Source organism: Modestobacter sp. VKM Ac-2986 (assembly GCF_026967795.1).
GTDB lineage: Bacteria > Actinomycetota > Actinomycetes > Mycobacteriales > Geodermatophilaceae > Modestobacter.
Genome location: NZ_JAPVBH010000003.1, coordinates 57,672 through 114,672 on the forward strand (window position 1 = coordinate 57,672; position 57,001 = coordinate 114,672).

Below are 57,001 nucleotides of genomic sequence, written 5' to 3' on the forward strand. Positions count from 1 at the left end.
GCGTCCCAGCAGCGTCCAGCGGGCTGCGGCCAAGGCCCAGCCCGCGTTCATCCCGGCCTTCACCCCGCCCGGCTTCGACGGGGACCCGATGCCGCACCTGCGCCGCTACTTCGCCGCCTACCGCGAGGCCCTCGAGGCGGCCGGCCACCCGGAGGAGAAGGTGGCCCACGCCCTGGAGTGGACGACGCACACCTACCAGCACGTGCACGTCGCCGAGACCGACGAGCAGGCCGAGGACGAGTTCCAGACGCTGATGGCGGAGTACCAGGAGGCCATCGACCACGAGTACGAGGCGAACAAGGCGGCCGAGGAGCTCAGCGGGGTCGACCTGCGCCGGGCACCGGACGCCCGGGGGCCGGAGTACCAGGGCACCTGGTGCCTGCGCGGCAGCGTCGAGACCGTGAGCGCGCACCTGGCGGAGGTGCACGACCTCGGCATCGGCAACCTGCTCGGTGGGTTCATGGGCGGCCCGCTGACGCCGGGCCGGCAGGAGCTGGGCACCCGGTCCATGGAGCTGTTCGCCACCCGGGTCATGCCCCGGTTCCGGTCCGCGTGACCACCGTCGACCACGGCCGCCCCGGCGACGCGGCGCTGCACGCCGTCCTCGAGCAGCTGGACCCCGCGCAGCGCGCGGCGCTGACGGCCGGGGAGACCGGCTGGAGCACCGTGCCGGCGCCGGAGGTGGGGCTGGGGTCGGTCGTGCTCGTCGACGGCCCGCTCGGGCTGGTGAGCCCGACCTTCGACGAGCGGGACACCTCGCTGCTGCTGCCCTGCGGCACGGCGCTGGGCGCCACCTGGGACCCCGCGGTCGTCCGGGCCGTGGCGGCCGCCGAGGCCTCGGAGGCTCGCCGCCGCGGCCACGACGGCGTGTACGCGCCCAACCTGAACCTGGCGCGCACCGGCCTGTCCGGGCGCACCTTCGAGATGCTCTCCGAGGACCCGCAGCTCGCCGGCGTCCTCGGTGCGGCCTTCGTGCAGGGCGTGCAGGGGCAGGGGGTGGCCTCCTTCCCCAAGCACCTGGTCTGCAACGACACCGAGACGCAGCGGCAGCGGATGAGCGCGACCGTCGACCCGGTGACCCTGCGCGAGGTCTACCTGCGCCCCTTCGAGCTGGCCGTCCGCGCCGGCGCCTGGGGCGTGATGACGGCCTACAACGGGGTCAACGGCGTGCCCTGCGCCGAGGACGCCGGGCTGCTGTCGGTCCTCAAGGACGAGTGGGGCTTCGACGGGCTGACGGTGTCGGACTACTTCGCCCTCAAGCAGACCCTCGGTCCGGCGCTGGCCGGGCTGGACCTGGAGATGCCGGGCCCGGCCATCCACCTCGGCCCGCAGCTGGCCGCGGCGGTGGCCGCCGGGCAGGTGCCCCAGGAGCGGGTGGACGACGCCGTGCTCCGGCTGCTGCGGCTGGCCGGCCGGGTCGGCGCGCTGGCCGGCCACGAGCGCGTGGTCGGTGCACCCGGGGAGCAGGTGGACGCCGACGGCGCCGCGGACGTGCTCAGCACCGCCGCGGCCGCCGCCTTCACCCTCGTCCGCAACGAGGGTGCGGTCCTGCCGCTGGACGGCGCGGAGGTGGCCCGCCTCGCCGTCCTCGGCCCGAACGCCGCCCGGCCGTGCTTCCAGGGGGCCACCTTCGGCCGCATCCGGCCCGCCTCCCCGCCCGTCCCGCCGCTGGACGCCCTCCGCGCGCGGTTCGCCGGCGAGGTCGTGCACGAGCCGGGCATCGCCCTGACCCGGCCCGAGCCGCTGGGCGCCTTCGCGGTGACCGCCCCGGACGGCACCCCGGGCGTCCTGCTGGAGCACCACGTCGGGGAGGCCGGCGCCGAGCCGGTGCTCACCGAGGTGCGCGGCGACAGCAGCTTCATCTGGTTCGGCACCGTGCCCGGCGTCGGCCCCACGACGCGGCCCGGGTCGCTGCGGCTGACCGCCGTCCTCACCCCGCAGGTCAGCGGCGTGCACCTGCTGGGTGCCGGCGGCTCCGGGGACACGACGCTGACCGTCGACGGGCGGCCGGTGGCCGACCGGCCGGCGCCCGCGCCGCAGGACGTGATGGGCGAGGTGGCCCGGGCCGAGATGAGCACCGGCGCGGTGGAGCTGACCGCCGGGGTGCCGGTGACCGTCGTGGTCGAGATGCACTCGGCGGGGTCGCGGGTGCAGGCGCTCACCGTCGGCTGCCTGGCCCCGCAGCCCGACGGTGCGCTGGCCCGCGCCGTCGCCGCTGCCGCGGACGCGGACGCCGTCGTGCTGGTGGTCGGCGACGTGCTGGAGACCTCCCGGGAGAGCCGCGACCTGGACGACTCGGCCCTGCCGGCCGCCCAGGAGCAGCTGATCCGCGAGGTCGCCGCGGTCAACCCCCGCACCGTCGTGGTGGTCAACGCCGGCCGCCCGGTGCACGCGCCGTGGGCCGACGAGGTCGCCGCCGTGCTCTTCGCCTGGTTCCCGGGCCAGGAGTTCGGCCCGGCGCTGGCGGGCGTGCTGGCCGGGGACCGGGAGCCCGGCGGGCGGATGCCGGTCACGGTGCCGCTCGCCGACACCGACCGCTCGACCTGGGGCGAGCAGCTGGACGCCGACCTCGCGCTGGACTACACGGCCACCGAGCCGGTGGGGTACCGGTACCTGCAGCGGACGCACCGCCCGGCCCGCTTCCCGTTCGGCTCCGGGGAGGGCTACACCAGCTGGGACGTGCGGGACGCCGACCTCGCGGTCGACCGGGCCGGCCCGGCGGTCCGCGCCGAGGTCACCGTGACGGTCGCCAACACCGGTGCCCGGGCCGGCCGCGACGTCGTCCAGGTGTACGTCCAGGGACCCGGGGAGGACTCCGCCCGGCTGGCCGGGTTCACCGGGGTGCGGCTGGCGCCGGGGGACAGCGACCGGGTGTCCGTCGTGCTGGACGAGCGGACCTTCCAGCGCTGGGAGGTCGGTGCCGGCTGGGTCGTTCCGGCCGGCCGGCACGAGGTCCGGGTCGGCCGCTCCTCCGCCGACCTGCCGCACGTGCTGGCCGTGGACCTGTGATCCCGGCCGAGCAGACGACCGCGGTGGACCGGGCGCCGGGCCGGCGCGGACGGCCGCGGATGGCGCTGGCGATCGCGTGTGCGACCCAGTTCATCTGCGTCCTGGACGTCTCGATCGTCAACGTCGCCCTGCCGGCCATGCGCACGGACCTGTCGCTGTCGCCGGTCGGGCTGCAGTGGGTGGTCAACGGCTACACGCTCACCTTCGCCGGCTTCCTGCTGCTGGGCGGCCGTGCCGCGGACCTGCTGGGCCGGCGGAACGTCTTCATCGCCGGCCTCGCCCTGTTCACCCTCGCCAGCCTGGCCGCCGGGTGCGCCCAGGAGGGGTGGCAGCTGGTGGCCGCCCGGGTGGTGCAGGGCCTGGGTGGCGCGGTGCTGGCCCCGACGGCACTCAGCCTGATCACTACGACGTTCACCGAGCCCGCCGCCCGGGCGCGCGCGCTGGCTGTGCTCACCGGGGCCGCCGGTGCCGGCGGAGCCCTGGGCGGCGTCATCGGCGGGGTGCTCACCGGGCTGCTCAACTGGCGGTGGGTGTTCTTCGTCAACGTCCCGCTGGGGGCGCTGCTCGTCGTCGGGGCGCTGACGGCCCTGCCCGCGGCGGTCCGGCAGCCACTGCGCGGTCGGCTGGACCTGCCCGGCTCGGCCACCGTGACCACCGGTACGGCCGCCCTGGTGGCCGCCATCGTGGTGAGCGAGCAGCGCGGCTGGACGTCGGCCTCGACGCTGCTGCTGCTCGCGGTCGCCGTCCTGCTGCTGACCGCGTTCGTGCTGCGCGAGCGCCGGGCCGCCCACCCGCTGGTGCCGCTGGCGGTCTTCCGGGTCCGCTCCCTGGCCCTGGCCAACGGGCTGTCGGCGCTGATCGGCGGGGTGCTGCCGGCGACCATGTTCTTCCTGTCCCTGCACCTGCAGCAGGTGCTGGGCATGAGCCCGCTGCGCGCCGGGCTGGCCCTGCTGCCCAGTGCGGTGGGCATCGCCGCCGGGGCGTGGGCGGCGTCCCGGCTGGTCGCCCGGGGTGCGAAGGCGACCTTCATCGGTGGCTGCCTGCTCAGCGGCGTGTCACTGGCATGGCTGTCGGGGATCGACCCGGACGCCGGCTACGCCCTCCCCGTCGCCGTCCCGCTGTTCACCGCGATGTTCGGCTTCGGGGTCTCCGGCCTGCCGCTGACCGTCGCGGCGACCTCGGGGGTGGGCCCGCACTGGGCGGGTCTGGCGTCCGGGCTGCTCAACACCGCCAAGCAGGTCGGGGGAGCGGTCGGGCTGGCCGCGCTCGTCACCATCGCCGCCACCCGCACCGCCGGGCTGACCGGCGGGGGAGCGCCGGAGGACGTGGCGACCACGTCCGGCTTCGGCACCGCCCTGCTGGTGGGCGCCGCGATCATGGTCCTGGCGGCCCTGGGCGGATCGGCCCTCCCGCGTGCCTCCCGCGGCCGCGCCCGTCCCGAACCGGTGGCGGGCACGTGACGGGCACCCTCCGGGCCGCTGCGGTGGCCGGCTCGTCCGAGGACCGGGGCGCGGTGCCCCCGACCGGGGCGGACCGGGTGGCCGTGGGCGGCCCGGACGCGGCGGCCGACCGGCTGGCCGCGGCCTTCACCGCGCGGTTCGGGCGCGCACCCGGCGGGGTGTGGACCGTGCCGGCGGTGCTGCCCCTGCTGGGCGGCCCGGATCCCGGCCGGAGTGCCGCGCTGTTCACCACGGTGGACCGCCGGGCGGTGGTCGCGGTCGGGCGGGCACCCGGCGGCGGGACGGACCTGCTGGGCGAGGACGACGGCCGGCCCGCGCCACCGCTGCTCCGGACGGCCGCCGAGCGCGTGGGCCGGGGTCTCGCGGCGCAGCAGCCGGCCGCGGGGCCGGGTGCCGGTGGGCCGGTGCGCGGGGTGGCGGCCGCCGAGCTCGAGGCCGCCCTCGCCGCGCCGGGCACGGCCGTGGCCGTGCGCGCCGCCGGAGCGCGCTGCGTCCCGGTCGCGCCGAGCCTCGGCGCCGGGGAGTGGTCCCTGGTGCTGCTGGACTCCGGGCAGCGCGACCCGGCTCGCGACGTGGGCCACGACCGTCTCCTGTCCCGGGGCGGGTCCGCCCGGTGGGCCGGCTGGGCAGCGGGCGAGGAGGCCCGGGTCGAGGCGGCGGTGCCGGCCCTGCGCGCCGGGGACCTGGGTGCGGTGGGGCAGCTGATGACCGACTCCCACGTCGCGGCCCGGGAGGACCTGCGGCTGTCCTCGGTCCAGGTCGAGGCGACGGTGGCCGCGGCCCTGCAGGCCGGCGCGGCCGGGGCGCGGCTGGTGGAGGCGGCCTTCTGGGGTCCCGTGCTCGCGCTGGTGCCGGCCGCGCGGGTGGCGGACGTGGCGGCAGCGGTCCGCGAGTCGGCCCTCCGCCTGGGCTTCCCCCGCCCGTCGGCGACCCGGCTGCGTCCGGGCGTCCGGGCCCGGCGGGTCCGGTGAGGACGTGACGACACCGGGCAGGCGCCTTCCGTACGGTCGCGGCGTGGAGAACCCCAACGCCTACGCCCGCGAACCCAAGCAGGAGCGCAGCCGGCTGTCCTTCGACCGGGCCGTGGACGCCGCGGTGTCGTTGCTGGTGGAGCGGCGAGCCGCCACGTTCACCCTGGCCGAGGTGGCCGAGCGGGCCGGCGTCTCCACCGGGTCGATCTACGGCCGGGTCGACAGCAAGGACGACCTGCTGCGCACGGCGCACGCGCGCGAGATGGCCCGGATGTCGGTCGAGCAGGCCGAGGCGTTCCCCGCGACGGCACCGGCGGGGGAGACCTTCCCGGACACGGTCAGCCGGTTGGTGCACACCGTCGGTGACCTGCTCCGCCGCAACGCCCCCGTGCTCGCCCCGTTCATGCTCATGGGCCCGCACGACCCGGTCATCGCCGAGCTCGGCAGCAACGGCTACCGGGAGCTCAGTGCGGCCTTCAGCGCCGCACTGCTGGCCCGCGGCGACGCGATCACCCACCCCGAGCCGGAGCGCGCAGCCGCTTGGAGCTGCACGGTCGTCTACAGCGTCCTCGCGCGCTGGCTCGGGCTGGGCAGTGCGCCCGAGGCGGCCGGCGAGGGGGACTGGGAGCTCATCCTGGCCGACCTCGCGGAGATGGTGACCGCCTTCCTCACCGGCGGCCCGCGGAGCTGAGCTCCAGGGCCCGGACCTCCGGCCGGCACCGGCCGAGGGGTTGAGACGACGAGCACAGCAGGACTAGAATCAACACGTTGGTTCTGAACCAACGGCGAGAGGTCGGCGCACGGGGGTGCATCGACCACGTACCTCGTCCGGGCCCGTCCGCCGTCGTGCTGACGGCGTCCGCACGCGCCCACCCGCGGGGCCCCCACCGATGCCCCGCCCACCGCCGACCGGAAGCAGGCGACGTGTACCAGCTGTCCCCGAACATCGAGCTCCTGTTCACAGAAGCCGGGCCCGACCACGCCGACCGGGTCCGCGCGGCCGCGGCCGCGGGCTTCGACGCCGTGGAGATGTGGGGCACCGCCGAGAAGGACGTGCCCGCCATCGCCGCGGCGCTGGCCGACACCGGCGTGTCCATGACGTCGGTGCTCGCCGAGCCGCGCACCAACTTCGCGCTGCCCTGGGAGGTGATGGACGCCTTCTTCGAGGGCCTGGACCGCGGCGTCGAGGCCGCCCGGCTGCTCGGCTGCCCCCGCATCGTGCTCCAGTCCGGCGTCGGCTTCGGCGGCGCCAAGCGCTCGGTGAACCACGACCGGCTGGCCGGCATCTACGCCCAGGCCGTCGAGCGCACCCGGGGCTCGGGCGTCGCCCTCGTCCTCGAGCCGGTCAACACCCGGGTCGACCACCCCGGCACGCTGCTGGACCACACCGCCGACGCCGTCCTGGTGGCCCGGGCGGTCGGGTCGGAGTCCTTCGGCGTCCTCTACGACCTCTACCACTCCCTCACCCAGGGGGAGGACCCCGCGACCGAGCTGGCCAACGCGGCCGGCCTGGTCCACTACGTGCAGGTCGCCGACGTCGCCGGGCGCGGTGAACCGGGCAGCGGCGGCGTCGACTGGCCCGCGCGACTGGCCGAGCTGCGGACGGCCGGCTACGACGGCCCGATCGGCCTGGAGTACGTCCCGACCGTCGAGACGACGGCGTCGGTGGCGCACATCCGCTCCGTCGCGGCGGACGCGTGATGAGCGCCCCGACCGAGCGCGCGATCAAGTGGAGCTACATGGACCACTGGCGCAGCAACGGCCCGTCCGGGCCCGTCGACCAGTGGCACTCCCACCGGACGATGTCGACGTTCCTCAAGCAGGTGAAGGCGGTCGGCTTCGACGCGATCGACACCTTCGACTTCCGCATCTGGCAGATGTACGGCGACTACGGCGGCCCGGCGAAGTACCAGGAGATGGTCACCGACCACGGCCTGGAGCGGATCGTGAACACCTTCCACGCCGCCGACTACGACGTCCGCAGCTACGCCCCGCACGTCCCGGAGACGCACGAGGCCATCCTCGAGGACTTCCGGGTGACCATGGGCCGCTGGTCGGAGATCCAGCTGGACAACATCATCGTGATGCCGGCGACCCTGTACTACGACATGGAGCCGGTCACCGAGGACAAGCTCAAGACCTCGGCCGAGCTGTGGAACCGGGTCGGGGAGATCACCGCGGGGTACGGGGTGAAGCTCACCTGCCACCACGAGTTCTTCTGCGGCATCCAGTCCGAGGCAGACATCGAGACCTTCTACTCCCACACCGACCCCGCGTTCGTGCACCTGTTCCTGGACACCGCGCAGCACTGCATCGCCTCGGTCGACCCGGTCGCGCTCTACCGGCGGCACGCCCCCCGGGTCAGCGGCTTCCACTTCAAGGACACCCACGACGTGGCCACCGGCGACGACCACCGCAACCGCCCGGACTCCGAGATCATGGCGCCGACCACCGGCAAGTGGTTCTACGAGATGGGCACGCCCGAGGGACGCGTGGACTTCGAGGCGATGATGACCGCCGTCCGCGACGAGGGCTACCGGGGCTGGATCAGCGTCGAGCACGACAAGGCCAACAAGCAGGGCGGCGACTACTCGGAGGCCACGGCCGTCTCCCGCTGGTACGCCAAGAACGTCCTCGAGAACATCTACCGGTAGGGGCGCGACATGACCGACATCCAGTGGGGCTACGCGCTCAACCAGTGGAAGCCGCAGTTCGACGACTTCGTGCGCCGCGAGGAGCACGAGCGGGCGCTGAAGACGATGTCCATCGCCGGGTTCACCGGCGTGGAGCTGACCGCGGCGAGCGGGCGCTGGGAGCCCTTCGGCAACCCCCAGCAGCTGGAGGCCAACTTCGGCTCGCTCGCCGGGTTCCGGGAGTTCCTCACCGGCTGCCGGGTCGACGCCGTCCCGGCCTGGTACTACGACCCGCAGCAGCGCTTCCACGAGACGCTCACCCCGGCGCTGTCGCCGCTGGTGGCCGAGGACGTGACCGGGATCGTGGAGAAGGCGGAGTGGTTCGCCGCCGCCCTGGCCGAGCTCGGCGGCACGGTGCTGTCGGTGCGGGCCGCGCCCTCGGGCTGGGACGTGCCGGCCGACGCCGAGGACGTCGTCGAGCGGCTCGCCGCCTGCTGGGACGCGGTCGGGCGGGCCACCGCGCGCCACGGCGTGCGCACCGCGCTGCACGTGGACTTCCTGTCCTGGCTCCGCCGGCCCGGGACGCTGGACCAGCTGCTCGCGGCCACCGACCCCGACCTGGTCGGGCTGGTCGTCGACACCGGTGAGCTGACCGTCGCCGGCATCGACCCGCTGGCGCTCCTCCAGCAGCACGCCGGGCGGGTCTGGCACGTGCAGTTCAAGGACGCCTTCGCCGTCGACGAGGCGCAGGAGTACCTCGAGCCGCACTCTGAGTACTCGGTGCGGGTCCGGGGCGGCGCGCGGGAGGTCCCGCGGTGGTTCGGTGAGCCCGGCACCGACGGCGGCCTGGTCGACTTCGCCGGCCTCACCCGCGCCCTGGTCGAGGCCGGGTACACCGGCTGGGTCGTGGTCGAGAGCGACCAGAGCCCGCACCCCGCGCAGAGCGCGCTGGTGGCCGGCTACCTGCTGCAGCGGGAGCTCCGCCCGCTCGTCGAGGCCGCCGCCGCGCCGGCGGTGTGACCCGGCGTCTGCGGACCCTCGCCGGAGGGGGCCCGCAGACGCCGAGAGGGGCGGCGGTCCACCGGACCGCCGCCCCTCTCGCGTGCTCCCCGCTCAGTTGACGACGTGCAGCTGGTCCATCCACAGGGCCTGCCAGGCGTGGCCGTCGGGGTCGGTGAAGCTGCCGGTGTGGGTCGACCCGTCGTCCGGCACGGGCGCACCGGGCCGGCCGCCGGCGGCGACCGCCCTCGCCACCAGGTCGTCCACGTCGGCCCGGTCCGGCACGGTGAGGCTGTGCACCACCGTCGGGTGCTGCGCCGGGTCGGCCACGTCCCCGGCGACCAGGTCGGCGAACGCGTCACGGACGAGGAGCCGGACCACGATGTTGTCGTCGAGGACGACCGCGGCCGTGTGCGCGTCGGAGGAGTGCTCGTTGACGCCGAAGCCCAGGGCCTCGTAGAACGCCCGGGAGGCGGGCAGGTCCTGCACGGGCAGGGTCACGAAGAGCATGGGCACGGGTGGTGCTCCTGTCTGGGAGGGCGGGCCGGACCGGGTGGTCAGTGCCGGGCGGCGAGCTCGGCGAAGGTGTCGGCGACCCAGTCGGCGACGAACGTGCTCACGTACGGCAGGTGGTCCAGGCCGATGTGCTCGGTCGCGCCCTCCTCGGGGGTGAACACCCGCAGCTCGCACTTCGGGGAGTTCACCGCCTGCTCGTGCGAGCGGTGCGCCATCGCCAGCGGGATCTGCCGGTCGTTGGCGCCGTGGGCGATGAGGAAGGGCACGGTGATGCGCTCGACGACGCCGTCGAGGTTGACCCCGTCGGCGAAGTCGAGGAACGGGTCGAGGTGGTCCTCGTCGCCCTCGAACCCCCAGACCCACAGCACGTGGCCCCAGTAGTGGGGGACCGGGCGCTCGCCCTCGCGCTGCCGCCGGCGGCGCTGCACCGCGCCCCAGTCGTGGTTGGCGCCCCACGCCACGCAGAGCGCGAACCGCTGCTCGAAGGCCGCGGCGCGCGGGGCGTAGTAGCCGCCCAGCGACCAGCCGGTGATGCCGATCCGGCGGGCGTCCACGTCGGGGCGGGTCTCCAGCCAGTCGACGGCCGCGCCGGCCCACGCCTCGGTGTCGATGCGGGCGGTGAGCCCCTGCAGCCGCAGCGCCTCGCCGGTGCCGGGCTGGTCGAGCATCAGGCAGGAGATGCCGCGGGCGGCCAGCTCCTCCCAGTGGCCCGAGGAGTACATGTGCTCCTTGGTCGAGTCCAGCCCGTTGACCAGCACGATGACCGGGGCGGGCCCGTCGTCGGTGGCCGGCGCCTGGCTGAAGTAGGCCGGCAGCGTGGTGCCCTCGTAGGGCACGGCGACCCGGCTGACCCGCGGGCTGTGCAGGTCGAAGGCCTTCTGCGCCAGCTCCAGCAGCCGCCGGTAGCTGGGCACCCGGTCGGGGTCGGCGTGGGAGAGCATCCGCTCGGCCTGGGAGAGGTAGTTGGTGGCGCGGGCGTACAGCTGGCCGGCGGTGCGGGTGTGCCCGGCCTTCTCCGCCTCCTCGGCCTGGCCGACCAGCTGCTCGGTGAGGGCGGTCCAGGCGCGGAGGAAGTCCGGGGTCCCGGCGTCCTCACCGGCGTTGGCGGCGTCCTTGATCGGCCGGCAGGCGCGGTCGACCTCGTCGATGAGGCCGCCGGAGTTCAGCGTCGCGACGACGCCGAGGTTCCAGGTGTAGGGGCCGGTGGGGAAGTACTCGAACACGGGGGTCCTCTCGGTGCCGTCGGTCAGACGGTGCGGGTGCGGGGGCGGGGGCGAGCAGGGCGCACCGGCGGCAGGTCGGCGCCGGCGACGACCCGGTTGCGGAGGGTGCCGAGGCACTCGACGGTCATCTCGACGACGTCGCCGGGCTGCAGCGGCGGGGGTGCGGCGTTGCCGCGGGTGCCCCACAGCTCGGCCAGGCAGCCGCCGTTGCCGCAGGTGCCTGAGCCCAGGACGTCGCCGGCGCGCACCTGGGTGCCGCGGGAGGCGTAGCTGATGAGCTCCTCGAAGGGCCAGCCCATGTTCGACAGCAGGTCTTGGCCGACCTGGGTGCCGTTGACGGCCACCCGCATGTCCAGGGCGAGGAAGCCCTCGGCGTCGCGGTAGGGCTCGAGTTCGTCGGCGGTCACCAGCCAGGGCCCCAGCGTGGTGGCGGAGTCCTTGCCCTTGGCGGGGCCGAGGTTGACCTTCATCTCCCGGGCCTGCAGGTCGCGGGCGGACCAGTCGTTGAGCACGGTGTAGCCGAAGACGTGGTCGCGGGCCTGCTCGGGGGTGAGTGAGGCGCCGTCCCGCCCGACGACGACCGCGACCTCGAGCTCGAAGTCGAAGCGCTGCGAGCCGGGTGGGACGGCGACGTCGTCGTGCGCGCCGATGAGGGCGTAGGGGTTGGTGAAGTAGAACGTCGGCGCCTGGTACCACTCCGGGGGCACGTCGGCGACGCCGTCGATCGCCTTCCGGACGCCCTCGACGTGCTCCTCGAACGCGACGAAGTCCCGGACGGTCGGTGCCTCCAGCGGCGGCAGCAGCCGGACGTCGGCCAGCGGGACCGACGGCCCGGTCAGTGCCGTGGCGCCGGCCGCCAGTGCCGCCGGCAGCCCGGCGCGGACCAGGTCGAGCACGGTGGTGCCCGCGGGGAACGGGTGGACGGCGTCGCCGTCGACCACCCCGGCCGAGACGCTGCCGTGCACCTCGTAGGTGGCGAGGCGCATCAGACCGGCGGGGCCACGAACAGGCCCTTGTCCGGGTCGTTGAACGAGCGCTGGGCGACGAACTCGTTCATCGCGTTGGCGGTGCCCCACTGGTCGCTGACCTCGGGGTTGCTGAAGTCGTAGAGGTGCGGGTGCCAGGTGTCCTCGTCCAGGACGTCGAGCTCGGTCGTGTACTCGACGGTGTTGCCGTGCGGGTCGAGGAAGTAGCTGAAGGTGTTGTTGCCGGCCATGTGCCGGCCCGGTCCCCAGATCTTCTCCACGCCGGCCCGCAGCAGCCGTCCGGTGCCGCGCATGTACTCGTCGATGCCGCGCAGCTCGAAGGAGGCGTGGTGCAGCGAGGCGTGCGGTCCGCGGGCGACGGCCAGGCTGTGGTGCCAGGCGTTGGTCCGCATGAACCACATCATGTTGCCCATCCGCGGGTGCATCAGGGTGTCGGACAGGGCGAAGGCCAGGTGCTGCTCGTAGAAGGCGACGGTGCCCTCCGGGTCGCGGGAGTTGAGGACGACGTGGGACAGGCGCACCGGGATCGACTCGCCCTCCTCGATCGTGCGGTGCTGGCGGGCCTCGACGTCGGAGCTGATCTCGACGGTGCGGCCCTCGTTGTCGAAGAACCGGAAGCCGTACCCGCCGCCGGGGGTCTGCAGGACGTCGGGCTCGCCGATCAGCGGGACGCCGGCCTCGGCGATCTGCGCGGCGAGGGTGTCGACGTCCGCCCGGTCAGCGGCACCGAAGGAGATGAGGTCGATCCGCTTGTCGGTGGCCTGCCGCAGCCGCACGATGTACTGCTCCGGCGACCCCTCGGCGGCCAGGTAGGCCAGGCCCGAGTCGGTGTGCTCGGTCTTGAGCCCCCAGGTGCCGGAGTAGAAGCCGAGCTGCTTGTCGAAGTCGGGCACGGCCAGGTCGACGTGCCGCAGGTGGGTGATCAGCCGCTGGCGGGGCTGGGTCTCGGTCATGGTGTCGTCTCCGTGTTCTTCCGGCCCCCTCCCGGGTCCCGCCCCGAGCGTGCGAGGGGCGGGGAGGAGGGGGTCCTTTCTCAGGCGGGCTGGCTGGTGAGCGCGGCGATGGAGCGCATGAGCGCGGGGACGTCGCCCCGGACGTGGTCGAGCTGCCACTGGGCGAGGGTGTTGGAGGCCTCGACGACGGTGCGGGCGCGGTCGACGCGCCGGCGGTGGAACTCGTCCCACAGCTCCTGGTCGAGGGTGGTGCGCTCCGTGAGCAGCCCACCCAGCACCGCCGCGTCCTCCAGCGCCATGGCCCCGCCCTGGGCGATGGTCGGCGGGCAGGTGTGTGCGGCGTCGCCGATGAGCACCACCCGGCCGCGGTTCCACGGCTCCTCCAGCAGGTGGGTCTCGAACCAGGTGTAGTTGACCTGGGAGGCGTCGGTCAGCGACTCGCGGACCTCGTCCCACGGTCCGTGGTAGGCCTGCGACAGCTCCTTCATCGTGGCCAGCTGCTCGTCGGGGGACATGCCGCTGCGGTCGACGGCCGGCTCGACGATGTAGGCGTAGAGCGAGTCCTCGCCGGTGGGGCAGTAGCCGGCGATGAAGGAGGGGCCGCCGTAGAACAGGTCGGTCCGGGTCACGCTGGCCGGCCGTGGGCCGAAGGCCCGCCAGATCCCCATGCCCATCGATCGGGTCTCCAGCTGGACGCCGATCGCCCGCCGCGTGTACGAGCGGAGGCCGTCGGCGGCCACGACCAGGTCGTAGCGCCCGGTCGAGCCGTCGGAGAAGGTCACGTCGACGCCGTCGTCGTCCTGGGTGAGCTCGGTGAACGTCGTCCCGAAGCGCACCTTGACGCCGACCTCGACGGCCCGGTCGACCAGGATCCGGGCGAGTTCGGGGCGGGGCATGCCGAGTGCCGCAGGGAGGTCCGGGCCGCCGGTCTTGGCGTCGGGGACCTCGGCCACGATCGTGCCGAACGGGTCCGGTGCCCGGATCCCGGTGACGTCGAAGGGGTAGCCGGCCGCGCGCACCTGGTCCCAGACGCCCAGGGTGCGCAGCTCGCGGAGCGCGTTGCCCTGCAGGGTGATGCCGGAGCCGAGTGCCCCGACGGCCGGCTTGATCTCGATCAGGTCGACCGCCACCCCGCGGAGGGCGAGGTGGACGGCGGTGGCGGTGCCGGCCAGGCCGCTGCCGACGACGAGGACGGTGTCCACTGCGGGCATCGGGGCGCTCCTACTTGACGGCGATGGGGTTGACCGGGGAGCCGACGGCGCCGGTGATGGGCAGGGGGGCGGCGGTGAGGAAGAAGTCCCACTGGCCGTCGGTGGCGCAGTCGGCGGCGAGGGCGTCGAGGTCCCACATCTCGCCGAGGTAGAGCCCGATGTTGGGGATGGCGACCTGGTGGAGGGGCTGGAAGGCGACGTCGAACTCGTTGGGCCGGACCTCGAAGCCCCAGGTGTCGGTGGCGATGCCGGCGATCTCGGTGGCGTGCAGCCAGTCGGCGGTGGTGAAGGACAGGCCGGGGGCGGGCCCGCCGGCGTAGTCGCCCCAGCCGCGGCCGGCGGCGATGTCGCGGCGGGCGCGGGTGAGCCGCCCGGTGCGCACGCACAGCAGGTCCCCGCGGCCGACCCGGGCGGTCTCGCCCTGGACGGTGATGGTGGCCTGCAGGTGTTCGGCGGTGATGGCGAACCCGTCGGGCAGCTCGCCGTCGACCCCGATCGCGCGGCCGACGTCGAGCAGCACGCCGCGGCCGGTGAGGTGGGCGGCGGCGGTCTGGATGCCGGTGACCAGGTCGCCCTCGCTGGTCACGACGTCGCCGGCGCGGCGGCCGTTCCAGGCGTTGCCGTGGTCGAAGATGTGGCCGAGGCCGTCCCATTGTGTGGAGCACTGCAGTGGCATGGCGATGACGTCGTCGGCGCCGCCGATGCCGTGCGGGAAGCCCTGGTTGCCGCGTTCGGCGTCGGTGCCGGTGTCGGTCATGGTGTGGACGGGGTTGGTGCGGCGCCGCCAGCCCTTCTGCGGGCCGTCGGTGTCGAAGGGCTGGGACAGGGAGAAGCTCACCCCGCGGCGGACCAGCCGGGCACCCTCGACCCGCTTGTCCGGGGTGAGGAAGTTGAGCGTGCCGAGCACGTCGTCAGCACCCCACCGGCCCCAGTTGGAGACGCGCTGCACGGTAGCCGCGATCGCCCCCTCGGGGTTGGTGCGGTCGAGCGGGGCAGCTGGCGGCACGGCGGTGTGCGGCACGGCGGTGTGCGGCACGGCGGTCTGGGACACGTCGGGTTCCTCCTCGGGGCGACGCAGACCACAGTCGGTGCCCCGATCGGATCAGGGAAGACGAGAGTCCTGATGCAGGGCATCAGGTGTGTGGATACTCCGGACATGAACCTGGCCCGGCTCGACCTGAACCTGCTGGTGTCGCTGGACGCGCTGCTCCAGCAGCGCAGCGTCACCCGGGCCGCGGCGCAGATGGGGCTGAGCCAGCCGGCGCTGTCGGCCTCGCTGGGCCGGCTGCGGCGGCACTTCGGTGACGAGCTGCTCACCCGGGTGGGCAACGAGTACCGGCTGACGCCGCTGGCGCTGCAGCTGCGCGAGCTGGTGCGGATCGCGCTGTCCGGCGCGGAGCGGGTGTTCGACGCCCAGCCCGACTTCGACCCGGCGTCCTCCACCCGGGAGTTCACCGCGCTGGTCAGCGACTACGTGGTCGTCGTCCTCGGGGACACCCTCGCCGGCCTGCTGGCCGAGGAGGCCCCGCACACCCGGCTGCGGCTGACCCCGCACTCCCCGGCGATGGTCGAGCGTGCCGAGCAGGTACTGCTCGGCGGGGACGTGATGATGCTCCCGCACGGCTTCGTCAACGACCTCTCGCACCGGGACCTGTACCGCGACGAGTGGGTGTGCGTGGTGTCGGCGGACAACCCGGTCGCCGACGAGGGGCTCACGACCGAGCACCTCCGGACCATGTCGTGGGTGCTGACCTACCACGGGCCGGCCGCCTCGACCCCGGCTGCGCTGCAGATGCGCATGCTCGGCATCGAGCCGCGGGCCCAGGTGGTCACCGAGAACTTCATCACCGTGCCCGGCCTGGTGGCCGGCAGCGACCGGATCGCGCTGCTCCAGCGGCGGCTGGTCGACCTGCTGCCGCTGGGCAGCGGGATCCGGGCGCTGCCCTGCCCCTTCGAGGTGGGGCCGCTGGTGGAGGCGATGTGGTGGCACCCGGCCCTGGACGACGACCCCGAGCACCGCTGGTTCCGGGACGTGATCAGCCGGGCTGCCGCCCAGGCCGTGGGGTCGCCGCATCCACCAGCCTGATGACTGGGATCACCGGACCCGGGCTTCCCCCGGGCGCGACCCGTCTTGCACACTGCGGGTGTGTCGCAGGTCACCGTCGACCTGCACCGTCGTACCGGAGGTGCCTGTGTCCGAGGCCACTGCGACGTTCGAGGACGTCGTCGGACCGATGCGTGCGGAGTTCGCCGTCTGCCCGGTGACCGGGCAGTTGGCCGGCCGCCCGAGCGGCCGGCTCGCCCGGTTGCTGCGCGGGCTCGCCGTGCTCGGCTGCGTCCAGGGCCACGCCCTGGTCACCCCGGCCGTGACCGGGATCGACATCGCTGATGAGCGGCCCCAGGAGAAGTGATTTCCGCTCCGCGCCCCGCGTCCTGACACTCCTCGACCAGTGATGCCGGTCACGGAGGCCGGTGTCCCGTCAACGGAGACGCCCGTGTCAGAAGTCGTGAGCCCGTCCCCGGCCGCCCCGCCGCTCGCCGGCGACGTCGCCCTGGACCCCGCCACCGGCCGCCCGGCCGGCCGCACGCAGGCCGTCGTGCTGGTGCTCGCCAGTTGCCTCGGTGTGCTCGGTGCCGTCCTGCTCGCCCCCGTGCTGCCGGCCATCGAGGACGCCTTCAGCGACACGCCCGGCGTGCAGGCGCTGACCCCGATCGTGCTCACGGCGCCGGCCCTGGTCATCGGGCTGACCGCGCCGTTCGTCGGCCGGGTCGTCGACCGGATCGGCCGCAAGCGACTGCTGGTGACTGCACTGGTGGTGTACGCCCTCGTCGGCACCGCGCCGCTGTGGCTGCCCTCCCTCCAGCTGATCGTCGCCAGCCGGGTCCTCGTCGGGCTCACCGAGGCCGTGATCATGACCTGCTGCACCACGCTGCTGGCCGACTACTTCTCCGGGGCCGAGCGTGCACGCTGGTTCGGCCGGCAGGTCGTGGCCACCACCGTGGCCGCCACCCTGTTCTTCGGCATCGGCGGGGCGCTGGGCTCGGTCGGCTGGCGGACGCCGTTCTGGCTCTACCTGGTCAGCCTGCCGCTGGCGGTCGTCGCGGCCCGCACCATCTGGCAGCCGGTGCAGCGACGGTCGACCGGCACCGCCCTGCCGCGGCTGCCCTGGCACCGGCTGGCCGCGCCGGTCGGGTTCTCGCTGCTCGGCGGGCTGGTGTTCTACGTGCTGATCGTGGAGCTGTCGTTCAAGCTCGACGAGCTCGGCGTGGTCTCCACCGGCGCGATCGGTGCGATCAGCGCGGTCGGGTCGCTCGGCACGGCGGTCGGCGCCCTGGCCTCCAGCCGGCTCGCCGTCCGCGGCCCGGCGGTCACGATCCCGCTCGCGTTCGCGGTCTCCGGCGTGGGGCTGGTCGGGCTGGGGCTCGCGCCCACCGTCCCGGTCGTCGTCGTGGCCGCCGTGGTCACCGGACTGGGCAACGGGCTGCTGCTGCCCGCGCTGCTCAGCTGGGCTGTCGGGTCGCTCACCTTCGAGCAGCGCGGCCGTGGCACCGGCTGGTGGACCGCCGCGGTGTTCCTCGGGCAGTTCCTCTGCCCGCTGGTGGTGCTGGCGCTGTCGGGCGTGATCGGGGGCCTGAGCTCGGCGCTGGTCGCGGTCGGGGTCGTGGCGGTCGCCACCGCCCTCGCCGTCCGTGCCCGCCGGCCGGTGGCCGGCTAGCTCCGGGCGCCGGCCGCACCTGGCAGCCGGTCCGCCCGGGCACGACGGAGGCCCCGGTCCCGCTCCACGGGGCCGGGGCCTCGGTCGTCCGTCCCCGCCGGGGCCCCTGCCGGTCAGGCGCCGTCCGGCTCGTCCCGCCGGACGGCGCCGGTGACGGACCGCCCGATGATCTCCTTCATGATCTCGGTCGTGCCGGCGTAGAGCGTCGAGTGCCGGGAGTCCAGGAGGTCACGCGCTGCCGGGTTGTCGCGCAGGTACCCGTGTCCGCCGTACAGCTGGAGGCAGCGGCTGACCACCTGTTGCTGCAGCTCGGTCACCCACCACTTGACCATGGCCGCGTCGACGTCGGTCAGGGTCCCCGCCACCAGCTCGTGCAGGGCCTTGTCGACGAAGACCTGGGCGACCTCGATCTCGGTGGCCAGCTCGGCGAGGGTGAACCTCACGGTCTGCAGGGCCGCCAGTGGACGGCCGAACGCCTCCCGGTGCAGCACGTGCTCCCGGGTGTGCCCGAACGTGTGCTGCATCCCGGCCACCGCCGTGATCGCGACGCTGAGCCGCTCCTGCGGCAGGTTCTGCGTCAGGTAGCCGAAACCCTGGTCCTCGGCACCCAGCAGGTCGGCACGCGGCACCCGGACCCCGTCGAAGAACAGCTCGGCGGTGTCCTGGGCCGGTAGCCCGATCTTGTCCAGCCTCGTGCGCCGGAGCCCCGGTGCGTCGCCGGAGACGACGAACAGGGTCAGGGCGTCGCGCCGCTCCGGTGACCCCAGCTTGGCCGCCACCACGACGAGGTCGGCGTTCATGCCGTTGCCGATGAAGACCTTGGAGCCGGTCAGGACGTAGTCGTCCCCGTCGGGGACGGCGGTCGTCCGGATGCCGCGCAGGTCACTGCCGGCGACGCGTTCGGTCATCGCGAGCGCGCTCACCAGCCGGCCGCTGCACAGCCCGGGGAGCCAGCGCCGCTTCTGCTCCTCGGTGCACAGCGCGTCCAGGTAGGGCGCGACCAGGTCGTTGAGGCCGCCGAGGTTGATGACCAGGGAGGCGGCGCCGACCCGGCACAGCTCCTCGATGACCACGGCGTTGTAGCGGAAGTCCCGCGGCCCCCGGCCGCCGTGGGCCGCATCGAGGCCCAGACCGAGCAGGCCCGCCTCGCCGGCCCGCCGGTAGAAGGACCGGCTCACGGCACCGTCCTGCGCCCACTGCGCCAGGTGGGGGACCACCTCGGCGGTGACGAAGCCGGCGACCTCGGCGCGGAACGACTCGTGCCCGGCCCCGAAGACGTCCCGTCTCACCCGCGCCCCCGACGCCCGGGGTCCCGGTCCCGGCAGCTCACCGTGGCCGTCAGCGGAGAAAGCGGAAGACCGGCTCGGCGATGCAGACCGGCTTGGCGGCCCCCTCCGCCTCGATGACCGCGGTGGCGGTGACCTGCAGGCCGCCGGCGACCTCCTCGACGTCCTTGAGGGTCGCGGTGAGCCGGATCCTGGCACCCACCGGCACCGGTGCGGGGAAGCGCACCTTGTTCAGGCCGTAGTTGACCGCCATGCCCACGTCGGTGACCACCAGGACCTCCGACCACATGGGGATCAGCAGGGACAGGGTGAGGTAGCCGTGCCCGATCGGGCCACCGAACGGGCTCTCCCGCGTCGCGCGCTCGACGTCGACGTGGATCCACTGGTGGTCGTCGGTGGCGTCGGCGAAGGTGTCGACCCGCGACTGGGTGACCTCGACCCAGTCGCTGGTGCCCAGCTCGGCGCCCTTGAGGGCCGGCAGCTCGGCGAGGGTGGTGGTGGTGCTCATGTGTCCTCCTGGGTGGGCACGAAGGTGTGCCGCAGGTCGGGTTTGCGGATCTTGCCGGTGGCGGTCTTGGGCAGGTCGTCCACGAAGCGGAACTGCTTGGGCACCTTGAACCCGGCGAGGCGCTGGCGCAGTGCGGCGCGCAGCGCGTCGGGGTCCGCCGTGGCGCCGGGGGCGGGGACGACGACGGCCAGCCCCACCTCGCCCCAGTGCGGGTCGGGCACCCCGATGACCGCGACCTCCTGCACCTCGGGGAGCTCGAGCATCACCGACTCGACCTCGGCCGGGTACACGTTCTCCCCGCCGGAGATGATCATGTCCTTGTACCGGTCGCGGATGTAGAGGTAGCCGTCCTCGTCGGTCGAGCCGGCGTCCCCGGAGTGGTACCAGCCGTCGACGATCGCGGCCGCGGTCGCCTCGGGGGCGTCCCAGTAGCCGGCCATGACGTTCGGCCCGGACAGCACGATCTCCCCGACCTCGCCGGGCGGGCACACCGTGCCGTCGGGCCGGACGACCGCGACGTCGGTGAAGAACTGCGGCTTGCCGGCGGACCCGACGTGGCTGACCGCGTCCGCGCTGTCCAGGACCGTGCCGGCGGGCGCGGACTCGGTCATCCCGTAGGCCTGCTGGACGGTGACCCCGCGGTCCAGCCAGGTGCGCAGCAGCGGCAGCGGGAGGGGTGCCCCGGCGGCGCCGATGGTGCGCAGCGCGGACAGGTCCCGGGTCGGGAAGTCCGGCTGCCGGCTGAGCGCGTCGAGCATCGTGGGGACGGCGAAGAACGACGTCACCCGCTGCTCGGCGATGACCGCGAGGGTGGCCGGCGGGTCGAAGCCGCGGACCAGCACCACGCACCCGCCGCGCATCATCGTCGGGTTGAGCGTGCCGTTCAGCCCGCCGATGTGGAACAGCGGGGCCAGCGCCAGGGTCCGCTCGTCCGGGGCGAAGTCGAAGCCCAGCACCTGGCTCAGGCACGACCAGGTCATGTTGCCGTGGGTGAGCACCGCGCCCTTGGGCCGGCCGGTGGTGCCCGACGTGTACATGATCAGGCAGACGTCGTCGAGGGTGACCGCCTCGTCGCGTTGCACCGGGTCGGCGGCGGCGAGCAGCTGGTCCCAGTCCAGCGAGCCGGCGCCGCCGGCCAGCGGCGGCTCGGCCGCGATCCACGCCCGGACGGCGGGCAGCGCGGTGCGCAGGGTGTCCGCCGTCGTCCCGTGCTCCCGACCGTGCAGCACCAGCGAGGCACCCGAGTGCTCCAGCACGAACTGCGCCTCCGGCGCGGTGAGCCGGGCGTTGACCGGCACCCAGACGGCGCCGAGCTGGCCGCACGCGTACAGGGTCTCCAGGGCCGCGGGGTGGTTGGCGCCGAACCAGGCGACCCGGTCACCGCGCTGTACGCCGAGCCCCGCCAGCGCCGCCGCGGCGCGCCGGACCCGCAGCGCGAACTCGCCGTGGGTCGTCGTCGTCCCCTCGAACCACAGTGCCGGCTTGCGCGCCGAGCTCCGCAGGTGCCGTTCCGGCCACGAGCCCAGGCCGGCGTTCCTCACCGCAGCCCCAGGGCCCGGATCGCGTTCTCCTTCATGATCAGCGGCTTGACCTCGGGCTTGATGTCGAGGGTCTCGAAGTCGGCCATCCAGCGCTCCGGGCGCAGCAGCGGGTAGTCCGAGCCGAAGAGCACCTTGTGCTTGAGCAGCCCGTTGGCGGCCTTGACCAGCTGCGGCGGGAAGTACTTCGGCGACCAGCCGGACAGGTCGATGTAGACGTTGGCCTTGTGGGTGGCGATGGAGATCGCGGCGTCCTGCCAGGGCACCGAGGGGTGGGCCATGATGATCGTCAGGCCGGGGAAGTCGGCGGCGACGTCGTCGAGCAGCATCGGGTCGGAGTAGCGCAGCTTGATGCCGCGCCCACCGGGCAGCCCGGCGCCGATCCCGGTCTGGCCGGTGTGGAAAAGCGCCGGGACGCCGAGGGCCTGCAGCTCCTCGTAGAGCGGGTAGACCGCGCGGTCGTTGGGCTCGAAGGCCTGGATGCTCGGGTGGAACTTGAAGCCCCGGACGCCGTGGGACTCCACCAGGCTGCGGGCCAGCCGGATGCCTGCGGCCCCGCGGGCGGGGTCGACCGAGCCGAACGGGATGAGCACGTCGGGGTGCTCGGCGGCGAGGTCGGCGATCTCCTCGTTGGACAGCGCCGGGTGGCCGGTGGCGTGCTCGATGTCGACGGTGAAGACGACGGCGGCCATGCCCTGGGCCCGGTAGTCCGCGGCGATGTCGGGGACCGTGGGGTCGTAGGGGTCGCCCTTGAAGTACCTCGCGGCCGCGGCGTTGAGCTCGTCGTCCAGGGCCAGGTGGCCGTGGGTGTCGGCGTGCACGTGGGTGTGCACGTCGATCGCGACCAGCGCGTCCAGGTCCAGCTGCAGGGTCACTTCGGCGGCTCCGGCAGCTGCTGGCCGACCGTCTGCAGTGAGCCCTGGAAGGACTGCGGCCAGGTCGCGGCGATGGCGTCGGCGGACCAGCCGGTGCCCTCGGCGAACTCGACGACGACCTCGCTGGGGTGCGACCAGAGGGCGAGGCGGTCACCGCCTATGCCCACGGCCTGTCCGGTGATGCCGGCAGCGGCGTCGGAGGCGAGGAAGGCGACCAGCCCGGCGGCGTCGGTGGGGGAGCCGAAGCCCAGCTGCTGGCGGGCGTAGGGCGGCAGCGGCTCGCCGGCGGCGAGGGCGTCGACGTAGGGCTTGAGGAAGGGCACCGTCTCCGTCATCGCGGTGGCGGCGACGGGGACGACGGCGTTGACGGTGATGTTCGCGCGCGCCAGCTCCATGGCCCAGGTGCGCACCATGCCGACGATGCCGGCCTTGGCCGCGGCGTAGTTGGTCTGGCCGAAGTTGCCGACCTGGCCGGTGGGGGAGCCGATGCAGATGACCCGGCCGCCCTCGCCCTGCTCGCGCATGCGGACCGCGGCGGCGCGGGTGCAGGTGAAGGTGCCGCGCAGATGGGTGGTGACGACGGCGTCGAACTGCTCGTCGGTCATCTTCCACAGCGTGGTGTCGCGCAGGATGCCGGCGTTGTTGACCAGGACGTCCAGGCGGCCGAAGTCGGACACCGCACGGTCGACGAGGGCCTGCGCGGCCTCGCTCGAGCCGACGGGGACGACCTCGGCGACGGCGGTGCCGCCCGCGCCGGTGATCGAGGCGACGGCGGCGTCGGCGACGGCGGCGTCGACGTCGTTGACCACCACCGAGGCGCCGCAGCGGGCCAGCTCGGTGGCGTAGGCCAGGCCGAGGCCCCGCCCGGATCCGGTGACGACGGCGACCTTGCCGGTCAGGTCCATGGGTGCTCCTCATCGGGACAGGGGTGGTCCGGGCAACGTAGGTGCGTATCGTGGAGGTTGTCAACGATGGAGGTGTGCATGGGTCAGCCGATGGCCGACGACCTCGGGTTCCTGCTGTCCCGGGCCAGCGGCCAGGTCGTGCGGGCGACGAACGCCGCGCTGGCCGAGCACGGGCTGCGGGTGCGGACCTACTCGGTGCTGGTGTTCGCCTGCGAGGCCGCCGACGGGCTCAACCAGCGCGAGCTGGCCGGGTTCCTGGGCCTGGACCCCTCCCAGGTGGTGCTGCTGGTCGATGAGCTGGTCGCCGCGGGGCTGGTGGAGCGGCAGGCGGCCGAGACCGACCGGCGTACCCGGCTGGTGGTGCCGACGGCGCAGGGCAGGCGGGTCCGCGAGGCCGCCGGCGAGGCCGCCGACGCCGCCGTCGAGGTCCCGCTGGGCCTGCTCGGGGACGCCGAGCGCGACCGGTTGCGGGACATGCTGACCCGCATCTGGACGGCCACCGGCTAGTCCTCCTGCTCCCGTCCCTGAGGCGCGTGGGTCCACGCCGAGGGTGCCCGCGCACGGAGCGCGGTGCCGCAGTGGTGCTCGGCGGCAGTCGTGCGTGCGGGGGGCCGGGGCCGCCGACCGGTGTGTGCGGCGCGGGCGCCCGACATGTCCGGTGTCCGAGCCGGCGCCCGGCGGTCCCCGGCAGCGGCCGGCGCGGGAGGTGTCGGCCTGGCCGACGACGTCGGCCGGGCTCGTCCCAGGACGGCGGCACCGACCGGCCCCGGGGCGGTCCAGGACCGTCCTGCAGCTCGCCGAGGCCCCTCGTCCGGCAAGTCCGTCGTCGTCCGGCCGTGGGCCCACGGAAGCTGCCCGGGGGCGGACGTCGTCGTCGGACGCTGGCGTCGAGACGAGATAACGCTAGACACTCTATTGACGCACGCGGACGTAGTCTCTAGCTTTTACGTGACCTGGACCACGATGACGTGCGTCTGGGTCTGAACGTGAGACCAGGAGGACGACGATGTCCCCGCCCCTGCTGTCCGTCGAGCACCTCGACGTCGTCTACGACGGCACCATCAGCGCGCTGTCCGACGTCTCGCTGACCGTGGACGAGGGGCAGGTCGTCGCGGTCCTCGGCTCCAACGGCGCCGGCAAGACCTCGCTGCTGCGCGCGGTCTCCCGGGCGCTGGGCTCCTACGGCGGTGCGGTCACCGGTGGCACCGTCCGGTTCGCCGGTGCCGACCTCGCCGGGCTCGACACCGCCGCCGTCGTCGCCCGGGGCCTGGTGCAGGTGCCGGAGGGGCGCCGGGTCTTCCGCGACCTGACGGTGGAGGAGAACCTGCGGGCCGGCGGGTACACGGTGCGCGACGCCCGGGCCCGGGCGCAGGCCCGCGACCGGGTGTTCGACCTGTTCCCGATCCTGGCTGAGCGCCGGGACCAACCCGGCGGCCTGCTGTCCGGTGGCCAGCAGCAGATGCTCGCCATGGGCCGGGCGCTGATGGTCTCCCCACGGCTGCTGCTGCTCGACGAGCCCTCGCTCGGGCTGGCACCGCTGCTCGTCGACCAGATCGGCGAGATCATCACCGAGATCAACCGGCAGGGCACCGCGGTGCTGCTCATCGAGCAGAACGCGGTGATGGGCCTGCGGGTCGCCGACGCCGCCTCCGTGCTGGAGGTCGGCCGGGTCACCGCCGCCGGGTCGGCCGCGGAGCTCGCCGCCAGCGACGAGGTGCAGGAGCGGTACCTGGGGGTCGCCGTGCCGGTGGTGGCCACCGAACCGGTCCTCGACCAGCCGGCGATCCCGACCGCGGAGCCACCGCAGCGGCTGCGCGTCGAGGGGCTGACCGTGCGGTTCGGCGGCATCACCGCCCTGTCCGAGGTGAGCTTCACCGTCGAGCCGGGCACCGTGCACGCCCTCATCGGGCCCAACGGGGCCGGCAAGTCCACCCTGGTCAACGTCCTGGGCGGGGCCTACCGGGCCACCGAGGGCACGGTGCACTACGGCGACGAGGAGCTCACCGCGCTGCCGGCCCACCGGGTGGCCGGCCTCGGGGTGGCCCGGACCTTCCAGAACATCTCCCTGGCCCTCGAGGACACCGTCGAGGACAACCTGCTCGTCGGCCGGCACCGGTTGATGCGGGCCGGCGTGGTGTCGGGCGCCTGGCGCACACCGCGGGTCCGCCGGGAGGAGCGCGAGCACCGGGAGACCGTCGCCGGCATCGCCGAGCTGCTCGGCATCGGCCACCTGCTCCGGACGCCGGTGCACACGCTGGCCTACGGCGACCGCAAGCGGGTGGAGATGGGCCGGGCGCTGGCCGCCCGCCCCTCGCTGCTGCTGCTGGACGAGCCGGTCGCCGGGATGACCCACGGGGAGTCCCAGGACATGGCCGACACCATCCGCCAGGTCCGCCGCGACCTGGGCCTGTCGATCGTGCTGGTCGAGCACGACATGCCCTTCGTCATGGGCCTGGCCGAGCAGGTCACCGTCCTGGACTTCGGGAAGAAGATCGCCGAGGGCACCCCGGCCCAGGTGCAGCGGGACCCCGAGGTCGTCCGGGCCTACCTGGGGGCGGCGGCGGCATGAGCGATCCGCTGGCGAGCACAGCTGCCGTCCCTGCCGGCGACGAGCGCGGAGCGGGGGAGGCGGCATGACCTACTTCCTGGCGCAGGTGCTCAACGGGCTGTCCTACGGCCTGGTGCTGAGCCTCATCGCCGCCGGCTTCGCCATCGTCTTCACCTCCACGGGGGTGCTGAACTTCGCGCACGGCTCGGTGGTGCTGCTGGGTGCCTACCTGGTCGCGGTGCTGCACCCGACCCTCGGCTTCTGGCCCTCCCTGCTCGTCGGCATGGCCGGGTCCGCGCTGGTCGGGGTGGCCATCAACGCGCTGCTGGTGCGCCACCTGGCGGACCAGAACGCCGGCACCGCGGCGATCCTGATGCTCGGCGTCGACATCGTGCTGCTCACCGAGCTGACCCGGCGGATCGGCAACCAGGTGCTCACCCTCGGCGCCCCGTGGGGGGCCTCGGTGGTCCGGTTCGGCGACGTGTCGCTGCCCACCGGGCGGGTGGTCGCCGCCGGCGTCACCGTGGTGGCCTTCGCCGGACTCTGGTACCTCTTCGCCCGCACCGACCTGGGCGTCGGCATGCGCGCGGCGGCCGCCGACGGCCCGACCGCCTCGCTGATGGGCATCCGGCTGACCCGCACCGCGGCGACCGGCTGGGCGCTGGCGGGTGTGCTCGCCGCCGTCGCCGGGGTCTTCCTGACCTCCTTCCCGGCACCCGGGGTGGCCCCGACCGTCGCGCTCAGCGCGTTCGCGGCGATCCCGGCCTGGGTGCTCGGCGGCTTCGACTCCGTGCCCGGCGCCGTCGTGGGCGGCCTGGTCATCGGGCTCACCAGCGCGTTGGTCACCGGCTACGAGGGCGACCTGGAGCGGTTCGTCGGCACCGGCTTCGGCGAGGTCGCGCCCTACGTCGTCATGATCGTCGTCCTGCTCGTGCGGCCCTCGGGCCTGCTGGGCAGCAAGGAGGCCGTCCGTGTCTGAGCTGCGCGGGAACCCGTGGCCCCGCCGGGTCGGCGGGCTGGTGCTCGTGCTGGTCGCCCTCGCGCTGCCCCTGGCGCTGTCGGACTTCTGGCTGCAGACCGGCCTGTTCGTGATGGCCGCGGCCATCGGCGCGGTCGGGCTGACCCTGCTGGTCGGCGTCGCCGGGCAGCTGTCGCTGGGGCACGCGGCGTTCGCCGCCATCGGTGCCTACGTCTACGCCTGGTCCACCGGGGAGGCGACGTCGACGGTCGGCGGTGCCGGGCTGCCCCCGCTGGCCGGGCTGGTGCTGGCCGCCGTGGTCAGCGCGCTGGTCGGGGCGGCCTTCTCACCCGTCGCCGGCCGGCTGCGCGGCATCTACCTGGGGCTGGCCACGCTCGGCCTGGTCTTCGTCGTCCGGCACCTGCTGGTCAACCTCGACCAGTGGACCGGCGGGTTCACCGGTCGCTCGGTGGAGTCCTTCGCCCTCGGCGGGTTCAGCTTCAGCAACTCCGACCCCGACTACCTGGCCGTCGCGGGCGTGGAGTTCGAGGGGCTGCACCGGCTCTGGTACCTCTTCCTCGTCCTGGCCCTGGCCGCGTGCTGGCTGGCCGGCAACCTGCGGTCCGGCCGCACCGGGCGGGCCTGGGCCAACGTCCGGGACTCCGAGACGGCCGCCGCGGCGATGGGGATCGGGGTCGCCCGGGCCAAGGCGTCGGTGTTCGTCGTCTCCTCGGCCTACGCCGGGGTCGCCGGGGCGATGCTCGCGCTGGCCTACGGGCGGGTGGCCCCCGACGTCTTCAGCCTCACCGCCTCCGTCGACTTCCTGGTGATGATCGTGCTCGGCGGCCTGGGCTCGGTCGGCGGTGCCGTCGTCGGGGCGCTGTTCGTCACCGCGCTGCCCTTGGTGCTGGCCGAGTACAGCGGGTCGCTGCCCTTCCTGGCCGCCCCAGGCTCCGGCGGGCTGGACCCCTCGACGGCGTCCCGGATCGTCTACGGGCTGGCGATCATCGCCGTCCTGCTGTTCCTCCGCGGTGGGCTGGCCGGCGCCGCCCGCCGGCTGCGGCACGGCAGCGCCCCGGGCGCACCGCCGTCCGCGCCGGGTCCCACACCGCACGACCCGCTCAGCACCCACGACGTCGGCCGCCCGGCCGGCGGCCCCGCACGGTCGAAGGAGACCACCCCATGACGCACCTGCCCCGCGCCCGTGCCCTCACGCTGGGGGCGGCCACCGCGCTCGCGCTGGCCGCGTGCAGCACTACCGACCCGAACCAGGCCGGCACCGCGGCGGGCTCCGGCTCCGGGTCCGCCGCCGGCTCGGGTGAGGTGCAGACCGGCAACGGGGTCACCGACGCCGAGATCCGGATCGGGATGCTGACCGACCTGTCCGGGCCCTTCGCCGCCGGCGCGGCGGTCCAGGTCACCGAGACCAAGGCCTACTGGGACCAGGTGAACGCCGCCGGCGGCGTCTGCGACCGGGACGTCGCCGTCGACGTGCAGGACCACGGCTACGACCCGCAGAAGGCCGTCACCCTCTACCGCAGCATGGCGCCCGACGTCATCGCGCTGCAGCAGGTCCTCGGCGGCCCGACCAGCGCCGCGGTGCTCCCGCTGGCCGAGCAGGACGACGTCTACGTGGGCGGCGTCGGCTGGGCCGGCAGCGCCCTGCAGTACGCGAACAACCAGCTGCCCGGTGCCTCCTACGCCATCGAGGGCGCCAACGCGATCGACCACCTGGTCGACGGGCTGGGCGTGGCGGAGGGGGCGCGGATCGGCGTCGTGTACTTCGCCGGTGACTACGGCGCCGACGTGCTGGCCGGCGCCGAGCACGCGGCCGAGGAGCGGGGCGTGGAGATCGTGGCCCAGGAGATCACCTCGGCCACCACCGACCTGTCCGCGCAGGCGTCCGCGCTGGCCCAGGCCGGCGTCGCCGGTGTCGTGCTGGGGGCCGCGCCCACGCAGCTGGCCTCGCTGGCCGGATCGCTGGCCTCGCAGGGCGTCGACGTGCCGCTCATCGGCATGAACCCGACCTTCAACCCCTCGCTGCTGACCACCCCGGCCAGGGACGCGCTGCTGGCCAACACCTACAGCATCACCAGCGTCGCGCCCTACTCCTCCGACGCCGAGGGCGTGAAGGCGGCCAACGAGCTGTACGCGCAGGCCGACCCCGACGGTGCGCTGGGCTGGGAGGTGCCGCTGGCCTACGTCCAGGGGGAGCTGCTGAAGCAGGCGCTCCAGGGCGCCTGCGACTCCGGTGACCTGACCCCGGAGGGCGTCGTCGCCGCGCTGCGGGAGAGCTCCTCGGTGGACACGCAGGGTCTGCTGCCCGACGGTCTGGACTACTCGCAGGTGGGCCAGTCGCCGACCACGACCGTCTACCTGTCCAAGGTCGACGCGGACGCCCCGGCCGGGCTGGCGCTGGTGGACGAGCTCAGCGGTCCCAGCGCGGAGTCCTTCTCCTACGGGGGCTGACCGGTGCCCGCGCCCGTGGTCAGCGAGCTGCGGGCGCCGGCCGCCGGCCCGGCCGACGGCGTCCTCGGGGACGTCCTCCGCCGGGCCGCCGGCCGCGGACCCGACGACCTGCTGCTGACCACCCCGGACACCGGGGGGTCCTGGACGGCGGCGGAGCTGCTCGCCGACGCCGAGTCGCTGGCCGCCGGGCTGCTGGCCCGGCACGCGCCCGGTGCGCGGATCGCCACCTGCCTGGGCAACGGGCCCGCGCCGGTGCTCGTGCAGCTCGGGGTCGCGCTGGCCGGCATGACGCTCGTGCCGGTCAACCCGCGGTCCCGGCCCGCGGAGGTCGAGCACGCGCTGCGGCTCTCCGGTGCGGTGCTGGCGCTGGCCGCCGAGGAGGTGGCGGGCAACCCGGTGGCCGACCTGTGCGCCGCCGTCGACGGTGTCGAGGTGCTGCGGGTGGGCACCGACTGGCGGGCGGGCCTGCCCTGGGCGGCACCGGGGGACCTGCCCGTCGTCGAGCCGGAGTCGCTGGCCCAGGTGCAGTTCACCTCCGGGACGACCGGGCGGGCCAAGGGCGTGCTGATCACCCACGCCGGGATGGTCGCGACCGGGACGGCGTTCGCGCAGCGGCTGGGCCCGACCGCCGGGCGGGTGTGGTGCAACCCGATGCCGCTGTTCCACACCGCCGGCAACGTGCTGGGCGTGGTCGGGGCGCTGAGCGCGGGCGCCGAGCACGTCGTGCTGCCCTTCGCCCCGGAGCCGGTCCTGCAGGTGCTCCGGGCGCACCGGGTGAGCATGCTGTCCGCCGCGCCCACCCTGCTGGACCTGCTGGCCGCGGCCGGCCCGCCCGACCTCCCCGACCTGCGGGTGCTGTTCACCGGCGGGATGACCGTGACACCGGCGTTCGTGGACCGGGTGGAGGCGGTGTTCGGCGCCCGGCTGTCGATCACCTTCGGGATGACCGAGACCTGCGGTGCGGTGCTGCAGACCTCCCCGGAGGACCCCGACCCGGTGCGCCGGGAGACCGTCGGCGCACCGCTGGCCGGCACCGACGTCCGGGTCGCCGACCCCGACGGGGCGCCCGTCCCGCTGGGGACGCCGGGCGAGCTGTGGGTGCGGGGTGCGCGGATCACCCGGGGGTACCTCGACGACCCGGTCGCCACCGCCGAGGCGATCGACCCCGAGGGCTGGCTGCACACCGGCGACCTCGCCGAGATGACCCCGGCCGGAGCCTGCCGGGTGGTCGGCCGGCTCAAGGACATGATCAAGACCGGCGGGGAGAACGTCTCCCCGGTGGAGGTCGAGGAGGTGCTGGTGGACCACCCGGACGTCGCCCGGGCCGCGGTGGTCGGGGTGCCGGACCCGCGGTGGGGGGAGCTGGTGGTGGCCTTCGTCGTCCCGGCGGGGGACCGGGACCCGAGCCCGGCGGAGCTGACGGCGCACTGCCGGGACCGGCTGGCGCCGTTCAAGGTGCCCCGGTCGTGGCGGGTGGTCGACGCCCTGCCGATGACGGCGTCGGCCAAGGTGCAGCGGGCCGAGCTGCGGCGCGTCGCCGCGGGCACGACGTGAGGGGGGCGTTGCTGGCCGACCTGGCCGCCGAGGGCGCCGTGCTGGAGGACCTGCTCACCGCGCTGGCGCCGGCGGACTGGACCCGGGACACCTCCGCCGCGGGGTGGACCGTCGGCCACCAGGTGGCCCACCTGGCCTGGACCGACGACGTCGCCCTGCTCGCCGCCACCGACCCGGGGGCCTTCGCCGACCGGGTGGCCGGCGACCCGCCGGACGCGGTGGAGGCGGGCGCGCGCGCCGGTGCCGCCGCGCCGCCGGCGGTCCTGCTCGCCCGGTGGCGGGCCGGCCGGGAGCGGCTCGCCGACGCGCTGGCCGCAGTGCCCGACGGCACCCGGCTGCCCTGGTTCGGCCCGCCGATGAGCGTGGCCTCCCTGGTCACCGCCCGCCTCATGGAGACCTGGGCGCACGGCGTCGACGTCCGGGACGCCCTCGGCCACCCGGTGGGGGAGTCGCGCCGGCTGGACCACGTGGCCCACCTCGGCGTCCGGACCCGGGACTTCGCCTTCACCGCGCACGGGCTGCCCGTACCGGCGGCACCGGTCCGGGTCGAGCTCACCCGCGCCGACGGCAGCCGGTGGACCGCCGGGCCCGAGGACGCCGACCAGCGGGTCACCGGGCCGCTGCTGGACTTCTGCCTGCGCGTCGTGCAGCGCCGGCCGCGCGCCGTGCTCGACCTGCACGCCGTCGGCCCGGACGCCGGGCGGTGGCTGGACGTGGCCCAGGCCTTCGCCGGGGCCCCGGGCGCGGGCAGTCAGGGCCCACCGCCGCGCGGGGACGGGGGGCCGACGGGCCCCGGCCCTCGTCGCGACGAGGACCGGGACCCGCCCGCGGGTCAGAACGGGTAGGTCGGCAGGTCCCCGCGCAGCGTCACCCACTGGGTCTCGGTGAACGCCTCGATGTTGGCCTGCGGGCCGCCGTGGCGGGAGCCGGTGCCCGAGGCCCCGACCCCGCCGAAGGGGGCGACCGCCTCGTCGTTCACGGTCTGGTCGTTGATGTGCACCAGCCCGGCCGGGATGCGCTCGGCCAGCTGCAGCCCGGCGTAGACGTCCCGGGTCAGGATGCCCAGCGACAGCCCGTACTCGGTGCCGGCGGCCAGCCCGGCCACCTCGTCGACGGAGGAGAACGGCGTCACCGGCGCGACCGGGCCGAAGATCTCCTGCTGGTAGGCGGGCGCCTCCACCGGGACGTCGCCGAGCACGGTCGGCCGGTAGAACAGCCCGTCGTAGGTGCCACCGGTGCGCACGGTGGCCCCGGCCTCGACGCTGGCGGTGACCAGGCCGTGCACCCGGTCGCGCTGCCCGGCGTCGATGATGGGCCCGAGGGCCACGTGGTCGCGGAACGGGTCGCCGACGGGCAGGTCCTTGACCTTGTCGGTGAGGACCTGGGTGTACTCCTCGGCGATCGAGGCGTGCACCAGGTGCCGGGACGTCGCCATGCAGATCTGGCCGGAGTGGGCGAAGGTGCCCCACGCCCCGACCGAGGCGGCCGCCGTCACGTCGACGTCGGGCATCACGATGAGCGCGGAGTTGCCGCCCAGCTCCAGGTGCGCCCGCTTGAGGTGCTGACCGGCCAGGGCGCCGACCGCGCGCCCCGCCTTCGTCGAGCCGGTGAACGCGATGACCCGCACCGCCGGGTCGACGACGAGGGCCTCACCGACGTCGGCGCCGCCGGGCAGCACCTGGAAGACGCCCTCCGGGACGCCGGCCTCGGCGAACACCCGGGCGAACACCGCACCGCCGCTGACCGCCGTCCGCGGGTCGGGCTTCAGGATGACGGCGTTGCCCAGCGCGAGCGCCGGGGCGATCGCCCGGATCGCCAGGATGGTGGGCACGTTGAACGGCGCGATGACGCCGACGACGCCGGCCGGCACCCGGCGGGCGAAGGACAGCCGCGGGGAGCCGGTGCGCAGCAGCTCGCCGTAAGGGTGGCTGGGCAGCGCGGAGGCCTCGTAGCACTCCTGGGCGCTGGTGTGCACCTGGAAGTCGCCGAAGGGCAGGATCGACCCGGACTCGCGGGCCAGCCAGACCTTGATCTCCTCGGCGTTCGCGGTGAGCAGGTCACCGGCCTTGCGCAGCACGGCCGCGCGCTGCTCGAACGGCAGCGCCGCCCACCCGCGCTGGGCCGCCGCCGCCCGGGCGCCGGCCGCCGCGACGTCGGCGGGGGTGGCCAGGCCGACCTCGCCCAGCGCCTCACCGGTCGCCGGTTCCACCGCGGTGTAGGTGCCACCGGCGCCGTCGGTCCAGGCGCCGGTCCACACCTTGCCGCGCCATCCGCCGTCCTCGAGCAGTGCCATCCGATGGGTCCTCTCCACAGTCGCTTCAGGGTGTTCGGGCCGGACCGTACGCCGGTGCCCCGGCGGTGCGGTCCGGCCCGTCCTCAGCGCAGCGGCCGGTTGAAGCGGGGCAGGGCGGGCTCCACGAACCGCGGCGCGGGCTCGGCACCCAGGGCTGCGGCTCGACGGTCCATCGCACTCGCGGACGTCGCGGGCCAGGCGCCGGTCTCCAGCCGCCGCACCATGGTCCGCAGGGCTGCGTGCTGCTCGGCGGGGGAGAAGGTGCAGTGGCCCACGGTCTCGGTGTAGGTCTGCCGGAGCTGGTGGCCCTTGCCGGCGCGACGCACCAGCGACTCGTAGTACTGCTGCTGGGTCACGGTGGAGATCTGGTCCCCGGTGCCGGACATCGTGAGCACCGGCACCTGCAGGTCACCGTCGAAGACGATGCCGCGGGAGAAGCGCTCCACGGCCGCCGGGTCCGCGGCGATGCGGGGGGCCGCGGCCAGGGCGTCGAGGTCCTCGCCCAGGTCGAGACCGGCCTCGGCGTAGAGCTCCCGGACCGCCCGCCTCACCATGGGGTCGGCCGCCCGGAGCTGCCGCGCGTAGTCCACCCCCGTGTTCCAGGACGGGTTCCCGCCCACCAGCGCGGTGAAGGTGGCCCGACTGCTCATCGCCTGTCCGATGTAGGGCAGCGGCCCACCGGCGAGGGCCAGGAAGGCGCCTTCCTCCAGGGCGGCGGCGTCCTCGCGGTCCGGCGGCAGGGGCTGCGTGCCGTCGGGCCGGACACCCCAGGCCGGGAGCTGGCCGATCGCGGAGGCGAGGGCGATGCGGGCCCGCCCCTCGGGGGTCTGCTGCGCGTCGGTGAGGGCACGGACCCAGGCCTCGCGGGCGGTGGGGACGTCGCCGATGTCGACCACCGGCAACCCCGGGGCGACGAGCTCCTCGAGCACGAACACCGTGTCCAGCTTCTGGTTCCACTGGGCGACCGCGCCGCCGAGCCCGCCGCACATCGGGACGGCGGCGTCGAACACGTCGGGGTGCTCCTGCACGGCCCCGGCGGAGACGAACCCGCCCATGGAGGCGCCGGAGGCGATCGCCCGGCGGGCCGGGCCGTAGGCCGCCTCGAACTCCGCGAGCGCCTCGGCCTGGTTGTCGATCGCGCCGCGGATGTCCCACCCGGTGACCGCCCGGGTCGTGCCGCCGCGGGCGATGCCGTCGTCGAGCAGGCGCTGGGTCAGCGGCTCACCCGGTCCGGGCCCGACGAAGTCCAGGGCCACCACGACGGTGCCGTTCCACCGCGCGGGGACGACGAACTCGTAGGGCGTCCCGTCCTCGAGCGTGCCGCTGATGCAGGAGGGCCGGGCCGTGTTCCCGGCCAGGCACGCGGTGCCGCCGGGTGGGCTGGTGACCGGGGTGGCCGCGGCGGTGCCGGTGCCGGAGACGGCGCCGGTGACCAGGGCGGTGGCCAGGAGCAGGCCGGCGGTTCGGGGGCGTGTGCGCACTCGGTTCCTCCACGGGGGTGCGGGCGGCGGGCGGCGCAGGACCGTCCACCGGTGCCGGGCGGGTCCTGTGACCTGGACCACCTGCCGGTGGGGAGAGCGTCTAAGGACCCCGCCCGACCTGTCAACCTCAAGTCGCTTGACATCCCGTGAGTCCGGTCGCGGAGAAGAGCGGGGGGCCACGTCAGGCGGGTGTCAGGTGGCCTGATCGACGGGTGGGGCGCACTTCCGCTGGCCGGTAGGCCTGGTGCGTCCTCGCGAGATCGCGGTCCCCGTCGCCGATCGGGGCGACGGTCGCCCCTGTCAGACTCTCCCGGTGGGCGGCGGGCGGGCGGGGTGCGACCGGGTGCCTGCGGCACCCATCCGGCCGGCCGGCACGCGCTGCACGTCCCGGCACCCGGCCCCCGGGTCGTGACCGCCGCCGCTGGGGGGCCGGGTCCCGAGGACGTCGACGAGGCCCCCGTGCCGTCCGCGTCCGCGGTCGACCCGGACCGGGCTCCCCGGGCCGCCGCGTCCCGCGTGGAGTACGTCTCCCAGCGGCTGGCGCGGGCACTCACCCGGGCCACCGAGCTCGTCGTCGCGCGGCACTCGATCAGCGTGCCGGAGTACCGGATGCTGCTGCTGCTCAGCGACCAGGTCCCCCGGTCCAACGCGGAGCTGGCGCGGCTGATGTTCGTGTCGTCCCAGGCCACCCACCTGGTGCTGTCCGACCTCGTGGCGCGGGGGCTGGTGGGACGGAGTGCCCACCCCGGCAACAGGCGCGTCAGGCTGGCCCGCCCCACCGAGCTCGGCACCGTGACGCTGAACGCGTGCCTGGCCGACATGATCGGCATCGAGGACCGGATTCTCGCCGGCATGCCCCCCGCCGAGCGGGGCATGCTGCTGTCGGCGCTGCAGCACGCCGCAGAGGTCCTGGCCGGTGGGTACTTCGGCGACGAGGACCTCGAGCGCGAGGCGGTCGCGCTCCGCCGGCACCGCTCCTAGTCCGTCCGCCGGCGCCCGTCCGTCGGCACTGCCCCAGCTCCGCCCGCCGGGACCTCGCCCGCTCGGGAGGCGCTGGTCCGGGACGCCCCCGTGGCGCGGCAGCACCCCGGCGGCGGCCGGGTGGTCGTGCCCGCGGCCGGTGCCGGCCCGTGCGGGGCCTGGGCGTCACCGGTCGCCGCCTCCGTGCTCCCTGGACGAGATCGGCCGATATGACGTGAGGCGTTTTGTTGACGGTCGCCACGTTTCCGACTAACTTCCCCGGCGATGTGAGTTGCAGGTCACATCAGTGCGTCGACGGGGCAAGGGCGCCCCAGGACTGGAGTTCCCATGAAGAGGCTCGCGACAGCTGCGGCGGCCACGGCCCTGCTCACCCTCACCGCCTGCGGTGGCGGCGGTGGTGGGGACGGGGCAGCCGGGGGCACCGGCGCCGCCCCGGCCCCGGCCGATGCCGTGACGGCCGAGTTCTCCCAGGCGGCGGCCGACCTGCTGCCCCAGGCGATCAAGGACAGCGGCACGATGACCTGGACGGGGGCACCCAAGCCGCCCTTCTACGTCGACGGCGCCGACGGCTTCACCGGCCTGGGGCCGGACCTCGAGGCGGCGATGGAGCAGGTGCTCGACATCGACATCGAGTTCCAGCCGACCGACGGCCTCAACTCGGTCCTGCTCTCGCTGCAGTCCGCGCGGGCCGACTTCTTCATCGGTGGGGTGCGCGCCACCCCGGAGCGCCAGAAGGACTTCGACCTCGTGGGGTGGCTGACGATCGGCCCCTCCTACCTGATCAGCAGCGACCGGGCCGACGAGCTCAAGGCCCCCGGCGACCTGTGCGGGAACACCGTGGCCTACGAGGAGGGCAGCTCCATGGAGTCCTTCGTGACCAAGCTGGCCGAGGAGTGCTCCGCCGGGGGCGGCGAGACGCTCACGCCCCTCCCGCTCACCGCGGACGGCGCCCGGCTCGCCGTGGACTCCGGCCGCGCCGACGCGTTCGCGGCCAACGAGTCCGACGGCCGCTACATCCAGCTCCAGCGGGAGGGGAGGTACGAGGTCATCGTGCAGGACACCGGCTCCTCCGACCTCACCGCCGGGATGGCGCTGCGCGGCTCCGGCGTGGGCGAGGCCGTCACGGCCGCCTTCCAGGCCCTCATCGACCAGGGCGTCTACGAGGAGCTCATGACCAAGTGGAACCTCGCCGACTCCATGGTCGACGAGCCGGTCCTCAACCCGGCATGACCGGCCCTGGTCCGCGGTCGCTCAGGGCGACCGTCCCGGGGCGCCGCGGGGCGACCTCGGCCGCCGGGCCGGCCCGGTCCGCGGCCCCCGGGCCCGGGTCCGCGCCGTCCCCGGCCGTTACGGCGGCAGCGGCACCGGACGCGCGGGACAGCCGTCCCGAGCGGCGGCCGCTGCTGTGGCTGGCCTGGGCGGTGCTGGCCGTGCTGGCCGCACAGCTCGTGGCCTTCGTGCTGCGCAGCGACCGGCTGGAGCTGGAGGTCGTGGGGGAGTACCTGTTCGCCGAGCCCGTCCTGGACGGGCTCCTCACCACCGTCGTGCTGACGGTGGTGGCGACGGTCCTCGGCACCGCGCTGGGTGCGGTGGTCTGCCTGGCCCGGCTGAGCTCGCTGGCGCCGGTGCGCTACCTGGCCACGGCGTGGATCGCGGTCTTCCGCAGCGTGCCCCCGCTGGTCCAGCTGCTCTTCTGGTTCAACCTCGCCTACCTGGTGCCCGTGCTGTCCCTCGGCATCCCGTTCGGGCCGTCGTTCGGGGACTGGGACGCCAATGACGTGATCACCCCCTACACCGCGGCCGTGATCGGGTTGTCGCTGTACAACAGCCCCTACAGCGCGGAGATCATCCGCTCGGGTCTGTCCTCGGTGCCCCGGGGCCAGCTGGAGGCGGCCACGTCGCTGGGGCTGCCGGCCCGGGACACCTTCTTCCGCATCCGCCTGCCGCAGGCCACGCGGATCATCCTGCCGCCGATGGGCAGTCAGGTGATCTCGCTGCTCAAGGGCACGTCGCTGGTCAGCGTCATCTCCATGACCGACCTGCTCGGCGCGGCGCGGGAGGTCTACACCCGCACCTTCGAGGTCGTCCCGCTGCTGATCGTGGCGATCCTCTGGTACATCGTGCTCGTGGCCGTCCTCACCACGGGGCAGTCCTGGCTGGAACGGCGGTTCTCCCGTGGCTACTGACCCGATCCGCACCCCGGCGGCCGGGCCCGCCGACGCACCGCCGGTCCTGCGCGCCCGCGGGGTCGGCAAGGTCTTCGGCGGGGTCCAGGCCCTGCAGGGGGTCGACCTCGACGTGGCCGAGGGGGAGGTCGTCGTGGTCATCGGCCCCTCCGGCTCGGGCAAGTCGACGCTGGTGCGGTGCATCGACCAGCTCGAGCAGATCGACGCCGGCTCCATCGAGCTCGACGGTGAGCTGCTGGGCTTCCGGGTCGACCGCGGTGGGGTGCTCCGCCGGCTGCCGACGAGGCGGACCGCCGCCCAGCGCAGGCGGATGGGGATGGTCTTCCAGTCCTTCAACCTCTTCGCGCACCTGACCGTGGCCCGCAACGTGTGGGAGGCGCCGGTGCGGGCGCTGGGGGTCCCGGCCCCCGAGGCCCGCGAACGCGCCCGCGAGCTGCTGGAGCGGGTGGGCCTGGGACACAAGGCCGACGCCTACCCCTCCCAGCTGTCCGGCGGGCAGCAGCAGCGGGTGGCGATCGCCCGGGCGATGGCGATGCGCCCGCGCCTCATGCTCTTCGACGAGCCCACGAGCGCGCTGGACCCCGAGCTCGTGGGCGAGGTCCTGGGCGTCATGAAGTCCCTGGCCCAGGAGCGGATGACCATGATCGTGGTGACGCACGAGCTGCAGTTCGCCCGCGAGGTGGCCGACCGCGTCGTGTTCATGGACGCCGGGACCGTCGTCGAGCAGGGACCACCGGACCAGGTGTTCGGCCGGCCCGCGACCGAACGGCTGCAGACGTTCCTGCACCGGTTCTCCGCCGCTCCGTGACGACGTCCCCATCGGCCGTCGCGCGGGCGGGATCGGGGCAGGCTGCGCACGTCGACCGGGTGACCGGGGCCGGGGCGTCCGTCGTGACCGGTCTCCCGGCCGCGGAGGAGCTCGACGGGCACCGCCCCCAGACGCTGCTGTTCACCTTCCTCGGCAGGCACGTCCTCGGCTCGCCCACCGGGGTGGCCTCCAGCGTCCTGATCGCCGTCCTGGAGCAGCTGGGGGTCTCCCAGCAGGCGGCCCGGTCGACGATCACCCGGATGGTCAAGCGCGGTCACCTGGAACGGCACCGGATCGGGCGGCGCGCCTACTTCACCGTGTCGCCCTCCCTGAGCGGCGTCCTGACCGAGGGGGAACGGCGGATCTTCGGCCCGCCGTCGCCCGTCGACCGGGAGGGGACCTGGACCCTGCTCAGCTTCTCCATCCCGGAGAGCGAGCGGGCCGCCCGGCACAGCCTGCGGACGGCCCTGGCCTACCGGGGCTTCGGCCTGCTGCGCAGCGGGTTGTGGATCGCCTCGGGGGAGGTGGACGTGCTGCCCACGCTGGACCGGATGGGCCTGCGCGACCGGGTCGACGTGTTCCACGCCCGCCCGGCCGACCCGCACCGCCTGGTCGGCTCGGTCCAGGACGTGTGGGACCTGGACGCCGTCGCCGAGGGGTACCGCCGATTCCTGGACGTGTGGGGTGGTCGGCGTCCGCAGCCGGGCCGGTACCTGGCGAACGACGTGGCGCTCATCTCCGCCTGGCAGCAGGTCCAGGTCGCCGACCCCGGCCTCCCCGCCTCCCACCTGCCGCCCGACTGGCCCGCGGCGGCGGCCACCGAGCTCTTCCTCGAACGGTCGGCCCGCTGGCGGGCCGCCGCCGACGCCGAGTTCGGTGAGCTCCTGCGCGACGACGGCGCCGAGTCGGTGGCCCCCGCGGCCACCGTCGCACCGCTCCCGGGTCGCCCGGCCGCCCGGCTGGTCCGCGGCACCGGCGACCGCTGACGTCCCACCGTCGGCCCACCCCCACCTTCCCGCCCGACGTCGACGCCGACGTCCGCCGTCCGGACCCGCCCGCCTCGGGCGGCCCGGGCGATGCGGACGTCGCACCCTGGAGGACTGCGATGAGCACCGCCCCGAACCCCACCGGACCCGACGAGCCGACCGACGAGCGGCCGCTGGCCGGCATCCGGGTCCTGGACCTGACCCGGGCCCTCGCCGGCCCCTACGCCACCCTGCTGCTGGCCGGTCTCGGTGCCGAGGTCATCAAGATCGAGGACCCGCTGCACGGGGACCTCGCGCGGGAGAACAGCCCCTACCTCGGCGCACGGGGGGTGGTCGTCGAGCGGCGTGACCCCGACGACGTCTCGCTGTCCCACCTGACCCGGTCCCGCGGCAAGTCGGGGGTGACCCTGGACTTGAAGAACCCGATGGCCGCCGAGGTCTTCGCCGACCTGGTCGCCGGGTGCGACGTCGTCGTGGAGAACTTCACCGCCGGCACGGCCCGCCGCCTGGGGGTCGACTACGAGCGGGTGCGCGAGCTCAACCCGCGGGTGGTCTACCTGTCGCTGAGCGGGTTCGGGCAGGACGACAAGGCCGGCAGCAAGGCGATGGACGTGCTGGTGCAGGCCCTCAGCGGGGTCATGTACACCAGCGGGGAGGCCGGGGAGCCGCCGGTGCGGCTGGGGATCCCGGTGGCCGACATGCTCGCCCCGGTCTTCGGGGTCATCGGCATCCTGGCCGCCCTCGAGCGGCGCCACCGCACGGGCGAGGGCGACTGGGTCGACGTGTCCATGCTCGGTGCGCTCACCTCCTTCGTCGCCATCGAGAACTGGGGCGCCATGGCCGCCGCGGGCATGGAGGCGCGGACCGGACGGACCGTGCACCGCCTGTCGCCGTTCGGGGTCTTCGAGTGCCGCGACGGCCACGTCGCGATCGTGGCGGTGCACGACAAGCTCGCGACCGGGCTGTTCACCGCCATGGGCGACCCCGGGATGGCCGAGGACGACCGGTACCGGACCCGGGACCGCCGGGTGTCCAACGCCCGTGCGCTGGAGGCCCGCATCGAGGAGTGGACCCGCTCCCTCCCGATGGCCGAGGTGCTCGCCCTGCTGGAGGCGCAGGGGGTGCCGGCCGCACCGGTGCGCACCCCGGAGGAGGCGTTCGCCGACCCGGGCACGCTGCGCCGCCAGGAGGCGGTCCCGGTCGTCCACCCGGTGCACGGGCCGGCCGAGGGACTGCACACCGCCGGGGTGCCGATCACCTTCACCTCCGGCCGGGTCGGCTTCGACGACGTCCTGCCCCTGCACCTGGGACAGCACAACGACGACGTCTACGGCGGGCTGCTGGGCTACGACGCGGAGAAGCTGCGGGTCCTGCGGGAGCGGGGGGTCATCTGATGCCCGGTACCCCCACCGGCACCCCCACCGGCACCCCCACCGCGGCCCTGGCCGCCGCCCACGCGGCCCGCCGGGACCCGGCGTCCTGGGCGGACGCGGGGCCCGCGGTGCTGGTGCTCGGGCCGGTGCCGGCGGCGGAGCTGGTGCTGGCGGCCGGGCTGCACCCGGTCGAGCTGACCGCCGACCCGGTGGCCGGCACCCCGACCCTGGACGCGCTGGCGGGCCCGGTCGCGCTCGGGTGGCGGGGCCGCTCGCTGCTGGAGCAGGTGCTGGTGCTGGGCGACCGCCCGGCCGCGGTCCTGTTCACCGGCACCACCGCCACCGACGCCGGGCTCTACGCCACCGTGCGCGAGCTCGCGCGCACCACCGGCGTGCCGCTGCCGCCGTGCCACCACCTGGACGCCCCGGGCCTGGACCGCGGGTCCTCCGCCCGGTACCGGCGGCACCGGTTCACCGAGGCGATGGGGTGGCTGGGCGGCCTCTCCGGCCAGGAGGTCACGCCCGAACGCCTGCGCAGCGCGGCCGAGGTCGTGGCCGCCCGCGACGCGCTCCTGCGGGTGCTGCGCGAGGAGCGCCGGTCGGCCACCCCGCGACTCGGTGGCCACGCCGCGGCGGTCGCCCGCCAGGCCGGCGCGGCGCTGGGTCCGGCCCGCCACCACGAGCTGCTGGCCGCGCTGGTCGCCGAGGACTTCCGGTCCTCGCCCACGCCGGCCGCCCCTGGGGAGCGCATCGTGCTGTCCGGCAGCACGCAGGAGGACCCGTGGCTCTACGAGGTCCTCGAGCGGTCCGGGGTCGTCGTCCTGGGGGCGCACGAGGGCGGGGAGACCGGCGGGTGGACCGACGTCCCGGTGGACGTGGTCGGGGCGCTCGCCGAGCGTCCCGTGGGCTGGCCGGGCCGCCCCGCCGCCGACGACGGGGCGCTGGTGGACCACCTCGTCCGGGAGGCCCGCGAGCTCGCCGCGACGACGGTCGTGCACGTCGCCTGGACCGGGGACGAGGTCGCCGCGTGGGACGCCGCTCGCCTGGTCGCGGGCGCCCCGGAGGGCCTGGCGGTGGTGACGGTGTCCGGCGCGCCCTCACCGGCACGGGCGGAGGGCCTGGCGGCCGACTGGGCCACAGGCGGCCTGCGCACGCCCGCGCCCACCGTGGTGGTGACGCCCCCGACGCCGACCGTCCCGGCGGACGGTCGCCGGGCCGGGGCGGGTGCGGCGAGCGGGTCGCCCACCGCCGGTGCCGCACGACCGCGCTCGCGGAAGGTGCTCACGGTCAGCGACGAGTTCTCCGCCCACCAGCGGGAGTGGTTCACCGACACCACGCAGCGGGCCCGGGACGGCGAGCCCTTCGCCGTCGTCGCCGCGGACTACCCGCACGAGCTGCTGCGGGCGCTGGACGTGCCCTACGTGGTCACCCAGTGGTGGGCCTCGATCGTCGGGGCCAAGCGGCTCATGGCCAGCAACGCGGCGGCGCTCGGGTCCGCCGGCTACGACCCCCTCGTGGAGCCCTACAGCACCCAGGGCCTGGCCAGCCACCTCAACGACGAGCAGCCCTGGGGCGGGCTGCCCCGCCCCGGCGTGCTCGGCGCCACCCTGGGGACGGCGCCCACCCAGCGCATCCACACGGCCTGGGCGCGGGAGACCGGGGCCCGGTACCTCCCGGTGGAGCGCTCGGCCGAGGTGCGGTGGTCGCTGTCCCCGACGTGGTGGGAGGACCTGCGCCACGACTGGGACACCGCGCTGGAGCCCGTCCGGCTGGACCTGCTGACCGAGGAGCTCGCCGGGGTCGTGCGCGGCCTGGAGGAGCAGACCGGGCGACGGCTGGACCTCGACCGGCTGCGGGAGGTCCTGGACCTGGCCAACGAGCAGGCGCAGGCAAACCGGCAGGCCCGCGACCTGCTCGCTGAGGCCCGCCCGGCCCCTGCGGGGATCGTGGACACGATGCCGGCGACCATGGTGCCGCAGTGGCACCGCGGCACGGTCTGGGCGCGGGACGCCGCCCGGTCGCTCCGGGACGAGATCGCCGGGCGGGTGTCCGCCGGGCAGGGCGTGGTCGCCGACGAGCGGGTGCGCCTGATGTGGGTCGGCCGGGGGATGTGGGGCGACACCGCGCTCTACCAGCACCTGGAGGACAGCCACGGCGCGGTCTTCGTCTGGTCGATGTACCTGGGGCTGGCGGCCGACGGGTACGAGCGTCAGTGCGCCCCGGACCAGGACCCGCTGCGGGCCCTGGCCAGTCGGTTCGTGACGATGGGCGACGAGCTGCGGATGCCCACGTGGGCCGGGGCCTGGCACGTCAAGGAGGCCCGGTTGCACGGGGTGGACGGCGCCGTCGCCGTCGCCGACGCCGACCCCTTCGTGCTCCGCGCCCTGGAGGAGGCCGGCACACCGGTGCTCCGCCTCGGGCTGGACAACACCGACCACCAGGGCGGCGCGCAGGCGCGCGAGGCCCTGCAGCGCTTCGTCGAGGGTCTCGGGACGGCGGGGACGCGGGCGGCCGGGACGGTGGGGACGCGGGCGGCAGGGACGGTGGGGCACCGCGCGCCGTGAGGGTCGCGGGTGGCCGGGCGCCTGGGACGTGGTCCCGGCACCGCCGCCCACCACCCGGGCCGGCCGACCGGCCACCGTTCCTGCGGGGGCGCTTCCTGGGGTACGTGCTCGGCGCGCTGACCTCCAGCACCGGCATCTGGATGCTGCGCCTGGGGCAGACCCTGACCCTGCTGCAGGTCCCGGGTGTCACCGGCTGGAGCGTCGGGGCGCTCGCCGCCCTGCAGACCGCACCGCTGATCGTGCTGGCCCCGGTGGTCGGCCTGCTGTCGGACCGGGTGCACCGGCTCCGGTTGCTGGTGGTCGGTCAGCTGTCGATGGCCGGGGTCGCGGTGGTGGAGGCGTGGTCGTCCCTCACCGGCAGGAGCTCGGTCACCCAGTCCCTGGTGCTGGCCGCGGTGCTGGGCTGCGCGGCCGCGCTGGACCACCCGGTGCGGACCTCGGCGGTCGCCGACCTGGTCGCCGTCCCCGACCTGCCCCGCGCGGTGGGGTCCGTCGTGCTGACCACCCAGCTCGGCCGGGTGCTCGGCCCGGCGGCGTGCGCGGCCCTCACCGCGGTCCGGGGCACGTCGGCGGTGTTCCTGGCCTGCATCGGGCTCTTCCTCGCCTTCGCCGCGGTGCTGCTGACCGGGGTGCGCCAGGGTCGGTCGCCGTCGCGGGCCGGGGGCGGCTTCCGGGCGGCCCGGCGCGCCCTCCGGGAGGACCCCACGCTGCTCGTCGTCCTGTGGTTCGTCGGCTGTGGCGGACTGGTCGGGCCGAACCTGACGACGCTGGCCACCCTGACCGTCGGGCTGGAGCTGGGCGGCGGTGCCCTGGAGGTCAGCGCGGCGGCGCTCGCGCTGGCCGTGGGAGCGGTGATCGGGGCGGGCGCCACGAGCATCGGTCGCCGAGGCCCGACGCTGCGCAGCGTCGGGGTGGCCACCGCCGCCTGCGGGGTGACCGCGGCCGCCTCCGGCGCCGCGCCCAGCCACCCGGTCTACCTGGGGGCGCTCGTGCTGTGCGGGGCGACCGCCCTGTTCATGGCCTCCCAGGCCGGCGCGCTGGTGCAGGTGCGGGTGCCCGAGGACGTCCGGGGGCTGGTGACGGCGCTGTTCTCCGTCGCGCTGATCGCCGGCGTGCCGGTGGGGGCACCGCTGATGGGCTGGGGGGCCGACGTGCTCGGGCCGCGGCTCACCGCCGGGGTGTCCGGGCTGCTCGTGGTCTGCGGTGCCCTCGCGGGGGCGGCGTACCTGCGCTGGGGACCGGCCCGCCGACGCCGCCCGGCGTAGGTCCGCCCGATCTCAGCGGCCGTGGGCCCGCAGGCTCCGCTCCAGCGCCGTCCGGGCCGCGGGCACCAGGCCCTCGAGGACGCGCCGGTAGGTGGCCGTGCTCTCGTCGGCCGGCCAGTCCGGCCCCAGCTGCGCGGCCGGCAGGCCCGGGTCGGCGCGCAGGAGTGCCAACCAGTCGGCGCCCAGGAGCGTGAGCTGGGCCAGGGACCCGGCGACCCGGGACGGCCGTCCCCAGGTGTCGATGAACCAGGTGTGCGAGGCCCGGACGGCCGGCACGTCCCAGGCCCGGTGCACCAGCCGGTGCACGTCGGTCCCGGGCAGCGGACTCGCGCTGAACGCGTCGGCCAGCCCGGCGGCGTCGGCCAGGTCCGAGGAGCCCAACACGGTGGCGACGTCGACCGACCCGGGAGCGATCCACAGCCCGTCCCGCAGGCCGCCGAAGCCGGCCCAGGTGAGCCGGGCGCGGACGCGGTGGCGCAGGTCGCGGCGGCTCTCCGGCACCGAGTAGCTCAGCAGAGTCCACTCGCCCTCCGGGTGCCTGAAGGGGGCCGGGGAGCTCACCCGCCGGGACGCCTGGCGCAGGACGTCCTCGGCGAGCGCGGTGAGCTGGTACTCCGCCGTCCGGCCCACCTGCCCCCGGACCAGCAGGCCGCGCTGGGTCATCCGCTTGAGGGTGGCGCGCGCCGCGGACTCGGTGACCCCGAGGTCGGCCAGCAGGTCCAACAGCGTGATCGAGGGCAGCGGCGGCAGGCCCGCGTCGACGACCAGGGCACCGAAGAAGCTCAGCAGCAGGGACTGGGGGCGGTGCGGGACCTCGAGAGCCGGTGCCGGTGCGTCCTGGGGGTCGTCGTCGTCGACGGCCGGCAGTGCGCTCATGGGGCCTCCCTGATCAGTCGTCGACCTCAGCCACGGCCTGACCAGGGTGACCCGAGGACCGACATCATCGCGACCGGCGTCCACCGCACGCGCACAGGGGGAGCAGCCGCGTCACCGGCGGAGGTGGTGGCGGCGGTCGGGCCCGCTCAGCCCTGGGCGCGCAGCTCGGCCAGGATCGGCCGGGCGACCGCCAGCGCGTGGTTGGCCGCGGGCACGCCGGCGTAGACGGCGGTGTGCAGGCAGACCTCGGCGATCTCCTCGTCGGTCAGCCCGTTGTTGACCGCCGCCTTCACGTGCAGCGCGAACTCGTCCCAGTGCCGCAGCGAGGCAGTGATGGCCAGGGTGAGCATGCTGCGCTCGCGCCGACCCAGCCCCGGCCGCTGCCACAGATCGCCCCAGGCGACCCGGGTGATGAAGTCCTGGAAGTCGGCGGTGAACGGGGTGACGGCGGCGACGGCCCGGTCGACGTGCGCGTCGCCCAGCACCTCCCGCCGCACCCGCATGCCGGCCGCGCGGCGCTGCTCGTCGGTCTCCAGCGGTCCGGTCTCCAGCGGTTCGGTCACGGGGTGCCTCCGGTGGCGTGCGCGATCAGGGCCTCGGCCACCGCGGCGGGCTGCTCGAGGTTGGCCAGGTGGGCGGCCGGGCTGAGGCTGAGCAGGCGTGCGCCCGGGACGCCGTCGGCGATGGTCCGCTGGTGCTCCGGCGGCACCGCCTCGTCCTCGGCGCCGGACACCACCAGCGTCGGGGCGGTGATCCGGTGCAGGTCGCCGCGCTGGTCCATCCGCGCGATCGCCAGGCAGCAGCCGGCGTACCCCTCGTCGTCGGCGGCGGTGACCATCGCCTGCAGCCGGGCCACCAGGTCGGGGTGGGCGGCGGCGTGGGGCGGGGTGAGCCAGCGGGAGACCACCGGTTGCGCGATGGCGACCGTGCCCTCGGCACGGACGGTGCGCGCCCGGTCCTCCCACCTCGCCGCGTTGCCGGTGTGCGCCGAGCTGCACAGCACCGCCAGGGTCAGCACCCGCTGCGGCTCGCGCACCGCCAGCCGCAGGCCGGTCATGCCGCCGATGGACACCCCGGCGACGTGCGCCTGCTCGACGCCGAGCCGGTCCAGCAGCGCCACGACGTCGTCGGTGAGGTCGTCGATCGTCAGGTCGCCCCGGGACGACGGTGACCGGCCGTGCCCGCGGGTGTCGTAGCGGACCACCCGGAACCGCTCGGTGAGCGCCGGCAGCTGCGGGTCCCACATCGACAGGTCCGAGCCGAGGCTGTTCGACAGCAGCAGCACCGGGGCGTCGTCCGGGCCCTCGACGACGGTGTGCACCTCGACGGCGGTCACGGCGTCCCTCCCTGGTCGGCGAGCACGTGGGCGGCGAGCGCGGCGTCGGTCTGGGCGCCGGCCTCCCCGACGTCGGGGGCGCCGTCGGCGACCAGCGCCGCGCCGTCGACGTCGGTGCGCGCCAGCACCAGGTCGGGGAACGGGCGGCCGGTCGTGGCCGCCTCCCGCACCGCGGCGGCCGCGGCGTCGTGCGCGGCGCCGGCGCCCAGCGCGGGCGTGAGCGCCTCGGCCAGGGCGCCGGCCAGCTGCGGGTCACCGGCAGCGGCGACGGTGGCGGCCATCCGGTCGGTGTCCAGCCGCAGCGAGGACAGGCACTCGGCCAGCCAGGACGCCGCCGACCCCACCGTGGCCAGCAGGTCGGTCAGCGTGGGCCACTCCGCGTGCCAGGTGCCCGCGCCCCGCTCGTGCTCCTGCTCCATCGCCGCGTAGAGCGTCGCCACCAGCCCGGGCGCGCGGCGGGCGCAGGCCCGCGCGGAGATCGCGGCCACCGGGTTGGCCTTGTGCGGCATCGCCGAGGAGCCGCCGCGGCCCTCGGCGACCTCGGCCACCTCGCCGACCTCGGTCTGGGCCAGCAGGACCACGTCGAGCGCGATCGTGGCGACCACCCCGGCGGCGGCGCCGAGCACCCCGGCGACGTCGGCGATCGGCAGCCGCACGGTCGACCACGGCACCGCGGTGGTGGCCAGGCCCAGCTCGACGGCGAGCTCGCGGCGCAGGTCGACCCCGGAGCCGGAGCTGGCGGCCAGCGTGCCCACCGCGCCGCCGTACTGGACCGGCAGCCCGGCGACCACGGCGGCGATCCGCGTCCGGACGCCGTCCAGGCCGGCGAGCCAGGTCGCGGCCTTGAACCCGGCGGTGATCGGCAGGGCCTGCTGCATGAGCGTGCGGCCCATCAGCACGTCGTCCCGGTGCTCGGTCGCGAGCCGGGCGCACGCGTCGGCGGCGGTGCCGAGGTCGGTGGCGATCAGCTGGAGACCGCGCCGGGCCAGCAGCACGGCCGCGGTGTCCACGACGTCCTGGCTGGTGGCGCCGACGTGCACCGCGCCGGCGGCGTACGGGCCGGCGGCGTCCCGCAGCGCGCGCACCAGCGGGGGCACGGGGTTGCCGGCGTCCCCGGCGTGCGCGTGCACCGCGGCGAGGTCGAGCCGGGCGGGGTCGGCGCAGACCCGGCTCACCTCGTCGGCGGCGGTCGCGGCGACGAGGCCGACGCGGGCGGCGGCGCGGGCGAGCGCGCCCTCCACCTCCAGGAGGGCGACCAGCCAGGGGTCACCCGGGCCGGCGGACACCGGGCCGCGGGCGAAGGTCGCATCCAGGAGGCTCACGCGGGCATCCTGCCCGGTGCGCCGCTCACACCGCGAGGAAGACGGTCTCGACCATGCCCTTGGCCGCGCAGTCCTGCAGGTGCAGGTCCAGGACGTAGCCGTCCTCGCCCGGCTGGGCGATCAGCGTCCGCCGGGCGTCGTCGTCGGGCAGGGCGGACAGCAGTGGGTCCGCGGCGTTGGCCTCGGCCTCGTCGGCGAAGTAGATGCGGGTGACCAGCCGGTCCAGCAGACCGCGGGCGAACACCGAGACGTCGACGTGCGGTGCCTGCCAGCCGCCCGCGCCGTCGGGCACCGGGCCGGGCTTGAGGGTGCACACGGCGTAGGCGCCGCCGTCGACGGTGTCCGAGCGCGCGAAGCCGCGGAACCCGGGCACGGTCACCGCGCCGCGCGGGTCGTCGGGGTGGGCGAAGCGCCCGTCGGGATCGGCCTGCCAGGTCTCGACCATCGCGTCGGGCACCAGGTCGCCGTTGCCGTCGAACACCCGGCCGCGCAGCCAGATCGCGCCCGGGGTGCCCTCGGCGACCGCGTGCGGGCCGTCGGGCCAGGTGAGCCCGATCGCCAGGTAGGGCCCGACGGTCGCGCTGGGGGTGGTGCCCAGCCGGAACGGCTCGTCGAGGAACCCGCTGCCCCGGCGTGGGGTGCCCGGGACCCGGTCGTTGTCCTCCCGCGCGCCGCGCACGAGGGGGGACAGGTGCGGGCTGCTCATGCGACATCTCCGTCGTCGTCGGTCTCGAACGGGGTCTGGTCGGCCCCGCGCAGGACGACGTCCCACTGGAAGGCCAGCGCCCAGTTGTCCTGGGTGCGCTCCAGGTCGAACCGGCTGATCGCCCGGTGCCGGGCGGTCGGCGGGATCGCGTTGAAGATCGGGTCCTGGCCGAACAGCGGGTCGTCGGGGAAGTACATCTGGGTGACCAGCCGCTGGGTGAACGCGGTCCCGAAGAGGCTGAAGTGGATGTGCGCCGGCCGCCAGGCGTTGTGGTGGTTGCCCCAGGGGTACGCGCCGGGCTTGATGGTGGTGAACTCGTAGCGGCCCAGGGCGTCGGTGACCACCCGGCCCAGGCCGTCGAAGTGCGGGTCCAGTGGCGCCGGCCAGTTGTCCACCACGTGCCGGTACCGGCCGGCGGCGTTGGCCTGCCACACCTCGACCAGCGCGTGCGGCACCGGGCGGCCGTCGCTGTCGAGCACCCGGCCGAAGACGATGATCCGCTGGCCCTGCGCCTCCCCGCCCATCCGCAGGGTGAGGTCGGCGTCGGCCGCGGTGACCCGGTCCTCGCCCAGCACCGGGCCGGTCACCTCGGTCAGCCGGTGGGGGAGGTCGACGGGGGTGCGCAGCGGGGCGCGGAGCGCCGTGCTGCGGTAGCCGGGGAAGGCCAGCGGGGTGCGGCTGGACTCCGGTTCGCGCCCGTACCGCGGGAGCACCAGGGCGCTGTCCTGCGGCGGTCGCGGGTCGCGCGATGTGGTCCCGGTCATACTCGGCGACGGTAGGGCGTCGCCGTAGGGTGCCCAAGCAGGGACTTCCACTGAGAGGAAGACAGCATGTCCGGTGGAGCTGCCGCGACGGGGCGGTCGGTGACCTCGCGCGCCCTGGGCGTCCTCGACGCCTTCGACGCCGGCCACCACCGGCTCACGCTGTCGGAGGTCGCGGCGCGCTCGGGCACCCCGCTGACCACCGCCCACCGCCTCCTCGCCGAGCTGGTCGCCTGGGGGGCGCTGGTCCGCCGGGACGACGGACGCTACGAGATCGGCCGCAAGCTGTGGGACCTCGGCCTGCTCGCCCCGGTGCAGCTGGAGCTGCGCCAGGTCGCCGCCCCGTTCCTGCTGGACGTGCACACGGCCACCCGGGACACCGTGCACCTGGCCGTCCGCGAGGGCGCCCGGGCGCTGTACGTGGAGCGGATCTCCGGCCGGGAGTCGGTGCCGATCGTCAGCCAGGTGGGCAGCCGGCTGCCGCTGCACGCCACCGCCGTGGGCAAGGTGCTGCTGGCCTCGGCGCCGGACGACGTCGTGGAGCAGGTGCTGCGGGCCCCCACCCGGGAGACCCGGCACACCGTGGTCGACCCCCGGCGGATCGCCCGGGACCTCGAGGGTGTGCGCCGGGACGGCTGGGCGCGGACGTGCGAGGAGATGTCGCTGGGAGCGGCCTCGGTCGCCGTCCCGGTCACCGTCGAGCGGGCGTCGGGGCCGGTGGTGGTGGCCGCGCTGGGCATCGTCGTGGCCGCTCACCGCCGGGACCTCGGCCGGCTGGCGCCGGTGCTGCAGGTGGCCGCCCGGGGCATCGGCCGGGCGGTGGGCGGCGCCGAGCCGTTCCGCTGAGTGCTTCCGCTCAGCGGGAGGACGGGCTGGGAGGCGTCGGGTCGGCAACGCACACTCCGGTCATGCGCACCCAGGTGGGGATCATCGGTGCCGGCCCGGCCGGCCTCCTGCTGTCCCGGCTCCTGCAGCTGCAGGGCATCGACACGGTGGTCCTGGAGAACCGGTCCCGCGACTACGTCGAGGCCCGCATCCGGGCCGGCATCCTCGAGGAGCACACCGTGCAGACCCTCGTCGACGCCGGCGTCGGGGAGCGACTGCAGCGGGAGGGGCTGCCGCACGACGGGGTGTACCTGCAGTACCCCGGCGTGCGCCACCACCTGGACTTCCCGTCGCTGTGCGGGCGGCGGGTGTGGGCCTACGGGCAGACCGAGGTCACCAAGGACCTCATCAGTGCGCAGCTCGACGACGGCCCGCCGCTGCTGTTCGGCGTCAGCGACGTGGTCCCCGAGGACGTCGACGGCGACGCCCCGCGGATCCGGTTCACCGACGCCGACGGCGTCCCGCAGGTGCTGGAGTGCGACGCGATCGCCGGCACCGACGGCTTCCACGGCGTCTCCCGGCCGGTCGTCACCGCGGGCACCAGCGGGCGACTGTGGGAGCGCACCTACCCCTACGCCTGGCTCGGCGTGCTCGCCGACGTCGCGCCCTCGACCGACGAGCTGGTCTACGCCTGGCACCCCGACGGGTTCGCGTTGCTGTCGATGCGCTCGCCGTCGGTGTCCCGGCTGTACCTCCAGGTCGACCCCGGCGAGCGGATCGAGGACTGGTCCGACGACCGGATCTGGGAGGCGCTGGCCACCCGCTCGGCGCTGGAGGGCTGGGAGCTGCAGACCGGCCCGATCACCGAGAAGTCGGTCCTGCCGATGCGCTCGTTCGTCTCCGCGCCGATGCGCCGGGGCCGGCTCTTCCTCGCCGGGGACGCGGCGCACATCGTGCCGCCGACCGGGGCCAAGGGCCTCAACCTCGCCGTCGCCGACGTCACCCTGCTGGCCGGCGCGCTGACCCGGCTGCTGGCCGAGGGGCGCTCGGACCTGGTCGACACCTACTCCGACCGGGCGCTGGCCCGGGTCTGGCGCTGCACCCACTTCTCCTGGTGGATGACCTCGATGCTGCACCGCGCCGGCGACGACTTCGACGCCGAGCTGCAGCTGGCCCAGCTGCGCCGGGTCTGCGGCTCCGAGGCCGCCGCCCGCGAGCTGGCCGAGAACTACACCGGCCTGCCGGTCGGCTGACCGCCGCGGTCTTCCGCTGGACGGAACCAGCCGCTTGGCGGTCCGGTCCCGCGCTGACACGGTGACCCGATGGACGACGTCGTCATCTGCGCACCGCTGCGCACCCCCGTCGGCCGGATGGGTGGGGTCTTCGCGGGCCTGTCGGCCAACCAGCTCGCCGCCACCGCGATCCGTGCCCTGGCCGAGCGCACCGGGCTGGGCGAGGGCGAGGTCGACGACGTCGTGCTCGGGCACTGCAACCCCAGCGGCGAGAATCCCGCGATCGGCCGGATCGCCGCCCTGGACGCCGGGCTCGGGGTGCAGGTGCCCGGTCTGCAGCTCGACCGGCGGTGCGGCTCGGGCCTGCAGGCGGTGCTCTACGCGGCGATGACCGTCGCCTCGGGTGCGGCGACCACCGTCGTGGCCGGCGGTGTGGAGTCGATGAGCTCGGTCGAGCACTACGCCCTGGGCCTGCGCACCGGCGTCCGGGGCGACGGGACGATGCTGCACGACCGCCTCGCCCGCGCCCGGGAGACCGCCGGCGGCGTGGACCACCCGGTGCCCGGCGGGATGCTGGAGACCGCGGAGAACGTGCGCCGCGAGCACGACATCGACCGGCTGGCCCAGGACGCGTGGGCGCTGCGCTCCCAGCAGGCCGCGGGTGCCGCGATCGCCGCGGGCCGGTTCGCCGACGAGATCGTCGGGGTCGAGGTGCCGGGCACCCGGAAGACACCGGCCCACGTGGTCACCACCGACGAGCACCCCCGTCCGGACACCACCATGGCCGACCTCGCGAAGCTGCGGCCGGTCATGGGCGCGGTCGACCCGCACGCGACGGTCACCGCCGGCAACGCGTCGGGTCAGAACGACGGGGCCGCGGTCTGCCTGGTCACCACCCGCGCCGAGGCCGACCGCCGCGGCTGGGACCCCTTCCTGCGGGTCACCGGCTGGGCGGTGGCCGGCGTGCCGCCGGAGACGATGGGCATCGGGCCGGTGCCGGCCACGGCCGCGGTGCTGGCCCGCACCGGGCTGACCTTCGCCGACCTGGACCTCATCGAGCTCAACGAGGCCTTCGCCAGCCAGGTGCTCGCCTGCCTGGACCTCTGGGGCCTGGGCACCGAGGACCGCGAGCGGGTCAACGTCAACGGCTCGGGCATCTCGCTGGGCCACCCGGTGGGGGCCACCGGCGCCCGGATCCTGGCCACCCTGGCCCACGAGCTGCGCCGCCGCGAGGGCCGCTACGCCCTGGAGACCATGTGCATCGGCGGCGGGCAGGGCCTGGCCGCCGTCTTCGAGCGCGTGGTCTGACCGCACCCCAGCAGGGCCCCCCGCCGTCCGGCGGGGTGGGCACACCAGTCGATCGGGAGATGGAATGGACAAGGTCGTCCCCAGCGCCGCCGAGGCGGTGGCCGACATCGCCGACGGGGCCACCCTGGCCGTGGGTGGCTTCGGGTTGTGCGGCGTGCCGTTCGGCCTGATCGAGGCGCTGCTGGCCCAGGGGACCTCGGGGCTGACCACGATCTCCAACAACTGCGGGGTCGACGACCAGGCGCTGGGCGTGCTGCTCTACGCGGGCCGGATCACCAAGACGATCAGCTCCTTCGTCGGCGGCAACAAGGAGCTGGCCCGCCTCTACCTGTCCGGGCAGCTGGAGGTCGAGCTGACCCCGCAGGGCTCGCTGGCCGAGCGGCTGCGCGCCGGCGGCACCGGCATCCCGGCCTTCTACACCCCGACCGGGGTCGGCACGCTCGTCGCCGAGGGCGGCATCCCGGTGCGCTACGACGCCGACGGGAACGTGGTGGCCACCAGCCCGCCCAAGGAGGTCCGCCGGTTCGGCGACACCGACTACGTGCTGGAGACCGCCCTGACCGCCGACTTCGGGCTGGTCCGCGCCGCGGTCGGCGACCGGCACGGCAACCTGGTCTTCGCCGCCTCCGCCCGCAACTTCAACCCGCTGGCCGCGATGGCCGGCCGGGTGACCATCGCCGAGGTCGAGGAGCTCGTGGAGCCGGGGGAGATCCCGCCGGAGCAGGTCCACCTGCCCGGCGTGTACGTCCAGCGGGTCGTGGCCGTCACCGACCCTGCCCGGCCGATCGAGAAGCGCACCACCCGGCCCCGCCGGGCGCCGGGCACCCCGGCGGCGGCCGGCGACGAGACCACGGAGGCCTGAGATGGCACTGTCCCGCGACCAGCTCGCCGCCCGGGTCGCCGCCGACCTGCGCGACGGCCAGTACGTCAACCTCGGCATCGGCATGCCCACGCTGGTGCCCGGCCACGTGCCCGACGGCGTGCACGTCGTGCTGCACAGCGAGAACGGCGTGCTCGGTGTCGGCCCCTACCCCTTCGAGGGCGAGGAGGACGCCGACCTGATCAACGCCGGCAAGGAGACGATCACCGTCCTGCCCGGGGCCAGCTACTTCGACTCCGCAGCCTCGTTCGGGATGATCCGCGGTCACGTCGTCGACGTCGCCGTCCTGGGGGCGATGCAGGTCAACGTCCGCGGCGACCTGGCCAACTGGCTCATCCCCGGCAAGATGGTCAACGGCATGGGCGGGGCGATGGACCTCGTCCACGGCGCCCGCGAGGTCGTCGTGATGATGGAGCACACCGCCCGCGACGGGTCGCCCAAGATCGTCGAGGAGTGCTCCCTGCCGCTCACCGGCCGGGCCTGCGTCGACCGCATCGTCACCGACCTGGCCGTCGTCGACGTCACCCCCGACGGGCTGGTGCTGCGCGAGGTCGCCCCCGGCGTCACCGCCGCCGACGTCGTGGCCGCCACGGGCGCCCCGCTGCACGTGCCCGACGACGTCCCGACGATGCAGGTCGGGCACGCCGGCTGACCACGCCGGACAGGGTCAGCCGGCAGGCAGCTCCCGCAGCCCGAGCAGCCGGTCCAGCACCCGGAACCGGTAGGCCGCCCCCAGCGCGAGGAACCACAGGACGAGCACCGGCAGCACGATCGTGTACACCGGCGGGGCGGCGCCGGTCAGGCCGAGGTAGGTGGAGACGGCCGGGGTGAGCAGTGCGGCGAGCAGCACGACGAGCAGCCCGGCGACCAGCAGCCCGGTGCGGCGGTCGGTGACGGGGGTGAAGACGGCGAACACCCGGGCCGGCGGTACGAGGAAGAGGACCAGCAGCACCGAGGCCAGCGACACGAAGGTGTTGAGCCCGGTCTGGGCGCCGATCGCGGAGGCCGCCTCGGCGAAGTCGGCGTCGGTGCCGTAGGTCAGCCCGGTGTAGCTCTCGAACTCGGTCACGACGAAGTCGGGCGCGCGCCCGGTGGTGAAGACGTCGGACAACCCGGTGTACAGGAACGCGTAGACGGCGACGCCGCCCCCGGCGGTCAGCAGGGCGGCCGGGACGACGAACCGGCCGAGCGTCCCCAGCACGTGCGGGTCCGGGGGTGCCGGCCGCGCCCAGGCGGTGAGCACCAGGGTGGGCAGGCCGACGGTGAACAGCGTCAGGCCGCCCTGGGCGGGGGAGTAGGGGAAGCCCAGGCCGAGCATCGTGACCGCCACGATGACCAGGGCCTGGGTGGCGACCCGGGCCAGGAAGAGCTGCGCGGAGGTGGTGATGCCGGCGATCAGGCGCCGCCCCAGCCGGCGGGCGGGCACCAGGGCCGCCAGGGAGTCCCCGGTCAGCACGATGTCGGCCACGTCGCGGGTCACCGCGCTCCCGCTGGCCATGGCCACCCCGACCTGGGCGGCCTTGAGCGCGCGGGCGTCGTTGACGCCGTCGCCGACCATCGCCACGTGGTGGCCCTGCCGCCGCAGCGCGGTCACCACCCGTTCCTTCTGCTCCGGCGCCACCCGGCCGAACACCGAGCCCGTCGCGACGACGGCCTCGAGCTCGGCGTCGGTGAGCTCCGGGAAGTGCCCGGCGTGCACGCCGGTGGCGTCCCGCAGCCCGGCGCGGGCGGCCAGGGCGGCGACGGTCCCCGGGTCGTCGCCGGAGAGCACCGTGACCGCGATGCCCTCCTCGGCGAAGCGGGCCAGGGTGGCGGGCACGTCCGGGCGCAGCTCGTCGGCCAGCGCCACCAGGGCCAGCGCCTCCAGGCCGGGCAGCACCGGCCGCCCGGCGGCGTCCCGCAGCGGGGCCGCGGGGTCGGTGGCCCGGGCGAACACCAGCACCCGCAGGCCCTGCGCCGTCCGGGAGGTGACCCCCACGGGCGGCAGCGCGGTCCCCAGCGCCGGGGTCAGTGCCTCGGGGGCACCCAGCACCCACGTCGCACCCGCCGTGCGCACCGCGCTCCACCGCAGCGCGGAGCTGAACGGCACCTCCTCGACCACCGCGACCGGGGCACCCGGCAGGGCGCCGGCCAGCGCGGCGCTGGTCAGGTTGGGGGCGCCGGTGCTGTGCGCCATCGCGGCCAGCGCAGCGGTGACGGTCGCGCCGTCCTGCCCGCCGAGCGGCACCAGCTCGGCGACGGTGAGCCGTCCGGTGGTGAGCGTGCCGGTCTTGTCGGTGCACAAGACGTCGACGTTGCTCACCGACTCCACCGCGTTGACCCGCTGCACGAGCGCGCCCTGCCGGGAGGTGGTGACCGCGCCGGCGGTGTAGGCCAGCGCGATGAGGAAGAACAGCCCGTAGGGCACCAGCCCGGACAGCACGGCGGTGATCTGCACGACCCGCACCAGCGACAGCCCCTCCAGCGCCGCCTGGGCCAGGATCGCCCCGCTCATCAGCACCACCAGCAGCATCGTCAGCCGGACGACGAAGGCGATCCGCCGCTGCAGCGGGGTGGTGTCGGTGGTGGCCCGACGGGCCTCGGCGGTGAGCCGCTGGGCGTGGCTGTCGGCGCCCACGTCGCGGGCCAGCTGCAGCGCCGCGCCCCCGACCACCACGCTGCCCGACAGCAGGTCCTCGCCCTCGGAGCGCAGCTGGGCGTCGGACTCACCGGTCAGCAGCGACTCGTCCACCTCGGCCTGCCCGGCCAGCACCGGGCCGTCGACGACGAGCTGGTCACCGGGCCGGACCCGGACCACGTCGCCGCGCACCACCTCCTCGGGACCGACCTCGGTGTCGGCGCCGTCCCGGACGACGACCACGGTGCCCCGGGCCAGCAGCTGCAGCCGGTCCAGCTGCCGCTTGGCACGGATCTCCTGCACCGCGCTGATCGCCGCGTTGAGCACCCCGATGCCCACGCTGATCAGCGCGTCGCCGGGCCGGCCGAGCGCCAGCAGCGCGACGCCCACGGAGAACAGGATCGAGTTGTACAGGTTGAGCACGTTGGTGCGCACGATCCGCCCGTACGTGCGGGAGGACGCGCTGACCGCGTCGTTGCCCTCGCCCCGGCGGCGGCGGGCAGCCGCCTCGCCGGAGGACAACCCGAGGGTCGGCGGCGCGGCCGTGAGGCTGGGGGTCACCGGCCCAGCATGACCACCCGAGCGGGGACGACGCCGGTCGACACGGCCGGCCGACGGGATCGTCCCCGGCCGCGCCGCGTGGACGGTGGGCGGTCGTCCACGCGGCGCCGTGCGGGTCAGGCGTCCAGGCCGGTGTAGGTCGGGGTCTCCGCGGCCCCGTCCCAGGTGACCCGGAAGGTGAAGGCCTCCTCGAGGTCGGCGCGGTACTGGTCGGCCTCGTCCTGGGTGAGGGTGCCGTCGGCCAGCAGCGTGTCGATGGCGACGCCGTACTCGGCGACCATGCCGTCGATGAGCTCCTGCGGGTCGATGCCCAGGTCCTCGG

Annotated in this window: 52 protein-coding genes (2 of these 52 only partly in view); 31 read left to right on the plus strand and 21 right to left on the minus strand. The window is 75.1% G+C overall.

Going from position 1 to position 57,001, the window contains the following annotated elements:
* The 8 genes from O2W14_RS08225 to O2W14_RS08260 all read left to right on the plus strand — a co-directional run.
* Positions 1-556, plus strand: partial view of an LLM class flavin-dependent oxidoreductase gene (locus O2W14_RS08225; RefSeq protein ID WP_269175595.1) — the 3' portion only. 542 nt of this gene lie to the left of the window's left edge; only the last 556 of its 1,098 coding nucleotides appear in the window; its start codon lies off the left edge, out of view; it ends in the stop codon at positions 554-556.
* Positions 553-3,009: a beta-glucosidase family protein gene (locus O2W14_RS08230; RefSeq protein WP_269175596.1), complete on the plus strand. Its 2,457-nt coding sequence runs from the start codon at positions 553-555 to the stop codon at positions 3,007-3,009. Before O2W14_RS08225 ends, O2W14_RS08230 begins: the two co-directional genes overlap by 4 nt.
* A 59-nt stretch (positions 3,010-3,068) precedes the next feature.
* Positions 3,069-4,469 (plus strand): MFS transporter, encoded by a 1,401-nt coding sequence (locus O2W14_RS08235; RefSeq protein WP_269175597.1) that lies wholly within the window; start codon positions 3,069-3,071, stop codon positions 4,467-4,469.
* A complete protein-coding gene (locus O2W14_RS08240; protein WP_269175598.1) occupies positions 4,466-5,440 on the plus strand; it encodes a hypothetical protein in 975 nt (324 codons plus the stop codon). The genes O2W14_RS08235 and O2W14_RS08240 overlap by 4 nt, the downstream gene beginning before the upstream one ends.
* Before the next feature lie 43 nt (positions 5,441-5,483).
* Complete coding sequence (locus O2W14_RS08245; RefSeq protein WP_269175599.1) at positions 5,484-6,131, plus strand: TetR/AcrR family transcriptional regulator; 648 nt, start codon at positions 5,484-5,486, stop codon at positions 6,129-6,131.
* Positions 6,132-6,364: 233 nt separating this feature from the next.
* Entirely contained in the window at positions 6,365-7,141 is a 777-nt protein-coding gene (locus tag O2W14_RS08250) for a TIM barrel protein (RefSeq protein WP_269175600.1), read from the plus strand.
* Complete coding sequence (locus O2W14_RS08255) at positions 7,141-8,094, plus strand: sugar phosphate isomerase/epimerase family protein (protein ID WP_269175601.1); 954 nt, start codon at positions 7,141-7,143, stop codon at positions 8,092-8,094. Before O2W14_RS08250 ends, O2W14_RS08255 begins: the two co-directional genes overlap by 1 nt.
* Before the next feature lie 9 nt (positions 8,095-8,103).
* Entirely contained in the window at positions 8,104-9,093 is a 990-nt protein-coding gene (locus tag O2W14_RS08260) for a sugar phosphate isomerase/epimerase family protein (RefSeq protein ID WP_269175602.1), read from the plus strand.
* A gap of 93 nt (positions 9,094-9,186) precedes the next feature.
* On the opposite strand, the gene O2W14_RS08265 is transcribed toward O2W14_RS08260, so the two are convergent.
* From O2W14_RS08265 to O2W14_RS08290, 6 genes are all read right to left on the minus strand, one after another.
* A complete protein-coding gene (locus tag O2W14_RS08265; protein WP_269176165.1) occupies positions 9,187-9,582 on the minus strand; it encodes a VOC family protein in 396 nt (131 codons plus the stop codon).
* 47 nt (positions 9,583-9,629) lie between these two features.
* Positions 9,630-10,811 carry an alpha/beta hydrolase family protein gene (locus O2W14_RS08270; protein ID WP_269175603.1) on the minus strand — a complete coding sequence of 394 codons (1,182 nt, stop codon included), beginning with the start codon at positions 10,809-10,811 and terminating at the stop codon, positions 9,630-9,632.
* 23 nt (positions 10,812-10,834) lie between these two features.
* The gene (locus O2W14_RS08275; protein ID WP_269175604.1) at positions 10,835-11,797 is read right to left on the minus strand and encodes a fumarylacetoacetate hydrolase family protein; all 963 of its coding nucleotides are present in this window, start codon (positions 11,795-11,797) and stop codon (positions 10,835-10,837) included.
* Positions 11,797-12,750: a VOC family protein gene (locus O2W14_RS08280; RefSeq protein WP_269175605.1), complete on the minus strand. Its 954-nt coding sequence runs from the start codon at positions 12,748-12,750 to the stop codon at positions 11,797-11,799. Before O2W14_RS08280 ends, O2W14_RS08275 begins: the two co-directional genes overlap by 1 nt.
* Before the next feature lie 80 nt (positions 12,751-12,830).
* A complete protein-coding gene (locus O2W14_RS08285; RefSeq protein WP_269175606.1) occupies positions 12,831-13,961 on the minus strand; it encodes an FAD-dependent oxidoreductase in 1,131 nt (376 codons plus the stop codon).
* Positions 13,962-13,971: 10 nt separating this feature from the next.
* Positions 13,972-15,012, minus strand: a complete 1,041-nt coding sequence (locus O2W14_RS08290) for a cyclase family protein (RefSeq protein WP_269175607.1) — start codon at positions 15,010-15,012, stop codon at positions 13,972-13,974.
* A gap of 105 nt (positions 15,013-15,117) precedes the next feature.
* On the opposite strand from O2W14_RS08290, the gene O2W14_RS08295 reads away from it, so the two are divergent.
* The 3 genes from O2W14_RS08295 (at position 15,118) to O2W14_RS08305 (ending at position 17,677) form a co-directional block, all read left to right on the plus strand.
* On the plus strand, positions 15,118-16,047 hold the full coding sequence (locus O2W14_RS08295) for a LysR family transcriptional regulator (protein ID WP_269175608.1): 930 nt from the start codon (positions 15,118-15,120) through the stop codon (positions 16,045-16,047).
* A 106-nt stretch (positions 16,048-16,153) separates the two neighbouring features.
* Positions 16,154-16,372: a hypothetical protein gene (locus O2W14_RS08300; RefSeq protein WP_269175609.1), complete on the plus strand. Its 219-nt coding sequence runs from the start codon at positions 16,154-16,156 to the stop codon at positions 16,370-16,372.
* 84 nt (positions 16,373-16,456) lie between these two features.
* Complete coding sequence (locus O2W14_RS08305; protein ID WP_269175610.1) at positions 16,457-17,677, plus strand: MFS transporter; 1,221 nt, start codon at positions 16,457-16,459, stop codon at positions 17,675-17,677.
* Between the two features lie 113 nt (positions 17,678-17,790).
* On the opposite strand, the gene O2W14_RS08310 is transcribed toward O2W14_RS08305, so the two are convergent.
* The 5 genes from O2W14_RS08310 to O2W14_RS08330 are packed head-to-tail and all read right to left on the minus strand — an operon-like array spanning position 17,791 to position 22,789.
* Complete coding sequence (locus tag O2W14_RS08310; RefSeq protein WP_269175611.1) at positions 17,791-18,966, minus strand: acyl-CoA dehydrogenase family protein; 1,176 nt, start codon at positions 18,964-18,966, stop codon at positions 17,791-17,793.
* Between the two features lie 49 nt (positions 18,967-19,015).
* Positions 19,016-19,471 carry a MaoC family dehydratase gene (locus O2W14_RS08315; RefSeq protein WP_269175612.1) on the minus strand — a complete coding sequence of 152 codons (456 nt, stop codon included), beginning with the start codon at positions 19,469-19,471 and terminating at the stop codon, positions 19,016-19,018.
* Entirely contained in the window at positions 19,468-21,012 is a 1,545-nt protein-coding gene (locus O2W14_RS08320; RefSeq protein WP_269175613.1) for an acyl-CoA synthetase, read from the minus strand. The genes O2W14_RS08315 and O2W14_RS08320 overlap by 4 nt, the downstream gene beginning before the upstream one ends.
* On the minus strand, positions 21,009-21,872 hold the full coding sequence (locus tag O2W14_RS08325; protein WP_269176166.1) for an amidohydrolase family protein: 864 nt from the start codon (positions 21,870-21,872) through the stop codon (positions 21,009-21,011). Before O2W14_RS08325 ends, O2W14_RS08320 begins: the two co-directional genes overlap by 4 nt.
* Before the next feature lie 8 nt (positions 21,873-21,880).
* Positions 21,881-22,789 (minus strand): SDR family oxidoreductase, encoded by a 909-nt coding sequence (locus O2W14_RS08330; protein WP_269175614.1) that lies wholly within the window; start codon positions 22,787-22,789, stop codon positions 21,881-21,883.
* Between the two features lie 78 nt (positions 22,790-22,867).
* Here O2W14_RS08330 and O2W14_RS08335 point away from each other — a divergent pair, with 78 nt between their 5' ends.
* The 7 genes from O2W14_RS08335 (at position 22,868) to O2W14_RS08365 (ending at position 31,163) form a co-directional block, all read left to right on the plus strand.
* Complete coding sequence (locus tag O2W14_RS08335) at positions 22,868-23,296, plus strand: MarR family winged helix-turn-helix transcriptional regulator (RefSeq protein WP_269175615.1); 429 nt, start codon at positions 22,868-22,870, stop codon at positions 23,294-23,296.
* 499 nt (positions 23,297-23,795) lie between these two features.
* Positions 23,796-25,358 carry an ATP-binding cassette domain-containing protein gene (locus O2W14_RS19995; RefSeq protein ID WP_269175616.1) on the plus strand — a complete coding sequence of 521 codons (1,563 nt, stop codon included), beginning with the start codon at positions 23,796-23,798 and terminating at the stop codon, positions 25,356-25,358.
* 64 nt (positions 25,359-25,422) lie between these two features.
* Entirely contained in the window at positions 25,423-26,316 is an 894-nt protein-coding gene (locus tag O2W14_RS08345; protein ID WP_269175617.1) for a branched-chain amino acid ABC transporter permease, read from the plus strand.
* Positions 26,309-27,481, plus strand: coding sequence for a branched-chain amino acid ABC transporter permease (locus O2W14_RS08350; RefSeq protein ID WP_269175618.1), 1,173 nt, complete (start codon positions 26,309-26,311; stop codon positions 27,479-27,481). The genes O2W14_RS08345 and O2W14_RS08350 overlap by 8 nt, the downstream gene beginning before the upstream one ends.
* Positions 27,478-28,764: an ABC transporter substrate-binding protein gene (locus O2W14_RS08355; protein WP_269175619.1), complete on the plus strand. Its 1,287-nt coding sequence runs from the start codon at positions 27,478-27,480 to the stop codon at positions 28,762-28,764. The genes O2W14_RS08350 and O2W14_RS08355 overlap by 4 nt, the downstream gene beginning before the upstream one ends.
* Positions 28,765-28,767: 3 nt before the next feature.
* A complete protein-coding gene (locus tag O2W14_RS08360) occupies positions 28,768-30,318 on the plus strand; it encodes a class I adenylate-forming enzyme family protein (RefSeq protein ID WP_269175620.1) in 1,551 nt (516 codons plus the stop codon).
* Positions 30,315-31,163, plus strand: a complete 849-nt coding sequence (locus O2W14_RS08365) for a TIGR03084 family metal-binding protein (protein WP_269175621.1) — start codon at positions 30,315-30,317, stop codon at positions 31,161-31,163. Before O2W14_RS08360 ends, O2W14_RS08365 begins: the two co-directional genes overlap by 4 nt.
* Here the strand turns inward: O2W14_RS08365 and O2W14_RS08370 are convergent.
* Both O2W14_RS08370 and O2W14_RS08375 read right to left on the minus strand, forming a co-directional pair.
* Positions 31,151-32,611 carry a benzaldehyde dehydrogenase gene (locus O2W14_RS08370; protein WP_269175622.1) on the minus strand — a complete coding sequence of 487 codons (1,461 nt, stop codon included), beginning with the start codon at positions 32,609-32,611 and terminating at the stop codon, positions 31,151-31,153. The genes O2W14_RS08365 and O2W14_RS08370 overlap by 13 nt on opposite strands.
* An 83-nt stretch (positions 32,612-32,694) precedes the next feature.
* Positions 32,695-34,092 carry an alpha/beta hydrolase family protein gene (locus O2W14_RS08375; protein WP_269175623.1) on the minus strand — a complete coding sequence of 466 codons (1,398 nt, stop codon included), beginning with the start codon at positions 34,090-34,092 and terminating at the stop codon, positions 32,695-32,697.
* A gap of 459 nt (positions 34,093-34,551) precedes the next feature.
* Between O2W14_RS08375 and O2W14_RS08380 the strand changes: the two genes are divergently transcribed.
* From O2W14_RS08380 to O2W14_RS08415, 8 genes are all read left to right on the plus strand, one after another.
* Entirely contained in the window at positions 34,552-35,073 is a 522-nt protein-coding gene (locus O2W14_RS08380) for a MarR family winged helix-turn-helix transcriptional regulator (protein ID WP_269175624.1), read from the plus strand.
* A 327-nt stretch (positions 35,074-35,400) separates the two neighbouring features.
* Positions 35,401-36,303, plus strand: coding sequence for a transporter substrate-binding domain-containing protein (locus O2W14_RS08385; RefSeq protein ID WP_269175625.1), 903 nt, complete (start codon positions 35,401-35,403; stop codon positions 36,301-36,303).
* Positions 36,300-37,259, plus strand: a complete 960-nt coding sequence (locus tag O2W14_RS08390) for an amino acid ABC transporter permease (protein ID WP_269175626.1) — start codon at positions 36,300-36,302, stop codon at positions 37,257-37,259. The genes O2W14_RS08385 and O2W14_RS08390 overlap by 4 nt, the downstream gene beginning before the upstream one ends.
* Entirely contained in the window at positions 37,249-38,067 is an 819-nt protein-coding gene (locus O2W14_RS08395; protein ID WP_269175627.1) for an amino acid ABC transporter ATP-binding protein, read from the plus strand. Before O2W14_RS08390 ends, O2W14_RS08395 begins: the two co-directional genes overlap by 11 nt.
* 83 nt (positions 38,068-38,150) lie before the next feature.
* Positions 38,151-39,053 (plus strand): PaaX family transcriptional regulator, encoded by a 903-nt coding sequence (locus O2W14_RS08400; protein ID WP_269175628.1) that lies wholly within the window; start codon positions 38,151-38,153, stop codon positions 39,051-39,053.
* A gap of 119 nt (positions 39,054-39,172) precedes the next feature.
* Positions 39,173-40,447, plus strand: a complete 1,275-nt coding sequence (locus tag O2W14_RS08405; protein WP_269175629.1) for a CaiB/BaiF CoA transferase family protein — start codon at positions 39,173-39,175, stop codon at positions 40,445-40,447.
* Positions 40,447-42,990: a 2-hydroxyacyl-CoA dehydratase family protein gene (locus O2W14_RS08410; protein WP_269175630.1), complete on the plus strand. Its 2,544-nt coding sequence runs from the start codon at positions 40,447-40,449 to the stop codon at positions 42,988-42,990. Before O2W14_RS08405 ends, O2W14_RS08410 begins: the two co-directional genes overlap by 1 nt.
* Positions 42,991-43,094: 104 nt before the next feature.
* Entirely contained in the window at positions 43,095-44,255 is a 1,161-nt protein-coding gene (locus O2W14_RS08415) for an MFS transporter (protein WP_269175631.1), read from the plus strand.
* A 12-nt stretch (positions 44,256-44,267) separates the two neighbouring features.
* Here O2W14_RS08415 and O2W14_RS08420 read toward each other — a convergent pair whose 3' ends face one another.
* The 6 genes from O2W14_RS08420 to pcaH form a co-directional block, all read right to left on the minus strand.
* Positions 44,268-45,131, minus strand: coding sequence for a PaaX family transcriptional regulator (locus O2W14_RS08420; RefSeq protein ID WP_269175632.1), 864 nt, complete (start codon positions 45,129-45,131; stop codon positions 44,268-44,270).
* Between the two features lie 146 nt (positions 45,132-45,277).
* On the minus strand, positions 45,278-45,694 hold the full coding sequence (gene pcaC, locus O2W14_RS08425; RefSeq protein ID WP_269175633.1) for a 4-carboxymuconolactone decarboxylase: 417 nt from the start codon (positions 45,692-45,694) through the stop codon (positions 45,278-45,280).
* Complete coding sequence (gene pcaD, locus O2W14_RS08430) at positions 45,691-46,467, minus strand: 3-oxoadipate enol-lactonase (RefSeq protein WP_269175634.1); 777 nt, start codon at positions 46,465-46,467, stop codon at positions 45,691-45,693. The genes pcaC and pcaD overlap by 4 nt, the downstream gene beginning before the upstream one ends.
* Positions 46,464-47,789, minus strand: a complete 1,326-nt coding sequence (locus tag O2W14_RS08435; protein ID WP_269175635.1) for a lyase family protein — start codon at positions 47,787-47,789, stop codon at positions 46,464-46,466. The genes pcaD and O2W14_RS08435 overlap by 4 nt, the downstream gene beginning before the upstream one ends.
* 25 nt (positions 47,790-47,814) lie before the next feature.
* Complete coding sequence (gene pcaG, locus O2W14_RS08440; protein WP_269175636.1) at positions 47,815-48,495, minus strand: protocatechuate 3,4-dioxygenase subunit alpha; 681 nt, start codon at positions 48,493-48,495, stop codon at positions 47,815-47,817.
* A complete protein-coding gene (pcaH, locus tag O2W14_RS08445) occupies positions 48,492-49,259 on the minus strand; it encodes a protocatechuate 3,4-dioxygenase subunit beta (RefSeq protein WP_269175637.1) in 768 nt (255 codons plus the stop codon). The genes pcaG and pcaH overlap by 4 nt, the downstream gene beginning before the upstream one ends.
* Before the next feature lie 66 nt (positions 49,260-49,325).
* On the opposite strand from pcaH, the gene O2W14_RS08450 reads away from it, so the two are divergent.
* The 5 genes from O2W14_RS08450 (at position 49,326) to O2W14_RS08470 (ending at position 54,153) form a co-directional block, all read left to right on the plus strand.
* Positions 49,326-50,102 (plus strand): IclR family transcriptional regulator, encoded by a 777-nt coding sequence (locus O2W14_RS08450; RefSeq protein WP_269175638.1) that lies wholly within the window; start codon positions 49,326-49,328, stop codon positions 50,100-50,102.
* A gap of 62 nt (positions 50,103-50,164) precedes the next feature.
* Positions 50,165-51,334: a 4-hydroxybenzoate 3-monooxygenase gene (locus tag O2W14_RS08455; protein WP_269175639.1), complete on the plus strand. Its 1,170-nt coding sequence runs from the start codon at positions 50,165-50,167 to the stop codon at positions 51,332-51,334.
* A gap of 69 nt (positions 51,335-51,403) precedes the next feature.
* Positions 51,404-52,621 carry an acetyl-CoA C-acetyltransferase gene (locus tag O2W14_RS08460; RefSeq protein ID WP_269175640.1) on the plus strand — a complete coding sequence of 406 codons (1,218 nt, stop codon included), beginning with the start codon at positions 51,404-51,406 and terminating at the stop codon, positions 52,619-52,621.
* A 64-nt stretch (positions 52,622-52,685) separates the two neighbouring features.
* A complete protein-coding gene (locus O2W14_RS08465) occupies positions 52,686-53,483 on the plus strand; it encodes a CoA transferase subunit A (RefSeq protein WP_269175641.1) in 798 nt (265 codons plus the stop codon).
* Between the two features lies 1 nt (position 53,484).
* Complete coding sequence (locus tag O2W14_RS08470) at positions 53,485-54,153, plus strand: 3-oxoacid CoA-transferase subunit B (RefSeq protein ID WP_269175642.1); 669 nt, start codon at positions 53,485-53,487, stop codon at positions 54,151-54,153.
* Between the two features lie 15 nt (positions 54,154-54,168).
* On the opposite strand, the gene O2W14_RS08475 is transcribed toward O2W14_RS08470, so the two are convergent.
* Both O2W14_RS08475 and O2W14_RS08480 read right to left on the minus strand, forming a co-directional pair.
* Positions 54,169-56,679, minus strand: coding sequence for an HAD-IC family P-type ATPase (locus O2W14_RS08475; protein WP_269175643.1), 2,511 nt, complete (start codon positions 56,677-56,679; stop codon positions 54,169-54,171).
* A gap of 116 nt (positions 56,680-56,795) precedes the next feature.
* Positions 56,796-57,001, minus strand: partial view of a hypothetical protein gene (locus tag O2W14_RS08480; protein ID WP_269175644.1) — the final stretch only. 403 nt of this gene lie beyond the right edge of the window; the window shows 206 of its 609 coding nt (coding positions 404-609); its start codon lies beyond the right edge, outside the window; its stop codon occupies positions 56,796-56,798.

Excerpts from the sequence above, each read along its gene's own strand:
- O2W14_RS08235 (WP_269175597.1), top strand. The coding sequence starts at position 3,069 with ATGGCGCTGGCGATCGCGTGTGCGACCCAGTTCATCTGCGTCCTGGAC.
- O2W14_RS08255 (WP_269175601.1), top strand. The coding sequence starts at position 7,141 with ATGAGCGCCCCGACCGAGCGCGCGATCAAGTGGAGCTACATGGACCAC.
- O2W14_RS08260 (WP_269175602.1), top strand. The coding sequence starts at position 8,104 with ATGACCGACATCCAGTGGGGCTACGCGCTCAACCAGTGGAAGCCGCAG.
- O2W14_RS08265 (WP_269176165.1), bottom strand. The coding sequence starts at position 9,582 with ATGCTCTTCGTGACCCTGCCCGTGCAGGACCTGCCCGCCTCCCGGGCG.
- O2W14_RS08275 (WP_269175604.1), bottom strand. The coding sequence starts at position 11,797 with ATGCGCCTCGCCACCTACGAGGTGCACGGCAGCGTCTCGGCCGGGGTG.
- O2W14_RS08280 (WP_269175605.1), bottom strand. The coding sequence starts at position 12,750 with ATGACCGAGACCCAGCCCCGCCAGCGGCTGATCACCCACCTGCGGCAC.
- O2W14_RS08285 (WP_269175606.1), bottom strand. The coding sequence starts at position 13,961 with ATGCCCGCAGTGGACACCGTCCTCGTCGTCGGCAGCGGCCTGGCCGGC.
- O2W14_RS08295 (WP_269175608.1), top strand. The coding sequence starts at position 15,118 with ATGAACCTGGCCCGGCTCGACCTGAACCTGCTGGTGTCGCTGGACGCG.
- O2W14_RS08315 (WP_269175612.1), bottom strand. The coding sequence starts at position 19,471 with ATGAGCACCACCACCACCCTCGCCGAGCTGCCGGCCCTCAAGGGCGCC.
- O2W14_RS08330 (WP_269175614.1), bottom strand. The coding sequence starts at position 22,789 with ATGGACCTGACCGGCAAGGTCGCCGTCGTCACCGGATCCGGGCGGGGC.
- O2W14_RS08335 (WP_269175615.1), top strand. The coding sequence starts at position 22,868 with ATGGGTCAGCCGATGGCCGACGACCTCGGGTTCCTGCTGTCCCGGGCC.
- O2W14_RS19995 (WP_269175616.1), top strand. The coding sequence starts at position 23,796 with ATGTCCCCGCCCCTGCTGTCCGTCGAGCACCTCGACGTCGTCTACGAC.
- O2W14_RS08345 (WP_269175617.1), top strand. The coding sequence starts at position 25,423 with ATGACCTACTTCCTGGCGCAGGTGCTCAACGGGCTGTCCTACGGCCTG.
- O2W14_RS08355 (WP_269175619.1), top strand. The coding sequence starts at position 27,478 with ATGACGCACCTGCCCCGCGCCCGTGCCCTCACGCTGGGGGCGGCCACC.
- O2W14_RS08370 (WP_269175622.1), bottom strand. The coding sequence starts at position 32,611 with ATGGCACTGCTCGAGGACGGCGGATGGCGCGGCAAGGTGTGGACCGGC.
- O2W14_RS08385 (WP_269175625.1), top strand. The coding sequence starts at position 35,401 with ATGAAGAGGCTCGCGACAGCTGCGGCGGCCACGGCCCTGCTCACCCTC.
- O2W14_RS08390 (WP_269175626.1), top strand. The coding sequence starts at position 36,300 with ATGACCGGCCCTGGTCCGCGGTCGCTCAGGGCGACCGTCCCGGGGCGC.
- O2W14_RS08405 (WP_269175629.1), top strand. The coding sequence starts at position 39,173 with ATGAGCACCGCCCCGAACCCCACCGGACCCGACGAGCCGACCGACGAG.
- O2W14_RS08410 (WP_269175630.1), top strand. The coding sequence starts at position 40,447 with ATGCCCGGTACCCCCACCGGCACCCCCACCGGCACCCCCACCGCGGCC.
- O2W14_RS08420 (WP_269175632.1), bottom strand. The coding sequence starts at position 45,131 with ATGAGCGCACTGCCGGCCGTCGACGACGACGACCCCCAGGACGCACCG.
- pcaG (WP_269175636.1), bottom strand. The coding sequence starts at position 48,495 with ATGAGCAGCCCGCACCTGTCCCCCCTCGTGCGCGGCGCGCGGGAGGAC.
- pcaH (WP_269175637.1), bottom strand. The coding sequence starts at position 49,259 with ATGACCGGGACCACATCGCGCGACCCGCGACCGCCGCAGGACAGCGCC.
- O2W14_RS08450 (WP_269175638.1), top strand. The coding sequence starts at position 49,326 with ATGTCCGGTGGAGCTGCCGCGACGGGGCGGTCGGTGACCTCGCGCGCC.
- O2W14_RS08455 (WP_269175639.1), top strand. The coding sequence starts at position 50,165 with ATGCGCACCCAGGTGGGGATCATCGGTGCCGGCCCGGCCGGCCTCCTG.
- O2W14_RS08460 (WP_269175640.1), top strand. The coding sequence starts at position 51,404 with ATGGACGACGTCGTCATCTGCGCACCGCTGCGCACCCCCGTCGGCCGG.
- O2W14_RS08465 (WP_269175641.1), top strand. The coding sequence starts at position 52,686 with ATGGACAAGGTCGTCCCCAGCGCCGCCGAGGCGGTGGCCGACATCGCC.
- O2W14_RS08470 (WP_269175642.1), top strand. The coding sequence starts at position 53,485 with ATGGCACTGTCCCGCGACCAGCTCGCCGCCCGGGTCGCCGCCGACCTG.